Source organism: Nonomuraea sp. NPDC052265, assembly GCF_044547985.1.
Lineage (GTDB): Bacteria > Actinomycetota > Actinomycetes > Streptosporangiales > Streptosporangiaceae > Nonomuraea.
This window is the reverse complement of record NZ_JBIUBJ010000003.1, coordinates 481,044-534,758: the sequence shown is the minus strand read 5'-3', so window position 1 is coordinate 534,758 and position 53,715 is coordinate 481,044. Positions and strand designations below refer to the sequence as shown.

Sequence of the window (53,715 nt, the reverse complement as noted above, 5' to 3'; positions counted from 1 at the left end):
CGCGCTACTCGGTAGACGCGCCCACGACGGTGGTAGAACCCTTCCGCGAGAGGGGTTCGATCCCACTTACGCGGCCAGCCCTTCATCACCTCAATGAGCTTTCCGGCCGTCTCCCTCGTGAGCATCGAAACCATGACCTCGATGTTCTGGGGAGGGTTCGCCAGCTCGTCGGCGATGCGCTGGATTAAAGCAAGCTGGCCGGTCGTGGCCATCTCAGACCTTGCGTTACGCATGGCCCTTCCTTTCGGTTGGTGTTTCCTGCTGACACGAGAAACACTACCGAACCGTGTACACGGTTTGCAAGTTGGTTGCCCGTGTACACGGAGTGACGTTCGCTCGGTTACGGGGAGGGGGTACCCACACGGTTCACGAGATTTGAGAACTGTGGAGGGCTGGACCTCGCAGGATGTACGGGTCTGGGGATGGGGTATATGACGGCCCTTCGGGGGCCGGTTACGCATTGTGAGCTGCGGGATTGCCGCCAGCTTTGCCCGGCGAAAAAGGCCGGATTTCTGCCCGGGGTAACAACGGCTCTTGCCGGTTGGTTGCCGGGTAGCTTTGGACTCGTGGGGGCGACGGCCCCGGCTGGGAGGGCGACGGCCTGACCGGCTTTCGGTGTGGTGTAAGTGCGCAACACGCCCTACGGATGGGAGATGCGGGTTCAAATCTCGCCACCGACACAATGCCTGTCTAGCTCAATGGGAGAGCGCCCGCCTTACAAGCGGGATACCGAGGTTCGATTCCTTGGACGGGTACGGAGCACAGTGGTAAATCCGGGCATGCACTCCCGGTCCCCAAATCGCCCGTGATGCGGGAAGCGGGGCACTGTGCAAGCCGCTCTAGCCCAACGGTAGAGGCATCGGTCTTAGGAACCGAGTAGTCAGGGTTCGAATCCCTGGGGCGGCACGCAAGACCCACTATCGAAAGAGGTTTCCTTGCTCCTTTACCGTGCGGCTGACGGCAACGTTTCCGGTCCTGTCTCCGAGTGGACCGACACCGCGACGTACACCAACCTCGAAAGCGGCTCGACGTACCTCGTCGAGGGTGCCGTATATTACAGCACCGACAACACCACGACCACCCAGTTCGGTTTCCGCGTGAACGCGCCGGGTTCGTTCGAGGGCAAGATTCACAGCGAGTCGATTCCGACGAGCGCGACCGCGAGCAGCACCGCGCCGTCGAACAACGTCCGGGACATCAACGGCAGCTCCGTCATCGTTCCGATTCGGTCGGGTGAGAACGGCGTTGTCCGCTTCCGTGGGTGGTTCAAGACGTTCGGCGACCCCAACCAGACGTTCTGGCTGTCCTTCAAGAACAACCAGAACTCCTCTACCTGGGACCTGAACGTTCTACGCGGTTCGTACGTCCGCCTGGAGAAGATCGAGGGCGTCTAGCCGATCGCCTAGGTAAGACCATGCCCCCCGCCCGGGGGGCGTGCATGTCCCATTCGTCTAGTGGTAGGACGCCAGGCTTTCACTCTGGTAGCGCCGGTTCGATCCCGGCATGGGGTACAGAGCAGGGCCGACGACGGACTGACCATCCGTCTAGGCCAGCTCAGGGGGCAAGCTCATGGCGAGCACTGCCCGAGTCCCCGGGGTGGTTCCTAGGGGATAGGGCGGTGGGACGGTTCGAATCCGTCTCCCCCGCGAACCCCTCCTGTTGTGGGTACACGAGCCAGCAACAAGAGGGGGCAATGGCGATTAGCTCAGCACGGCAGAGCGCTCGTCCGGTTCGCTACCGGGCGGGGACGTCCGGGGTTCAAGTCCTCGATCGCCAGCGAGGGGTGTAGTCCGGGTTCGAATCCCGGCGCTGGGGCTTTCATCCCCCGGTGTGGTGTAAGTGGCAGCACGCCCCCATGGCTTATCTGGCGCCCTGAAGAGTTCGGGGCACAGGGCTGCCAGAGGCAGAATCCTCACTCTCTGGAGTGGCCGGCTGATTGGCCGCGGTTCAAGGAACCGCAGGTCGGCGCGAGGCGCCATAGTGCCGGCCAGCGCGGAGAGTGATCACGGGGGCTGTCGCGTAACAGTGGCAAGCGCATGGGGCTTCAGGTCCCATAGCGGGGGTTCGACTCCCCCCAGCTCCGCAAAGCGGGTTCGCCCTCGTCGGCCTTGCTAGCCGACGTGGCCGCTAAGGCGTGTACACGCGCCCGCCTACACGTCTCGATCAAGTCCGATGGAAGGGGGTACGCGTGGCTGGCACTGGACCGGCGCCGAAGGATGGCCGCGTTCGACGCAACGCTGATCCCGTCGATTCCATCACTCTCACCGACGCGGCCCCGACCGTCGAGGCGCCCCGGCTTCGCGGCTACGCGAAGTACAGCGCGGCCACTCGCGAATGGTGGGACACCTGGCGGGCGGCGCCGCAAGCGAGCGCCTTCGTCACCACGGATTGGATGCGCCTAGCGATGTTGGCGCCGCTCGTCGAGCAGTACCACGCAGAGCCGAAGACGGCTCTACTCGCCGAGATCCGGCTCAACGAAGAGAGGCTAGGCGCGACCGTGGCGGACCGCCAAAGGCTTCGGATGAAGCTTTCAGGCCCGAAGGAAGACAAGCCGAAGCTTGCCCCTGTGAAGGACATTGCCGACCGGCGAAGGTCTCTGGAGGACTAGTGACGAATCCGAAACTCGCGAACGTCATCAACGTAACCCGCCTACCGGGCGGGTTTTTTAGTTTCACGATCGATGGCTACGCGTTCCCGTGGACTGTCGAGCACGTCTCTACGGCGTTCACGCCGGACGGTAGCGGGCCGTACCTGACCATTCGGATTCCCGCTGATCGTGTCGAGGTCATCAACCAGGCTTACGAGTAAGGAGGGGCTTTGCCGTACGCCCCCGATGGGCGTTGGACGGCCCCAGAATTCAGCCTTGGATACCAGGTAATCGACTGGATCGAGGCATACCTAGTCCACGGCCCTGGCGACGTTCAGGGCCAACCGATCGTCATGGATCGCGAGTATTCGCGGTTCATCGTGGACGCCTACGAAGTAGACCGAAAGGGCCGTAGGCGCGTCACGCGGGCCTTTCTGAGTCGCCCTAAGGGTCGAGCTAAGTCCGAGCTTGCGGGCATGCTCGTGTGCGTCGAGGCGCTAGGGCCGGTTCGCTGCGATGGATTCGACGCGAACGGCCAACCGGTCGGCAGGCCGGTTGTCTACCCGTTCGTTCGCTGTCTCGCTACCGAAGAATCGCAAGCGGGAAACACCTACGACAACGTGCATTACATGCTCTCGGAGGGCGCCGTCTATGACGCCTATCCGGGATTGGATATCAACCTTGCCAAGGTGAACATCCCCGGGGGCGGCGAAATCGTTCCCTCGTCGGCGTCGTCCGCCTCGAAAGACGGCGGCAAGGAAACCTTCGGCGTGTTCGACGAAACTCATCTTTACGTCACTCGCGAGCTTCGCGAGATGCACCGTACGGTTTCCCGAAACCTCTTGAAGCGCAAGATTGCCGAACCCTGGTCGCTTGAAACCTCGACCATGTACGCGCCCGGCGAAGACAGCATTGCCGAAGCAATGCACCTCGACTATCTGAAGGTGGCCGAGGGGCTTCTAGAACATCCCGGTTTGCTATTCGACCACCGCGAAGCGCCCCCGGTCAGTCTGAAGAACAAGGCCGAGCTGCGGAAGGCGCTCCGGTACGTGTACGGCCCTGCTGCCGAATGGATGGACCTCGACCGCATGGTGATCGAGCTACAGACCATGCAAGAGCACGAGGTTCGCCGGTACTTCCTGAATCAACCGACCGCGACGGTAGACCAGGCCATCGAGAAAGAGGCTTGGGACGCGATCGAGACGGACGAACGTCCGTCCCCCGGCGATCAGATTGCCATCGGGTTCGACGGCTCCATTCGGTACGACTCAACAGCAATCGTAGGGTGCCGGCTGACGGACGGCCTGGTGTTCCCCATCGCGATATGGGAGAACCCGCACACTTCCGAAGACTGGGAAGTCGATGTCCTAGCCGTTGATGCCGCCATGGCTAAGGCGATGACGGAATACCGCGTCGAGTGGGTCTATGCCGACCCGGCTTACTGGCAAGACATCGTTGGTCGGTGGGCCGTCGAGTTTGGCGACAGGACCGTTTACGAATTCTGGACGCACCGCGATACGCCGATGGCGCAAGCCGTCGAGCGGTTCCGAACCGGCATTCAGACGAGCCAAATCAAGCATGTCGGCGACAAGACGCTAACACGTCACGTACTCAACGCCAGGACGCGCGAGGTTCGCGCGGGCGTAGTCCTCCGCAAGGACACAAAGAAGTCTAAGAAGCACATCGACGCGTGCATGTCTGCCGTGCTGGCAGTCGAGGCGCGGGCCGACGCGATAGCGGACGGGCGCCTACGCAAGAGGCGGTATCGCGCCATCAGCTATTGAGAGGGTTCCCCGTTGACGTTCATCGAGCCTTATCCCCGCTCGCCCCTGGAATGGGTGAAGCATCTGGAAGGGGAGCTTTCCAACCAGTCGGCGACCGCGAGGCGGTATGACGACTATTACGAGGGCCGTCATCAACTGTCGTTCGCGGCGGCGAAGTTCAGGGAAGCCTTCGGCGCGATGTTCGATGGGCATTGGGCGGACAACTTTTCTAGCCTGGTCGTTGATTCGGTGGCCGAGCGCTTGCAGGTGAACGGCTTCCGGTTCACATCGGACCCCGAGGCGGACGCCGATGCTCTCGACATCTGGCAGCGAAACGGCCTCGACGCCGATTCGGACGCGGCCCACACGGATTCCCTTGTAACCGGCGCGTCCTTCGTGACCGTCTGGGGCGACTCTGACGGGCAGCCGGTCATTGTGCCCGAGTCAGCACATGAAATGGTCGTGTCGTACGCCCCAGGCTCGCGGAAGGTGATCCGCGCCGCTCTGAAGAAGATTAACGACGAGTGGGGCGACACACACGCGACGCTATGGCTTCCGAACCGCGTCTATGCCTCGACCTACACGGCGGGGCGCCAAGACTGGGACGAATTCACGGAAGCGGTGAACCCGCTGAATCGGGTACCAGTGGTTCCGCTTCTTAACCGGCCGAGATTGAACGGCAAGGCCGCGAGTGAACTAAAGAGGGTCATCCCCCTTCAGGACGCCGTGAACAAGGTAATGATTGATGCCTTGATCGCTAGCGAAATGGGCGCCTTCCCGATGAAGTGGGCGGTAGGTCTCCCGCTTGAAGAGGACGAGAACGGCAAGGCTCAGCCGCCGCCTTTCGAGGTTGCGCTAGACAAGATGATCCATTCGGAGGACCCGGAAACGAAGTTCGGACAGTTCTCCGTGGCGGACCTGTCGAACTACGTCCGGTTGATCGAGGCTCTTGTTCAGCACATCGCTTCCGTGAGCCGGATGCCCGTGCACTACATGTTGCAGCAGTCGGGGCAACCGCCGTCCGGGGCCAACATCAAGAGCGCCGAGGCGGGTCTAGTCGCAAAGGTGCGTCAGCGGCAGCGGACGTACGGCGAAGGCTGGGAAGACGTGATGAGGCTCAGCTTCGCTGTCCTCGACGACCCCCGGCAGTATGCCCACCAGGCCGAGACCCTATGGGCGGACGCCGAGTATCGCTCTGAGGCTGAGCACATCGACGCGCTTCTGAAGCTGAAGGCGCTTGGCGTGCCTCAGAGGCAGCTATGGCAGGACGCCGGGTATAGCCCGGCGCAGATTGCCAGGTTCGACGCGATGACGATGCAAGACCTTCTAGACGAGCAGATGCGTCGTGACCTTGGGGTTGATCCCTCGACGGATCAGCCGGCCAGCCCCGCGGGTGATGACGCCGACACTCTTAGTGAGTCGGGGCAGTCGCGCAAGGCCATCGCCGAGGCGGCTTGATGGCGGTAGCCGACGAGCTGGCGCGCGTGCGCCTGGCGCACAGCCGGGCGCGTGCGACTCTGCGCGCGAACCTTGTCCGGCGCATCCTCGATCTGTGGCGGGGCATGGGCTCGTGGAACCGGGCGGATATCCCCCGGTTCGCTCCCCCGGCCGCCCGGCTCGTCAGGGCCGGACAGATTCAAGAGGGCCGCCTAGCGCTCGACTACATCGACCGGGTTAGCCGTTTCCGTACCGGCCGCCCTTCCCCCACCGTGCCCGTTGACCGCGTGCCCGGCCGCCGTGGCGGCGTCGAGCTGGGCGACGTGTACGCGCGCCCCTTCGTCTGGACATGGACGGAGATGGCCGACGACACGCCCCTAGCCGAAGCCGTCGATCTCGCGGCGTACCGGCTAGAACGATCCGTCGAGGCGGATCTACAGATAGCCCACCGCAATACCGCCGATGCCGTCATGGAAGCCGACAGGCGAGTGACCGGGTATCGACGAGTCCTGTCCGACAAGCCGACGCATTGTGATCTCTGCGTTCTCGCAGTCACTAACACCTATCGCAAAAGCGATTTGATGCCGATTCATCCGGCGTGTGGTTGCACCGTCGAGCCGATCTATTCGAGCGCCGACGATGACACGGAACTAGATCGGCGAGTGGCCGAGGCGTACGAGCGCGCGGCCAAGGACGTAAAACTTCGCGTGATTGATCACGGCGAATACGGCCCCTATCTCCAGGCGGCCTAACACCTCTCCCCCGACATGGGGGTTCCTTTCTTCCGACATGGAGCGCTTTTAGCATGCCTGAGAACGACCCGAACGCCACCGTTTCCGACGGCACGGCCACCACGAATCCCGACACGGGGACGGAGGACGTTGACGTAGCGGCGCTACTCGCCGACCGGGATAAGTGGAAGTCGATGGCCCGTAAGCATGAAGCGGGTTTCAAGGACATCACGAAGAAGTACGACCAGCTTTCCCAGTCGCAGATGTCCGAGACTGAAAAGGCCATCGAGGCGGCGAAGTCTGAGGCTCGCAAGGCAACGCTTTCGGAAGTGGGCGCGGAGCTTACTACCGCCGCCCTGACCGCCCAGGCTGCTAAGGCTGGCGTCACGCTTCCCGATGTTGCCTACATCAACGTTGCTGCTCTGTCCGGCGAGGACGGCAGGCCGAACTCTGATGCCATCGACGCGTTTCTGAAGACGCTGCCGAAGGCAGGCAAGTCTTTCGATCAGGACGTCTTTACCAAGACGGCCGGTAACCGCGAAGGCAACAAGCCGCGTCAGCTTACCCGCGCCGACCTTCAGGGCATGGCGCCCGAAGACGTTCAGGCTGCCCGGCTCGCGGGTCAGCTCAACGACCTACTTGGAATCAAGTAACCCCTATTGGAGGGTTCCCCCTTGGCTATTTTTGATGAGGCCGGCTACCGCGATTCTCGGTTCATCCCCGAGGTTTGGACGGCCGGTGTATGGACTGAGATGCGGTCCAAGCTGACCATTGGTTCGGACCTGGTTTGTAACCGCGACTGGGAAGGGACCATTGCCGACGTCGGCGATGCAGTTCGAATCCCGACCGTGACCGATCCCGAGATTGAGGATTACGACCCCACGGCGGGTTTCTCTGGTGATCCGAAGGAGATGACGGGCGGCAAGCGCACGTTTGAGATTTCCCAGAGCAAGGCTTTCAGGATTCGCGTGGATGACATCCACAAGGTGCAGAGCATGATCGGCGGGAAGTACATGCACGAGGGCACCACTCGTGCGGGTCGCAAGCTGGCGGAAGCGGCTGACTCCTACGTCGCCGGTCTCCTGGTCGCGGCTGCGACCGCCCAGAACGCCAAGAAGGCCGGTCACCTTCAGGACATCGACCTAGCGGCGACCCCTGACGCTCTGTTCGACCAGTGGATTGCCGCCAAGGTGGTGCTCGACCAGACCGAGACACCCGACGAGGGCCGGTTCGCCGTCGTGTCTCCGGTTCTCCAGGGCCGCCTACTGCGCGATGACCGGTTCATCGACGTGTCGAAGTTCGGCGGTGACGAGCCGATTCGTAATGGCGTTATCGGTAAGTTCCTGGGCTTCTATATCCACAAGACGAACGCCCTTCCGACCGATGTTCACCTGGTCGCCGGTCACCGGATCGCTACCACGTTCGCGGACCAGATTGTGAAGACGGAGAACTACCGTAGCGAAAAGTTCTTCGCGGACGTCGTGAGGGGATTGCACGTTTACGGCGCTTCCGTGATGCGCCCTGAACACATTGTTGTCGGCAAGGTCATCCCCTGATTTGCAAGTTGGCTGCGACGCGGGGCCGCCCTTTCGAGGGCGGCCTTTCGTCTCGATAGGAGGTTCCTTTGCTAGCTGAGCTAGCCGATATCGAGGCGCGTCTAGGGCGAACGCTGGCACCAGATGAGGCGACCGCAGTATCCGCGTTGATTGAGGACGTGTCCGGGCTCGTCGAGGCGTATTGCCGCCGCGACTGGACCATTCACGCTAACGATGTCGCCGAGTTTGAAGGCTGGGCGGAACGCGAGCTGAAGCTACCCGGGGCGCCAGTCCTTCAGGTCCTTTACGTGACCATCGACGGGCGGGACATCGCGGAATACAAGCTCGTCCGGGGCTCGCTGTGGCGGCGCTGGGGATGGCAGACCCATCCGGGCGACCCGCTACCGTCCAAGGTCGTCGTCACCTACACCCACGGGACCGACAAGGTTCCGGCTGACGTCAAGGCCGTCGTTTGTAACGAGGCGCTTCGGGTTCTCGGAAAGGAAGTCGGCGCGACTTCCGAAACGCTCGGGGAACACACCCTCGTTTACGAGACCGGAAGCGGCTCTATTGGCCTCTCGCGGTCCGCGAAGGCATCACTCAACCGATTCCGTCAGCGGACCGGTTCGGCGCCTCTGCGGCGCCCCTAGGGGCGTCCATGGGCCTTTACCGCGATTCAGTCGCCGTACTGCGCGCCCCTCTGGTCGTCGGCCCCTACGGGGACGTTCGGGACTGGGACGCCGCCCAATCCGTGTACACGGGTTTGCCGGCCAGTGTCCAGCCGGTCAGCACGCGCGACGCACTGACCCCCGACCAAGACCAGGACCGGGAAACCGGCATCACCACCTACCGCGTGTACACGCCCCGGCAAGCCGACATCCGCGTGTCCGACCGGGTGCGTTACCGCGCCCAGCTCTACGAGGTGATCGGCGTATCGCTCGTCTGGCCGTCTGTAACGGGCCGCAATTCATACACCCTGGCGACGATAAGGCGGATCGATGGCTGACGTAGAAGTCGATGTGTGGGAGTTCAAACTTCCTACGCTGACGCGGGATAAGCGGGTCGCGAAAGAGCTATTGAAGGTCGCTAAGACCATCGGGCTAGAGGCGTACAACGTCGCCCCGAAGCGCTATCCGCTTCACGAGTACGCCGCGAGCATCCGCGAGGACATCGAGATCAACGCCCTGGGCGAGCCGGTTGCCTACGTGTCTGCCGACAAGGACGCAATCAAAGTCGAGTACGGCACCGATGACACTCCAGCGTTTCGCCCGCTGGGCAAGGCCGTGGAGAGCAAGCGCATCGAATGATTTACGACCCGATAGAGGTAGCGATTGCGCTACTGAAGGCGGGGATCGCCGACATTCCAGTGAGCGCGGACTTGATCGGTCACCAGGCCGGAAAGTCTCGCGTCGTCGTGTCCCTGCTCAACATCAGCAATGTCGTCCCAAGGCGCCTCGACCGCGTACGCCTCGACGTGCACGCCTACGGACCGGCGAAGAACACGGCGCTTCACAACGCCATGCGTGCCCGGCATGTGCTTCTTACGAGCGGCCCCAACTTCAGCCATCGCGGAGTGGCCATTGCTGACGCCAACAACGACTTCGGGCCGCAAGACATCAGCGACCCGAAGTCGCGCGAACACCGCTTCGTGTTCTCCCTCGATCTCTATATGTATATGAGGAGTTAGCTCATTGACCGCTCTCGATTCCAACGCAATCCGGTTCGCGCCGAATGGACGTGTCCTATCGTCCGCCGCGAACACTAACCTTCCGACCATCCCCAAGACCGTTGCCGAGGCGTTCGACAACACGAAGCCGTACGCGGGCTGGACCGATCTTGGTTACGTCACCGAAGACGGCTGCACGCTTACTCCTACGCTCACGACGAGCGCTTTCAACGTGTGGCAGTCGGTTGCCGCCGCGAAGATCACCGTTACCGCTGCTGGCCTGGACTTCCAGTTCGCCCTAGCGCAGTGGGACAAGGACTCTACGGAACTGTTCTTCGGTGGCACCTGGGGGCCGAAGGACGCCACGACCGGCCTGACGAAGATGTCCCTGCCGTCGAACCCGGCCCTTCGCGAGCGAGCGTTCCTCATCCTGTGGGGTGACCTCGACGTGGTGAACGGTCTCTACGTCCCCCGGGCGATGCTGAGCGACCGCGACGGCCTATCCATCGGCAAGACGGACCCGAGCATCCTCAACATGACCTTCCAGTCGCTCGACTCGTCGGGGAAGCTGGCCGATGTGGTGACCACGGCGGACATTCACGGCGACGCCCCCGAGGCTCCGTAGCCCCGCCCTCGCTACTCTCCGCGCTGGCCGGCTGATTGGCCGCGGTTCACAGAACCGCAGGTCAGTACCTTGTCGACAACAGCCGGCCACTCCGGACAGTGATCACGTCCCAAGCCCCTCTCATGCCCCTATATGCAAGTTGGTTGTAAGGAGCTCCACGCATGTCCAAGGCTCACGCCGCTATCGCGGAAGCGACCGGCACCACCGTTCCGGTTGACTTCGACGGCACCGTGTACACGGTCCCGACTCCTGTTGACTGGGACATCGACGTTCTCGACGAGCTGGACGCGGGCCGCTTCACGAAGGCCCTGAAGCTCGTTCTCGGCGCCGACCAGTACGCCGCCTTCAAGGCCGAGAAGCCCCGGAAGCTCTCGGATGCCGTGGCGCTATTCGAGGCGATTTCCGCCGCTGTGGGCGTCGGTAGCGCGGGAAACTAATCTGGCTCGCCCGGACACTGGGCGAGCATTTCCCGGCCGTCGAGGCTGACCTTCACCGGTATTACCGGTTCGACATCTTGGACCTGTACCGAGGCAAGCTCAGCATGCGAAAGCTGCTGTCCCTCCTACAGGGATTGCCCCGGGGTTCGGCCCTACACCTCGCCCTATTGGGCGAAGAGGCGACATGGACCCCCGGCGAGTACTTGCTAGCCGCAGCGGTTGACCTACTCCAGGTTTCCAACTGGCTATTCACGCAGGCGAATTCAAAGAAGGGGACTCGAAACCCCTTCCCCGATCCGGTGCAACGTCCCGGACGGAAGGCGCCCGCACATTCACCCGAGCAGGAATCGGGGCGCTTTGCATCCGCAAAGGAGGTGAGCGACTTCATTGCGCGCATAACTAGGGGGCATTGAGCTTGGTAGCCACCAAGGTTGGTGAGGCTTATGTTGAGATTCAGCCTCGCCTAGCAAAGAACTTTGCCAAGAAGCTTCGGGATGATCTGGAAAGGCAGCTAAAGCCCCTTTCCAAGGATCTCGGGAAGAACATTGGCGACAACCTTAGCGCCAGTCTGAGCGCTTCCCTCTCCAAGGACCTGCCGAAGAGTTTCGAGGCAGCGTTCGACGGCATCGGCGACAAGCTTGGTTCCGAAGTCGGCGATTCGTTCTCTCAGCAGTTCGACGCCAGGGTTCGGGAGGCTCTAAGGAACATTCCCGCTGACGGCGGCGAAGACGTCGGAAGGCGTCTCGGCGATAACTTCGGGCGGGGCTTCTCTGACCGCGCCAGGTCCAGCATTGGCGACGCGGGCAGGGACATCGATCTCGACCTAACCCGCCACCTGTCCAACGCGGCGGGAAGCGCGGCGAGCCTCGCGGCGGGCTTCGGCAAGATCTCGGCAAGCGCCGTCACCACCGTTGGCACGCTATCGCTGGCCAGTGGCGCAATGGGCGTTGCAGTGCAGCAAGCGCTGTTGCTTGTAGCAGCTCTTACCCCCGTCTCCGGGGCGTTCCTGGCGCTCCCGGCCGTGCTCGTTGGAGCAGCCGGCGCCTTCGCCGTCTTCAAGGTCGCAGTGGGCTCGTTCACCGAAGCCCTGGGCGCGTCCCTCTCGGGATCTTTGCTGAAGTTCCAAGGGCTCGTGTTGGACATGGGCGAGACGGCCGCCGTCGCCGCCCGTGAATTCGACCACTACGTGACCCCCGCCTTCTGGGAGCTACGGAAGGTCCTCACCGACCGATTCGCCGAGGGCTTCGTAGGTGACTTCGAGCGGCTTTCTGTCGTACTCAGCGGACCGCTTCAAGATGGCCTAGCCGGGCTCTCGTCGGCAATCGGCCGCGTCGCTGATGACGTACTGGAGTTCATTGCGGACGCCGGAACGGCTCACGCTCTGAAAGACATCTGGCTAGACCTAGCAGGCGCTATCAGCACGGTTGAGCCAGCCGCAGCGCCTTTGCTCGACGTATTTCTGAACCTGTCGAAGACAGCTAGCGGATTCCTCGCCAGCTTCGCCCCCGCCATACGCGATCACCTTCTCAAGGTGGCCGATCTAGCGACGGCCTACATTGAATCAGATTCCGCACTGGCGGCGCTGAAGAACGGCTTTGCCGTCTTCGGTCAGGTGTGGCAGCTCGTTAAGGACATTCTCGGCACTGTTCAGACAGTGCTTTCAGCCGTCGAAAAGACCGGTGACAACGCCCTGGGCGTCATCGGGAACCTTGTCGGTGGCCTGCGGGCTTTCCTCGACAGCGCTAAGGGCCAAGAAATCCTTCTGTCGGTCTTCGAGTCGCTTGCCCGCATCGGTTCCGCGCTGCTCCCCGTTGTGAAGGCGCTGGCATCCGGGATTGCTTCTATAGCCCCCACGATCGCCCAGATTGCGGAGCTGATAGGCCCGATTCTGACGACAGCGATCAACGCCCTAGCGCCTGCCATAGCGACGCTTGGGCCTGCCCTAGTAGCCGTCTTCACGGAGCTAGGAAAGGCCGTAACGATTCTGGCCGACAGCGGCGCCCTACAGGATATCGCGTTGGCGCTAGCGTCCATTCTGGTCGCAGTGGCGCCGATTCTACCGCCGCTAGTGACGCTGATTTCGCTGCTCGTCCAAGGGCTCGCCTACGCCATCACGACGTGGGTAGGACCCGCGCTTTCCCAGCTTGTTACGTGGATCTCTGAAGCCGTCGAATGGCTGACTGGCGCCGGTCTTTCCGAAGACACTTGGTTGTCTCGGACCCTTCGTTTTCTCTACGAGACGGCAGCGCCCCTGCTTCAGCAGGCGGGCGAAATCATCAGCAAGGTTTTCGCCGACATCGTTACCTGGGTTCAGGAGAACGAAGGCCGGTTCTCCGAATGGGGAACCAAGATCCAGTCCATTGTTACCCGCGTCGGCGAAATAGTCGGCGGCGTCTTCGAGTTCATCTCGTGGGCTTGGGACAACTTCGGCGGCCCGCTGCTCGACATCATCGGCAATGTCTTCTCGGGCATTCTCGGCGTTGTCGATGGCGTGCTGACCGCCCTTTCGGGTTTGATCGAATTCGTACTCGGCGTCATAACCGGCGACTGGGAACGAGCTTGGGAAGGCGTCAAGACGTTCTTCTCCGGCATCTGGGACGCCATTGTCGCCATCGCAGAAACGATTTGGAACAACCTAATCACGCAAGTGAAGGCCGTTCTAGCGCTTTTCGATGACAACTGGGAAGAACATTGGAATCAGGTAGCCAAGTTCGCCGAGGACATTTGGAATTCGATCGTCCGTTGGATCGGCGATCGAGTAGACGATATCGGCGATTTGCTGGATTGGTTCGGCTCGCTACCGGGCAAGTTCTCGGATTGGTTCGGCCGCGTCAAGGATGCTGTCGTAGCGCGATTCAATGACGTCGTTGCGTTCCTTCAGGCGATCCCGAATCAGATCCTAAACTTCTTCTCGAATGCCGGATCATGGCTATACAACGCCGGTCGCGAAATCGTTAACGGTCTGTGGAACGGAATCGTCTCCCTCTGGAACTGGGTAGTCGGCCAGTGGGATTCGATGGTTACCGGCCTGGTCAACACCGTTAAGTCGATCCTCGGGATTGCATCGCCGTCCAAGGTGATGCATGAGATGGGCGCCTACCTTGTCCAGGGCCTAGCGCGCGGTATCAGCAAGACCGCGAAGGTAGCGACGGACGCCGTTGCCGCCCTGGCGGCAAGCACCGTCGAGGCGTGGGGATCGCCGGAACTGGCAGTCGCGGCCTGGTCCGTGCCGGACGTGGCGAAGCGCTCACCTGGAGATATGCGCCCCGCGGGCGACGGGCTGGTCACACACGGTGCAGCCGGCCGTTACGGAAACGTCAGCGTGACCCTCAACGCGGCGCCCGACATCCCCACCGAACGACAGATCGTCACGGCGCTGTCGTACGCCGATGCCCTCTACGCCACCTAGGAAGGGGTGACCAGATGGCCGATTGGCCCCGTACAACCGTCGAGCTGGCCACTCCCGCCGACGTGGCGGCGGGTAGCGGGGGCGTGTACACGTCTTCGTACAACCTGACTTCCGGGGAGCACGGCATTCTGACGCTCCCCGGAATGAAGGGGTTCGACGCACCTAACTACACGCTGTTCTATGACGAGCTGCCTGCCCTCGACGGCGGGTTCCCTCGCGACGTGCGAGCGCCCGCCCGGGAACTGTTCATCCCCGTCCACCTGTCGGCGCCGGATCGCCCGGCGCTACTGGCCCTGAAGCGCGGCCTCTTGGCTGCTCTCAACCCGAAGCGCGGCCAGGTCCGCATCACGTTGACCGAGGGCGACGGCTCCAAGCGCTTCATTGACGCGTTCTACGTGTCCGGCGCCGAGGGCGACGAGGGGCAAGACTTGGCGGGGTTCGATTGGCTGAAGTATGGATTGATCTTCCGCGCGATAGATCCTTACTTCTACTCGGGCAATGTGCAGACCATTCGGTTCACTACCGGCGACCTGGAGATGAAGCCGTTCTTCGGCGATCCGTTCCTTGGCCGATCGCTGATCAACAAGTCGCATTCGCTCAACGGCGTTAGCCAGATCACGGTTACCGGCGATGAGGACACATGGCCTACTTGGACTGTGCACGGTCCGGCGTCGAACATGACGTTTACGCGGAAGGTGCCGAATCAGCCGGATCAAGCTTTCTCGATTGACGGCGGCTTGTCCTCGACGCAAGCGCTCGTAATCGACACTCGCCCCCGTTTCAAGTCCGTGAAGGACGCGGTTACGGGCGAGAACCTTTGGACGCTACTCGGCGCCGCCCCGCACCTTTGGCCCATCTCCCCCGGGCTAAATGAGGTCTTCATTGACGTGAACGGCGTTGGCCTCGAAACGTCCGTGAACCTTACCTACATGCCGAGGTATCTAAGTGCCTAACTTCATGGTGGAAGCACGCGGCCCTTTCTACGAACGCGTTGGCGTAGTCGAGCAATACACGAGCCTCACTGTGATTTCCCGTTACAACGGCGTAGGCGCTTGGACGCTCGCGGTTCCCGCCGACTCCAACGAAGCCGCCATCCTGCAACCGGGGGGCGGCATCATCGTGTGGATTGAAGGCGTCCCCGCCCCCGTCATGTCGGGGCCGGTTACCGCCGTGTCTCACCTCTGGTCGGCCGACCAGCCCGGCAAGGGGCAAGTCGTGTACACGGGCGTGTCGGACGAAACCCTGTTGTGGTCGCGGATCACGCTCCCGGTCCCGAACGCGGCCACCAACGCACAGACCGCCGAGCGCTACTCGTTCACGGGCACGACCGGCGCCGCTCTCGGGCAGCTCGTACGTGTCAACGCTGGCCCCGCCGCGCGGGCCGACCGGATCATTTCGAACCTCGACGTACCGGCGTCGACCATCGGCCCCACCGTGTCTATCTCCACTCGATTCGACCCACTGGGCGTCAAGCTCGCCGAGGTGGGCGCAAGCACGGGGATCGGCTGGCGCTTGCGCCAGGGCGTCACTGACCGGCTGACCTTCGAGGCGTTCGCGCCGCGTGTACACGACTCGGGCGAAGTCATCTTCAGCCCAGAGAACGGCACCCTGGCTAGCTACACCTACCGCCTGTCGGCGCCGACCGCGAGCCGGTTCGTTGTGGCCGCCCAGGGCGAAGGGCGCAACAGGTGGCTTGCTCAGTACGACGATCCGTCTACCGCGCCGCACGAGTGGTCTAGGACGCCGCTAGAGCGGTTCGTGGACCGCCGAGACATCCCCGTGGCGCGGGGCGCGAACGGCTCGCCTGTGAACCCTGATGACGTCAATCAGCCGGCTGATCCTGAAGCGCTCGCCCAGCTCGACCAGGCGGCAAGCGAGGCGATGGCGGAAGCGGCGGCCCTGGGCGAACTGTCGGTGTCTCCGATCGATACTGACACGCTTCGGTACGGCGTCCATTACCAGGTGGGCGACGTGGTGACCGTCGATATCCACGGTAGGCGGATCACTGACGTATTGCGCGAGGTTCGCCTATCCGATGGCTCAGATGGCCCCCGCGTTGAGCCGGTCATCGGCACGGACGGCGCATCGGCGACGCCCACGTTGTACCGCGAGGTTCGTCGCCTCTGGACATCCCTACGAAAGCTGGAAGCGAGACGCTAGAACGTGGCTGAGAGAAGTTACCCCTTTGACGCCGGGGACGGGGCGATCCTCACAGAGTCCGACTGGGAAGCGATGGCTTCCCTTTGGCAGGATGACGGCGTTGCAGCTGCCCCGGGCTCGACGGATCTTAGCGTCGTCTCACAATTGGTTCCCGGTGAGCTGAAGATCTCTCCTGGCAGGGCAACCTTTCGCGGCTACCACTACGTTCTTGATGCCGAAACCACGATCGGGTACACCCTCAACGATCACGCTTCCCAGTGGCGCGGCGACTCGATCGTTCTCCGCCTCGACCGTGGCACGAACAAGGTAGCGCTTGCCGTAAAGGAAGGCGTTCCCGGGGGCAGCGCCCCGAACCCGGATAAGACCGGTCCGACGCCGGAACTCTGGGTCGCGTCGTATAACGTCCCTCCGAACTCCGCGCCGGTCCCTGTCGGGCAGGTCATTGATAGGCGAACCTATGTGAGCCGGGGCATCCGGATTAGCGCCAAGGGCGACGAGACGTTCCCGGACGGGACGATCTATTACGACGCAAACGTTGGGCGCTTCTATGCGAAGATAAAGGAAAAGAACGCCTCCAGTTCTGTAACCGCGCCGTTGCCGAAGTTCCGTGAGGTTATCGTCACGGTGGCCGGTGACAGCTCCGGATATCCAGAGCCGACCGTGGGCGCCCTCGTCTGGGATCAGGCACTTAATCAACTACTCATTCAAACGTCATGGGACACGCCTACGTGGACGCCCGTTGGCGGCGGCGGGGGCAGTAGTACGTTCTCGGCGATGGAACGCCGTGGCGCGGACCTAACTCTTACGTCTGGGTCCACGACCACCGACCCGCTACTTACGATCGCCGTCGATCGCGGTATTTACCAGTTCGACGGCGTTGTGTTCTATCGGGCAACTACCGCCGCTTCAACTGTTTCTGTGCGCCTCGATCACCCATCGCTAGGCACCAATGGCAAGGTGACTGCCGTATTCGAGTACGTCACCACGTCGAGCGGTACGACGGCTTCGCGAAGCAATTCTATCGCTGGGAACCCCTCACAGTCGGTCGGCGCGCAAACCGCGAGCACGGTCTACTCATGCCGTGTCACAGGCACCTTTGCCAACCCGGCCGGCAGCGCCGGGAATGTTTCTCTGTCGTATGTGGGTCCGTCGAACGCAAGCCTTTCGATCCTGGCAGGCAGCTATCTATCCGTCCGCAAAATCTAGGAAAGCCTCATGACTGAACGTTCTTACCCGTTCGACGCTGGCGACGGTTCGGCGCTCAATGAAGCCATGTGGTCAACGATGGCGGGTTCCTGGCAGACGAACGGCGTTGACGCCCCCGGCCCGTGGGCCAACGGCCTAAAGGTGGTCGCCACGGGCCAGCCCTTCCAGCTCGTGGTTAACGCGGGGCATGCCAAGGTCGCGGGCTTCCACTATGAGCTAGACGTGAATCAAACGGTTCTGATCGAACAGAATAAGTCGGCGTCCACTCGCATGGATCGCATTGTTCTCAAGTTGGATCGGGAAGCTAACCGGGTTGCTCTCACCGTCAAGACGGGGGTCGCCAATGGCTCGTCTACTCCCCCGCCGCTCGATCGCTCGTGGGAAGGCGTCGAAATCCCGCTGGCTGTGTTCTCTGTCCGAGGCAACAGCGACACGGTTTTGCCTGCCGATATCTGGGACACGCGCGAATTCGTGTCGAATGGCGTGCAGATGCTTTCGCCTGCTGGCACGTCGTACGGCGCCCGTCAGCTCGCCGAAGGGCAGCTTGGATACAACCCGAACGCTAAGAAGTTCTATGCGCGTGACGCCTCGCGAGAGTTTGAGCTAGGGCCGCCGCAGGACCTTTCCCCGTACCTAACTAAGTCGGTCGCGGGCGTGACTTATGCTCAGCGCGTTCACTCGCACGCCCTGAACATCACGCCACTGAACTTCACTTGGCAGTCGGGCTATTCGGTGCAGGCTGCTAATGCTTACGCGCGTGCGGGCGCGGTTCACTTCCATTTCTCGCTAGAGCGAACGGCAAGCGGCGTCATGCCGTCTGGCACTAACTTCGCGTCGATCAATGCGGCGCCGTACGGCTGGCCCATGTTCGTCTCCTACGTGAGTACCGACAACCTTTCTACCGTCACTAAGGCGGCGTGCGTCGCCCTCGACCCTAGCGGGACCTTCTACACGTATAGAACGTTCTGGGGGGCGGGAGAAACGCTTATCGTGTCCGGAAGCTACGTGATGACTCCCGGATCAATATCAATCACTTAGGGGAAGGCGTGGCCGACGAGCCGACCGGCGTAGTCATCACTTTCAAGGACATGTATGACGAGATGCGAAAGCTCGTCGTCGTTGTTCAGACGTTGACGCAAGAACTGAAGGAATCCCGCGACACCGACCGCGACCACGAGCGACGCCTTCGCGTCCTAGAGCGGTGGATGTGGGGACTTCCCGTTTCGATTGTGGCCGCCATTGCAGCGGCGATTAAGGCATTCATGGCGTAAGGAGATTTGAATATGGCTACCGCCGTGGGCGTGCGGAGTATCGCGCGGGGTGAGATCGGCTACCGCGAACGCGGCGTGAATCTCACGAAGTACGCGGCGGAAGTAAAGCCGCTGAATTGGGCACAGGGGCAGCCCTGGTGTCACACGTTCCTATCCTGGGTGTTTCAGGAAGCTAAGGCGCCCAGCATCGCGCCGTGTACGGCGTCTTGCCTCGCGGGCGTTGCCTGGTTTAAGGCGCGGAACCGATGGCACTCGACGCCCGCAGTCGGGGATCTCGTCTACTACGGCCCCGGGGGCGGAACGCATGTCGAGCTGGTGACCGCTGTGTCGCCGACGCACATAACCACCGTGGGCGGAAACACCACAGGGAACGGCCTCACAGGGGCGTACTACAACGGTGACGCCGTGGCAGAGAAGACTGTCCCCCGGTCCTCTGATCGCATCTACGGCTACGGCCGCCCGGCCTACACGGCGGCGGCCTCGACGCCGGTTCCCAAGCCTGACGCGAAGCCGTCGAGCGTCCCGAAGTACCCGGGAACCCCGCTGAAGCGCGGCACGGTCGGTTCGGCCGTGCGAGTCCTTCAGGCCCGCATGCGGGCGCGCGGATGGCGCCTCGACGTGGACGGGATCTATGGGAGTGACACGGAACGAATCGTCGAGCAGTTCCAGCGGGAGAAGCGGCTAGGTCGTCGAGATGGCGTAGCAGATGCAGAAACGTGGCGGGCCGCGTGGCTCGCGGAGGTTACCTAATGATCCATCGTGCGCCCGAGGGGCGCGTTCGCCAGCTCGTCGCCGTTGCGGTCGTCCTGGGCGTCGTCGTCGGCGTCGTCCTGGGCGCCCTGGGCGCCGGGCTCGTGTGGCTATCGGGGCTTTGAGCCTCGACCCGTGTACACGCTTTTGATCACTGTGCGAAGTCGCCGGCCTTTGCCCGCGGTTCGCAAAACCCCAGGTCGCTAGGTCGTCTACAAGTGCCGGCCAGCGCGAAGAGTAACTAACGACAGGATGGATTGAGACATGACCGAGGACACCAAGCGCGCCCTACGCACTGCCCTACAGACCCTCGTCGGTGTCGCCGTGGCGCTTCCCCTCATTGTGGACGCGTCGGGCATTCCCGAGACTGCTACCGGCGTCGCGGGCGCGCTCGCGGTTGCCGGTGGCCTTGCCCGAGTGATGGCGCTGCCCGTCGTCCAGGCGCTTCTACCGAAGTGGCTCCGCACCGACACGGGCGCGGCCGAGTAAGCCTGTGAGCGCATGAACGATACCCCCTAGGGTCTACGGACCCTGGGGGCTTTTCTGCGTTCTGGGAGGTTTCAGCCCCCGACCAGAGGGCGGCCGAATCGCGTTGCGGGGAAGCGCGCGATCCTCAGGCAGGAAACCATGAGCGGGGGTCCGTCTGCCTGTTCTGGTCGGGGGCCGCTTGCTCCCTGGCTAGGCGCCCCTCGCGATCACCTAGCCAGGGGCGTCTATGCCCCGCTCTCTTTCCCTTCCATAGCGGCAAGGAAGTCAGTCAAGAACTGCCGAAGTATCTCGTCGGCCCGTTCCTTTGCCTTCTGATCCGACCGGAACTCTTCGGCGGGATACGGCATGCCTTTCCGGTCGGGCAGCCGGGGCGAGAGCGTGTAGGCGGTTCCCCACTTCGTGAGTGAGAACGCCTTGATCTCGCCGACGCGGCCATATTCGGTGTTGGCGAAGTTGGACGGTCCCCACTCGATTGCAAGCGTTCTCGCGGTCCGGCGTAGCGCGGGGGCCGCCATGAGTGCTAGCCCTTGCTCGTGGGTCGAGGGCCGTCTTGCTGGGCAAGCTTCGCGGCCAGCTCGTCGAGGCTGCCCGCAACCATGACGTTGAGCCAGTTCCCGAGAGGGGGGCGTTCGACCTTGCGCCATGCGGCGGCGCCATACGTGGGAAGCGGCTCGATCTCCCACGACTTGCCGTAGGCGTCGTGAAGGTCCTCGATGGTGGTCATGTCGGCTGCCCCATGTGAAGGCTGATTTCCAGGGCAACGTTCTCCGGCTCGTCTCCCGAAACGATCCTCATACGGTCGGCAAGCGGTTGGTTGTGCTCGCCGACGCGCGCCAGCTCAACCATGTAGCTTCCCGAGCGTCCCCCGATGCTCACCGTCGCGACCTTCCATCCTGCGTTCGCGTAGACGACCAGTTGCGGCGGATGGCATAGCCGCTCGACGGAAGGTTCCGGTTCCGTCTGGCAGTGGATCAATGCCCGCTTGACCAGTTGCGCGTTAACGTCCAGTCCCGCTAGGTGAGGCAGTACAAGGTCGAGGGCGGCATTCTGGACGTTCGCGGCGCTCTCGGATACGGGGCTTCCTAGGGTGTCTTCAGCCGAGGGGGCGGTGTGCGTGAGGGCCATACATCGACCGTAGAAGCGACGCTTTACCAGCGGCAATGATGTTGCCCGTTGTTGCCCCCTTCCTATCGTGCGCCCCGGGCTTCGCTAATCAGCCGGCGCGCTTGCGAGCCGTAGACGGCGATGCCCGCTAGGGCGGCGAAGCGCTCCCCGTAAAGGGCAACTTCCCACTTCTGGGAGAGCTGCAAATGCCCTGATACAAGCTCGACGCTTACCATTTCGTCATCGAACATCGTGAAGCCCTCGACCGGTGCCGCATGGGGGGAATGCGCTCTCGGCGCCCCTAGGGGGATGATTCCGAGCGACACAGACGGCAGGCTTGTAACCGCTTCAAGGTGCGCAAGCTGCCCCTCAAGAACCTCCCGCCCGTACAGCTGATACCGAAGGGCGGCTTCCTCAACCAGGAAGGCGAATGTGCGGCCCGGCTGCCTGAGAATGACTTGCCTCGCTAGGCGCTCTTGAACGGCTGCCGCTACGTCGTCGGCCTGGACGTTGTGGCGCTGCCGAACGGCGACGAGGACGGCCGTCGCGTAGTCGGCTGTCTGGAGTAGGCCGGGGATCATGCGGGGCTGATAGGAGCGGACAGACGTAGCGCGGTCGAAGATCGGGCGCACGCCTTTCTGTGCGGCCCGAAGCCCAGCCCGGTTGATCCTGCGGCTATCTGTCCACATGCCTGCCGCCTCGCGGCGTGCGGCAAGCAGCTCGTTGGCGCGCTCGATCGGCACCTTGCATGCCCGAAGCCAGACCTTCAGGTCTTCGGCCGATATGGGGCGCGTGCCACTCTCGATCTTGCTCACTTTGGACCTCCCGTGCCATCCGGCAGCGTTCGCCAGCTCGTCGCCGGTCAACCCCGCTTCCTCGCGGATTTCGCGGAGCTGACCGGCAAGTGCCAACCTTGCTTGCTGGGCGCTGGAAGACGATGACGACGGCACAGTTACCAGTGTGCAGAGTAGGCGCGGTTTCGCGACACGGGGCAGCTCACAGCCTGTACTCATCGTGCGGAAGGGCGAGATTCCACACCGCATTGAACGCCCTGGCGCACACCTCGACCACGGCGGGATCTTCGCTGAACTGATGCCCGATCACGTCGCCGAAGCCGTCGTACACCGAGAACCGAACCAACCGGTCGTCGAACACCCAGAACGGGGCCGAGGGAACCGGCAGCGCCGAGGCGACATGTCGCGGCAACCAACGTAGTTGTTCGCCCGCCGCCAGTTGGAACGCGGGCGCCACGGCATGCATGTACCTGGTGTAGTCGCTCACGGGCTCCGAGATGATGCGAGCGCGCCGGACGGCTACGCCCCGAGCGACCGCAGACGAGACGACATCGACCCACGCGCGGGCCTGGTCGCGGTTGACGAAGTCTTGTCCGGCCTGGAACGCGAGGAACCCGGGATCGGTGGTTTGGTGGGCGTCGTGGATCTCCAGGTGAACGGCTGATGCGGTGCAGTCCGCGAGCAGTTCAGCGAAGGTCGGCTTTCTCTCGTCGGGTCCGAATATCTTCATCGGGCCTGGGGTGAGTCTCGGGCGTGAAGCGCCGCTTCCCCCGCGCAAAGCTCCCACTTGCCGCCTCCATGATGATCTGTGCCATGGCGGCCGGAAGCCGCACTACCGATTCGGTGTCCTTGATCCTGCTGTCTGAGTTGATCCAAGCCAGTACGTCAGGATCGGTGACGGTATCGCCTTGAAAGTAGAAGTCGCCCGTATCCGGATCGACGAACACCGATGGGCAATCGTCGGTGGCGTTGTTCGGATCGGTGCCCACGTATTCGAGCCGTGGCTTATGCGCCATGATGCTTCCCCTCGCTCGATGGCCTGTTGTCCCGAGAGCTTGAACGCCAGGATGCGGGAACGTCAATAGAGGCGTGTACACGCCCCGGTGCATCCGGCCTGATGCCGCACACTACGAAACCGATCACTCTCCGCGCTGGCCGGCACTTGGGCACAGCGCGTTGACCTGGGATGTTGTGAACCGCGGCCAATCAGCCGGCCACTCCGCAGAGTGAGCACGTCGCCCAGCTCGACGCCGCGCGCTACGCTGAAGGCGGTTCGGATGCAGGAGCATCCCGTGCCGAGGGCGGTTGCCCCCGCTTGCGGCCATGAGCCGCCCCCTTGCGTGAGGGGGCGGCTCTTTGCTTGTGGGGCTAGAGTCCCCGCCCATGAGACATTCGCAGCCTCCGCACGGGCCGTACGGCCCCCCACAGCCCCGCAAGAGCGTCACGAAGCATCGCGGCCTGTCTGGCAAGAGCCACGGCTTTCACTTCATGCTGACGTGCTTTACGTGCGGCCTGTGGGGCATCTTCGTGTGGTTCCCCCTCTGGGTGTTCCGGTTAATCGTCCGCCGTAAGCAGATCACTCGATACCGCTACTGAAACGACGAAAGCCCCCGCCGTAGCGGGGGCTTTCGGTTTAGTTACAGCTCGTCCGGCGTGATGGCCGCGTACCCGTGCAACAGGCACAGGTGGCCCCGGTGCGGAACGAACGTGACCGCGATGTTCGTGCAGTCGAGCAGGCTAACGCCGTACTCGTCGATGTCGATTCGCCTACCCTCGCACGTTACGTGCGCGTTGGCGCGGTCGGTGACAATCCCCGTTCCGCAGCCGATGCACACCTGGAACCACGAGTAGCGCCCTTCCGGAATGACGTACCGGGCGCGCATGCCGCATTCGGCATGCTCTACCTCGATAGTGGCCGGAAGGTCGATGTTGCTACTCACTGTTTTCCCTTCGTTTCGGGGCTTTCGCCCCGTCCTGCTGACAGGCAAAACAGTATCAACCCGTGTACACGCTTTGCAAGTTGGTTGCGATCGGCAAAGCGAAACCCCCCAGGAAGCCCTAGGGGGTTCCGTGCGGCTGTTTATGCGGGGACTGGAGTCAAGCCCGGAAGCACGTCCGCAGTGGCGTCAGCGGGCGTTGTGGAGCCTTCCAGACCCATTTCCGCCCTAGCCTTAGCGAGCGCCGCGCGGCGGGTACGGTCCACGAGGTTCGGTAGGATTGCCGCCAGACTTTCGCCCGTAACCTTCGCCAGTTCTTCGGAATCCAGGGTCGCGAGGTGATTCTTTACCGCCTCGACGTGGACGGCGGCAACGCCCACGGTTCCCCGGCGCGGGCCGCGCGGCTTCCGCTGCTGCTTGGGCGCCTCGACCTCGACGGCTTCGGGCTCGACGACAGGCGCCGGTTCCGGCGTCTCCTCGACCACCGGGGCCGCCGCGACGGCGGGTTCCACCGTTCCCGCCGCACGGCGGATCATGTACATAAGCAGCTCGAAAGCGATCGTGAGCGTTACCGCCGGAAGGGCGGCTACGACGGCGCCCACGGCGCCGTGTGCCCATCCGTGGAGGACATTGGCGCCGAGAGTCAGGGCGATGCCGACGATAAGCGCCAGCCATGCCAGCCAACCAGGCTTGCGGTCGTTCCTCGCGGCGTCGAGCTGCACGACAGACGCGACGACCAACAGGCCGTCAATGACGAACGGGATCAGGCGAGCAACCATGACGCTTTCCCCGTGAGCGAGAGCTACGCCGTAGGCGTGCGTGTATGACACCACTCCGGCAATTCCGGCGAGGCTCGTAACGCCCGCGTACGCGGCGGCCCTGATGACCGTATCGGCGTTGAGTCTGATCAAGCCCATGATGCTTCCCTTGCCTTTCCAAGATCCTGCTGACGGAAGGGAAGGTATCGCGGGCGTAGCAGTGTTGCAAGTTGGTTCGGCTCGAGCGTAGCGAAACCCCGCCCATGGGGTGAGCGGGGTTGCGTCGTTCAGCTAAGGCCGTGAGCGGCCATGTAGGCGTCTCTTACCTCGTTACGGATCTTGTGGTTCCCCCTGACGATGTATCTCTGTTCGCCGAGTCGCTCATTCTCAGCGAGAGCCCATCCTCGAATATCGGAAGGCGTGGGCTCGATTCGCGGTTCGGCCGCCGCTTGTAGCGCCGTCGTCCGCCCTCGACGCCCCCGCGACGCGCGGCTTACTTGCGGCTCCTGTACAGGCTCCGACACCTTATTGAACTCTTCAAGCATCTTGCGCAAAGGCTTGCCGTGCCTGTCGCAGGTAAGAGCCTTCTTGCCGTTGATCGTCACTTCGTCGGTGGCCTCGACTTCCTTACTCTCTTCTTTCTCGCAGTAGTCGCATAGGCGAATCTCAATGATTTTGATACCCATCGGGGGCGCCCTCTTTCTCGCGGTAGCTGTGCGCATCGTAGCCGAAGAAAGCGCAAAGCCCCCCGGATTCCGGGGGGCTTTCTCGCTGACGCCTACGCGGCTTGCATCTCATTCCCGCACGGGCACGAGGGCAGCCCGACAGCCAGCCACTTCCGCGTCGTGCGAGCCTGGTATCCCTCACAGCCACAGTCCGGGGTGACGCACTTCAGAAGCACATGGCGGTTCTTCTGTGCCTTGTCTCCGGAGTGCTCGACGCCTTCCGGCTCACCCTCTCCCTCATCGCCCTCTTCGGCCTCGACTTCCGGCGCCGTCTTCCGGGGGGCGCGGGGAGACTTGCGAGGCGCGATCAGAGCGCCATGCGGCCACTCCCCCAGCTCATCGGCGATGATCTTAAGGTCCTCGATCAGGGCTTCGTTCGGGTCTGTCGTGGTCATCTTGCCCTCGAACCCCAGCGCCTTAGCGACGCGGGCAAAGGTGCCCTTGTGACCCGAAGCGCAGTCATCGCCAGCGTGAATCAGTTCGTGCATGAGGGTAGCCAGGACTCGCCACGTTTCTTCAATCTCCGGCGAAATGAAGATGTGGTTAACGCCGTCCTTGCTACCGAAGCGCGACACACAGAATCCGTGAATCGTGCGGGACTCCCCGCCACGCCCCTTGTATCCATAGCCGATCGAGAGGTGAAGCTTTTCCGGGATCGGAAGCCCCAGCGCAGCATAGCGCGGGCGAAGGATGTCCACCGCGCGGTGAAGCCACGCCTCGCGGGTTTTAACCAGGTCCGCCGCTTCCGGGGCGGCTTCCTGTGTCGCCTCGACCAGGCCGCGCCGGTCGGCGAGGCGGTTACAGTTACCACAGATGCCGGCGCCCTCGACCCCTTCTCCGGTAACGGGCTTGCCGCAAAGGGTCTTGGCGGCGTCTTCCGGCTTCGCAATGTGGTTGTTGCCCTTGCTGTGCTTCGTGATGACGTAAACGCGGATCTCGGCGGACATTGGGTTTCCCTTCGGTTATGCCCGAGGCGTTTGCCCCGGTTCCTGCTGACACGGGAAACACTATCGGGCCGTGTACACGGTTTGCAAGTTGGTTGCCGAGGCGGGCACGAAAAAGCCCCCGCCGTAGCGGGGGCTGTCCGTGCTCTACTTCGCGTGCATGTTCATGTAGATGATGCCCTGAAGGATTGCCCAGTCGCGATAATGGTTTGGGTCTTCCGTCGTGTCGGCTACGTCGAAGTTGTCGATCAGGAACCGGCACGAGTCCACCCACAGCCGCGTTCGGCCTAGACCGATTCCGGTTGCCTCTACCCACGCGCGAATCTCGCGGAGCATACCCGCTTCGTACAGGTCGGCGAGATCTTCGCACGCCTGGCGGCGACTTGCGGCGTTCTTCCTGTAGCTGCTTTCCATCTACGTCCCCTTGTTCGTTCCTGCTGACACGAGGAACATAGCAACCCGTGTACACGAATTGCAAGTTGGTTGCCGATCGCCTCTGGCCGGTGTCAATAGTGATTCGCGGTTCTGACCTGCGGCCATGCGCCCCGCGGAATCAGCCGGCGGGCTCGTCGCGGTCAGCTCCACCAGAGGTGGAGCTTATTGACGCGGGGAAGCAAAAAGCCCCCGGGGCGAATGATGTACCCGGGGGCTTTCGCGTTGCGGTTGTCAGCAGGACCGACCGAAGGGAAGGGCCTTCCGCAACGGGGTTCAGGCTATCAGGGAACGGGCCGCGATGGCGTCTCGCTGCCCAGGTGGGGGCGGTGAAGCTAGGCCGCGTCGGCGACGGTAGCCGGATCGTAGATGACCGTCCTGACGCCGAAGTGCGTCAACAGCTCATCCCAGGTTCGGGGGTCGCGCGCCCCGGCCATGAGCCAGCCCTGAATGCTTCGCTGCCACGCGTCTCCATCGTCGTCGAGCACGACAGTTCTGACGGCCGGTTCGGGCCGGTCCTGTCCGCACGCAGCGCACCGCATCACTAGTTCGCCGCCTGTCGGTAGATCATGCCCACCAGGCCGTCATCGTGGATCAGCTCCACGAGCGTCACGGGTATCCCGTCGAGCTGGGCGTTAGCAGTCCGGAGCGCTTCCCCTGCATCGGCGATCGTCGTGCCCTCGTGCACCCAGACGGAGTAATCGACGGTGCCGTTCGTGTACGCCGTGCGCTCTACGCGCGCCCGCCCAGGACGGGCGAACAGGACTTCTTCGCTGGCGACTTCCACGCGATCCACTTATGCAGCTTCCTTGTCTCCCATGTCGAACCGAACCACCGGAATGCCCGCCGCTTCGGCGAGGGCAATGGTTCCGCTCGTGCCCCGACTGTCGTTCAGGTTGAAGGCGATCACGTAGTCCGCCCCGGCCTCGATCATTCGCCGGTTACGCATCGGCCCTGCCCTCTTCCCGAACCTCTCCCACTCCGCTTCGAACGTTCGTTCTATCACGGGCATATCCAGGTCGTCACGCATGATGCGCACCCATGCCGCCGCCATCGCGTCGGCGCCCGTCTCGCATCCGCCGTGTACGACCGTGAGGGGCTGGCCCCAGTCCTGGGCGATCGTCAGCGCCAGGTCGAGCGCCCTGCACACGGCTCCCCAGTCCGGCCAGTCTCGCGAGCCGGTGACGATCACTCGCACGGCGCCCACTCCGAGACGGTTACCTCGCGTTCCAGCAGGTCGTAGCCGTAGCAGTCGGCCAGCTCCCGCATCCGAACGGGATCGGTTCCCGTCATGCCAATCAGGCCGTTAGCCCGGTTCTGAAGGGCGTATTGGGTGTATTGCGTGTACGCGGTCAAAGGCATTACCGGATGCCCGCTTTCTCGGCTATCGCCGTCAGGTCATCTATCAGGCCGTTAAGGTCGCCGAGGCGAACCATTTCGCGCTGATGGGAGGTGTTGGACGGACCGTGAACGTATGTGAATCGGAGGGTCACAACGTGCGTTCCGTTGTTCTTCCTTCCCCACGCGACTTCCACGGCGTTGGCCGGTGAGCCGTAAAGCTCGAAATGATCCAAAGCGTGTACACGCCTTTCGAGACACGGGAAGTGAGGGCCGACGTTTGCAGCCGACCCCCACAACCAACTTGCAAGAAAGAGTATCAGAACCGGACGACCAAAACGGGCTTAAGGGGCTGTCATCCGAGGACGAGTCGGGCTAGGCCGACGAGCGCCAGGGCGCCGAGTGTCATCACGCCGATGAGCGCCAGGCAACCGGTTAGGACGCTCGCGGGCGGCTCGCGGTCGAGCTGGTCTGGCATGCGGTCATCCATTGGCGGCCTTCACGTATTCGTGCGTCACGTCTTCCCAGACCGTCACGGCCCGATAGACCCTGATCGGCATGACTTCCCAAGGGTTCGACTTCCGGTAGGCAACGGCCCGCCGAACGCTTGCAACGTCGTCGTAGACGTTCCTGTGGTTCATCGCGTTCGGGAACACGCGGAATGTCTCAGCCGGCAGCTCGGGCCTCACCGGTCTTCCTCCCTTCGGGAGGGGAGCTGATCCACGGTGATCCGATACCGGATCACCATTCCGTCGCTGTCCCAAAAGGCGGCATGGACGGTGCCAGTTCGGGCGACCAAGTATGTGTCGTGCATTTCGTAGTTGCCGAATCCTTCCAACGCCCATGCGATGTGTTCGGCCAGCTCATGGGCGGGCGCCATTCCTCCACTCATTCGCCGTCCCTCTCATCGTGGGTGACGGCCTGGGCGCGGGCGTTCGGCATCGCCTTCCGGGCGCCGGGGCCGTCGTGGTCGCCGGGCAGCCGGTTAACAACCCGGTTCAGCACTTCCGCCAGGCGTTCGGTTGCGCGGCGGGCCGTCCGCTGCTCACTCTCGCTCAGTGGCTCCCATCCGGCCTCGACGAGCTTCCGGCGTTGCTCACTGTCGAACCCGTCGCATTCCGCCCGCCGCATGAGGATGCGGCGCCAGCGTTCCGGAATACCGTCGAGCGCTTGTGACAGGTCCCACAGGGACACGCAGACGTTGCCCCGGTCGGGGGCCGACACGTAGCCGTCTTTGGTCGGCGCGTCGCCCTCGACGCCTACCGATTCCACCGCGAGTGTCAGCAGAACCCGGACCTCTTCGGGCGTGTAGAGGTATCGAGCCGTCCGGTACACGTAGTCGTTCCGTTCACGGGCGCAGTAGGCAACGGCCTTCCTCGTGAGGAATGACCACAGTTCGTCGGGCGGCATTCCGTTGTAGTCGTCGGCCCGTGTACACGCTTCCAGTAGGACATGCTGTGTGATGTCCTCGACGTCGAGGAATGGCCAATCCCGGGCGACCTTCCGGCCTACCGATTCCGCCGTCTCGATAACTAGGTCAGTGATCAACCCCAAACCTTCCCGTCTGCAATGAACGATCCGTTGCCATCCATCGGAATCACTTCCGGTCGGACGCGCTTCCCCTCGACGTAGAGCATTCCGAACCCGCTTTGCCAGTTCGCCGTCACGAGCCCGAGGTATTCCGCTCGTCGCATGTCCATCAGGTTGCCGACTTCCATTCCCCATCGAACGGAATTGCTCGACGTGGTACCTACCGTGTGCGGCATGAGCCCTAGCCGGTGCGTGTGGCCCATCACGACCGACTTGTGCAACCGGTCAACGAACTTCTTCGCGGTCCCGCCAGGAACCGTCACGGTTCGAATCTTGTCCAGGTGTCCATGCATGGCGATCCAGCCGGGCGCAACGTTGAGGCTTCCACGTACGACCTTGATTCCGTGCGAGTCGAAATCAAGTAGCGTTTCGACGTTGAAGGCGGACGATTCCGCTAGCGCGGGGGCGTAACGGAGTAGGTATCGCCGAGGGTTGGCATCGTGGTTCCCCTCGACGAAATCGACGGGGCCGTCATAGCCGCGCCGTAGGTCGGCGAGGAATCGCTTGCCTAGTTCGCTCTCGCGGAATACGTCGCTCTCGTATTCGGCCCGCGTGTCCTTACTCCAGCGCGACGGACCCGCGTAGTTCATGAAGTCCCCGATGATGACGAGTCGATCGGGTTTGGTCGCGTGGATGTAGCGGTGAAGGCTGTTGATCTGGCGCGGGTTGTGTAGCGGAATCTGGGCGTCGGGGTAGATCAGTATGCGCTGAATAGCTAGCTCCGGTTGTTCCTAATGGCGATGATGACCAGGACCACGGTTAGAGCCGCGATGGTCGCAGCGGTATTGCACATTCCGTTTTTCGCGCGATGCCGGGGGGCGCCCGTAGGCGCCCGCCCTGACGTCAGTACTTCGGGAAGTGATTCCGGGGGTCGGCGCCCGGGAAGGGCGGCGGCGTCTGGGGCGCTTCTGCGGCGGCGCCGAGCGCTAGAAGAATGATGATCACCGCGACGAGGGTGTCTAGGCCGGACTCGTCGGCGTCTTCCCACTTGTCGCCCGCGAGGTTGACGAGGGGTTCGATATCGGCCGGAAGGTCGTCCAGCTCGACCACGCCGATAGCGTCGGCGATGATGGCGTTCTTGATCAGCGCGGCAAGGGCGCCGGTGTTCCTGCCCATGGTTTCGAAGCTCACAGGTCGAATCCCTTCTTTAGCTGGCGCTCGACGCGCTTGATTCGGATGCGGGCCATGACGCCGTAAACAATGAGGTCTTCCGCCTCTTCGCTGGCCCACTGCAACAGCTCTCGAATGGTCATGCTCTCGAATCGCTGGGTGTCGCCCTCGTCGTACTGCAATTTGCCGATACCGACGACGCGGGCCTTAGCGGCTCGAATGGCGTCCTCTACGGCTTCGGCTAGCTGGTCAGAGGTAATGCTTAACACCTTCTCCGTTGGTCGCCTGTACGTGCTTCAGGGCGGCGTTCCAACCGTCCTTGTATGACTCCTGGCGAATGGCCTCGACCAATTCGCCGCTCATGATGACGATCCGCGATCGTTCGTCGTCCACTGGCGCCCAATCTGCTTTCGCTTGCGTTCGCAACAGCTCGAATGCTTCACTCCATGCGGCGGACCATTTCGCTACACGGCCTTGATAGAACTTCTCGAAGGTCACGCCATGCCGACCTTTCGAAGTAGAGCTTCCGGTCCTTCGGCCAGAAAGAGACTGTTCGCGTCGTGACCAGCCGGCCAAAGGATGGTCCGCAGGTTGGGAAGGTCTCGCGCCATGCGCTCGCCCAGCTCCGCGCCCTGGCCTTTGTCGTCGTTGTCCGCGAGGTGGAACACCGTGTCGTACTGGCGTAGCGGTAGCGCCCATTCCGGCCGCCACGAGCTGACGCCCGGCAGGCCGACGACCGGTAGCCCGCACTGTGTGACGATCCACGTATCCGGCTCGCCCTCGACGGTGAACATCACGTCATGTTCTTCTTCAAGAACCCGCGTGTTGTAGGGCCGTGGGATGTCGCCGGGGACACTTAGGAACTTCGCCCCGTCCCCATCTCCCAGCCTTCGGAATCGCAGCTGTAGCGTCATCATGTCGGGCGACAGATACGGAATCGCGATGCGCCCGCTGTACTTCTCATGCCCCGGCATCGAATCGGCGACGTAGCCCAGCCGAAAAGATCGAATGCTGTCCGGCGTTAGCCCCCTCTGCATCAAATACTCTTCGGCGGGGCTTCCGCGCATTGCCCGCTGATAGTGCCGGGTGCTCTGTGCCAAGAATTCCAGTGAGGATTTCGACGGCACCAGCAAAATCGGTTCCCTCCTTCCAAGCCACGAGTGAGTATGTGTCACCGTGCGCTTCGCAGGCATGACACTTGAATGAGCCGCGTTCCGTGGAGACGGATGCGGACGCGCTACGGTCGTCGTGGAAGGGGCATTTCATGGGCGCCCACTTGTACCCTTCGGGTACGTATTCCGCGCCATAGTGCCGTAGCACGTCCGCTATGGCTTGTTCGGCCATAGGCGCCCGTTAGTCCTGAGGGAAACCGATGCGGCTATTGGCGTAGTCGAGGGCTTCGCTCCAAGTCGCTTTGGCGTCCTGGCGGGTCTGAACGGAGTTCGCCCAGTCGCGGGTGTCAGCCGAGAGGTTGGGGAAGAGACGGAATAGAACCTGTCGTGCGTTGTCGAACTCGCACTGTCGAATCTCGTCGAGGGAGAGGCCCAGGCGGTGAAGGGCGGCACCGATGACACAACCGGGGGAAAGCTTGTCGCCGTCGTCAGGGTCCGTGTGGACGTAGTAGCAAGTCGCCGGGTTCGTCACCGTGGCGAGCTGGTGAGCGGGCGCCTCATAGACGCGACCGGGGTTTTCCTCGACGACGGCCTTAACGGCTTCGGCGAACTGGGCGTTCGTAACAGTGAAAGAGGGCATGGGGACTCCTGTCTCGCGTGCTAAATTGCGTGTCGGCCGTGATGTCGGCGTCTAGCTACTCGTAAACAGTGACCGTCTTAGTCGTCGGCCAGACGGAACGAATCTCGCCGTCCCAATCCGTCCCGCCATACGACGAGTGATAGCCGGTCTTCTTGAAGTACCGGGTAACGTCGCCCTGGGTTACTCGAATGACGACATGCATGTATTCACCGTCGCCCTCCCCGCCGCCTTCCGTCTGAACCGTCGCCACGTTCCCGAGTCCCGCAACCTCCGTGCCGTTTTCGTCTTCGTCTCGCCAGGACCACCACGAATAGCTGTAGCCGTTGGCGTTCACATGACCGAGAAGGGCATTCTCGACGGTGCGGGGAGAAGCGTCAGAGAGGTTGATCAGATCAGTCATTACTTTCCCTCCAGAGGAATCAGCCGGGCAGCGCGGCTTAGGTGCCGCGCCACATAGTCCGTGTCCGGGCGGTAAAACTGGTCGTAGTTGTCCACGATGAAACGGGCCGACCAGCCCTTTGTAAGTGATGTAATGGTGCGCCGAAGCGCCCAGGCGTACGCCCAGCGCGGCGAACACGTGTAGTCGCTCGGGATCACTTTCCGCTCAAGTGCGGTCGCGTAGATCTCTTCACGAAAGAGCCGTAGCTGATCGTCGTACGACAGCGCACGTACCTTGGACATATCGACCTGCACAGAAGCGCCGTCTTTCAGGACGCTTTCGTATAGCGGTCTTTCGCCGTAGGCGACGCTGTCATGGATGCTGTCGTGGTCGTAGATACGCTTCACGGCGTCATTGAAAAAGTCGGCGGCCTCTTGCGTCAGGTCTACTTGCTTCGCGCCGTAGCGGCGTTCCCAGACCTTGTAAAGCATGTCGTGCAGTTCGGGAATTATGCGCACCCCGAACTTCTTCATGAAAAGCATGTCGCCCATATGCTTGGACCATGACCCGTTGCGCAGGTCCCAATAGGCATGTGATGCTTTGATGGTCATCAGCTCGTGCGGGGTTGCGTACCTGGCGCCCGGCTCATCCGAGAGCCATTCTTTGAAGTCGTCATCCCAGAAAACGTCGGCGTCGTCCACGGGGGTGGGGCTGAAGACGTCGGTATCTTTCGGTTCTCTGACGGCGTCGGTGTACCAGAAAGCTAGGGCCGTAGAGCCGATTACGAGCGCGGTCATGTGTTCGGTGCTTCCTTGCCGTGATCACTCTCCGCGCTGGCCGGCAATCGGGCATAGCGCGTTGACCTGGGGTTCCTTAAACCGCGGCTGGTTGGCCGGCAGTCACTCGCCGTGTAGGCGGGCCTCGATCTCGTCGAGGTGTTCCGCGATCGTGGGGAGCATTGCCCGCCACTCTTCAAGCGTGTGGAGTACGTACGCCTGACCTACCGGCTTTCGTGGCGCCTTGATGATGACGGCGCCGAGAATCGCTCCGAGGCGTTCCTTGATGGCCTTGATTTGCTTCGCGTACTCCGAAAGCGTGATTCGCTTCTCTGCCTTGCATTCATGGGGAATCGGGTAGGGCAACTTAAGGTCGCCCGCCCCAAAGTCAACGCTTCCGATCCGGTCTACACCGGGGATAGTCTCGGCGAGATAGTCAGCCGAGAGCCTTTCGAACGCGGTCCCCTTTTGCTTGCTGGGGTTGCTCACTCGGCGCCGCCATTAAGCCGCTGATGCCTCATTGATCGGCTTGACCGCAGTAGCGATCACACGCTCACCATCGACGTTGATCTGATTGCCGTCTTCTGCGATGAAGGCCACGGCCGAGTCGGCGAGAGGCGTCACGGTGCCCGGCGTTACGCCTACCCAGCCGATACCCTCGATGTTGAGAGCGATGATGTCGTCATAGCCGAACTGTGCGTTTACGCGCATGCTGCTTCCTTCCGTCGCTTTGCCATGTAGCACCGTGCGCAAAGGCCGTGTGCTTTGTGAACCCCGATGCATTCGGGGGTGTCGCAGCCTCGCCAGTCCTTCGGTATGCCGTCCGATGGGGTGGGGAAGCATCGCCCGTACTTCTTTTGCTGGTCGTCGTGGGCGGTGCAAAGCCCGTGCCATTTACGGAGGTTCATGCAGTTACCGAAGGTGCAAAGCATGTGTGCCGCCTTAATCCGTGACTTGCATTCGCGCTAGATCGGAGTTGAGAACGATTCGATACCGCCCGGCCATGTCGGGCCGACCGTGGCGGTTCTTCGCGACAACAACGCCTAGCTTTCCTTCTTCCGGCCGGAACAGGTTCAAGACCAGAGAGGGTTTCTTACTGATTTTGCCTTTCAAGGCCGACAGAGGCGGCGGCTGTGTGCCGTCGTCGTACTCGCCGGTTAGGTGATGCAGGGCGTTCACGCATGCGCCGGTTTGCCTCGCGAGATCAGCGAGGTAATCCATGACGCTTTCAAGCCCGATGTGCCCGCGTTCCTCGACGTCCGGCGTCACGTCGCCGACGTTATCGACGACGATCATTTCCGGATATGTTCCGTATACGTAGGCCCATGATTTGACCTGCGATTCGAGCACATCGAGACTGGGCGACGAGTCGAAACACCAGCGGAGTTTCCGTATACCCGCCAACTTGGAGTCCAGGTATCGGGTATCCCCGGTTTCGACCATCGCGGCTATCTCGTGGATCTCCCGGCCTGACAGCATCGCGGCCGTCCGCTCGTACTGCGTTGCCGCATCCGAGTCAGCCGAGAAATACAGAGTGGGTACTTTGCTGGCTACCGCCAGCGTCAGCGATAGGGCGCTTTTGCCGACGCCCGGCCCCGCCGCGATCAGGTGCAACTGACCGCGACGGAACTCCACCTGTTCCCTGCTGAACTTGCGAAAGGGGTTCGGCAGGGTGGCGCCAGCTTCGCCCGCATGCGCTCGGGCGCGCTGGATCGTGTACACGGGTTAGGCGGGAACGCTCTTGCAACGCGTCGGGTCGTCACGCCGTGCGGTGCAGCCGTAGAACGCCCCGTAGGGCTTGCCGGTGGCCTTGCTCGTCCCGGCCGGTACGTAGCGCATCGGGCCGTGGCCGCACGAGGGCGGCCCTTCCTCCCCGGGCGGGTAGTCGTCCGGGGACGGGGCATCCTGGGCCTCGTACGTCGGCGCCGCCTGACGGGGCGTGGGTCGAGCTGGGCGCGCGGGCGCCGGTCGAGCCGGGGCGCCCTGGGCGACCTGTTCGGCGCCTAGCTCACTACGCAGAAGCGCGAAGGTTCGCATCGTCCTGACTGCCTCGCCGAGAGCAAGACCGAAGCTCTCGTCTACCTCGCGTAGCTCGGCAAGGAACTCCGGCGCGGACGGCGCGCGGAGATGAAACAGGCCAACCTTTCGGCCCTGGGAATCGCTCAACTCAAGATCGAGGGCATACGGGTAATCCTCAGCCATGAGATCCTTTCGTAACAACCAACTTGCAAATCAGGGACTAAAAAGAGCGCCGTCACTGCCCATGACTGAGCAGTACCGGCGCACGCCGCATGTCTTGCAGTGGTCGCCCGGGTTCGGCAGGTAAGTGCCGGCCTTTTCCGAACGATCCATCTGCACGAACCATCGCGCCACGTCTGCGCGGGTGAAGCTGCGCAGCGGGATCGGGTCCGTCGGCGCGTTGTTCTTCGCCATGTAGTAGTCGCCCCACATGGGTTTCTCGCCTAGCAAATCCTCGACGGCTACCGCGTAGACGGCTAGCTGAATCGGAGAGCTGGGCAAGCGACTACCTGTCTTGATGTCCCGAACCAAGAGGCGTCCGTGCCTGTCGGCCAGGATCAGGTCAATGGACCCGATCACACGAACGCCGTCGAGATCGAGAGCGAACGGAACCTCTGTGCTGGGTTCGCCTGGCTCGTACTCGATCGGCCGTAGCCGGTCGGTGCGGGCGTAGTCGATGTACCCGGCTACCTGATCGGCCCCGCGAACCATTCGGCTCTTCAGGTCCGTTTCCGGCTTGGTTCTCCCCGGGGCCTGCCACTTAGACAGGTCCGGTTCGACGGCTAGCGCCGCCTCGATCTCCCGTTCCCAGACCTCGTAGAACCAGGTTTGGGCTTGTTCGGGGCTGTGCTCTCTGTACGTGCGCTCCCAGCGCTCTACCGCCTCATGCACCGCTGTTCCCTGGGCAAACCAGGCAGCGGGCGTTTGAGGCGCTTTCGCGACCCGTTCGAGGCGGTATGCCTCGCCACAGTTGGCGAAGCTCGTGAGCTGGGAGACAGAACGATGTGCTGTCGTTGTGCCTCCTAGGTTGGCCAGAGGCTTCCCCGCGTTGTCCACTGTTGAGTTATCAAGCGACTGTCCGGCCGAGTACCGACGCCTGGTGAGAGGCGGTTTCCCCGGCCGGACAAGTCCACTCTACGCCCCAACCAACTTGCAAATGTGGCCTGTTACCCCGGATGCGTTAACCGGGCAGGATTCGCACACGTGCGTACAAACCAGCCACCATTGGCCGTAGCCGCGCATCAACCCGTCTTCCCCCTCGTCAGTGAACTGGCCGACCAGGAAAGCGCCGCGTGGGGTGTGTTCGGTGATGACGCGATTGATTGCGTCAGAGGCGGGCATCCGGAACGCGAACTCCACCTCCACCCCATCGGGATAGAACGTATCGGTCTCGCGAACGCCGTGCGGGAGGTGCTTCACGCGGACATCCGTGATGTCAAGGGGGTTATCAGGTCCCATCGGTCAACCTTGTCACTCGTGCGTCAACACTCTGGGTAAGCACTGTAACCCCGCTTTGCCCTTGGTTCACACGGGGTAGGTGATGTTTCAAGCATCGATGCGGGATCGTTCTAGGTGGCCAGAACGCCGAAGCTGCACGAGGGGCGCATGTAGAAAGAATGTAGGTCCGCTTCGGGGCAAACCCGGGACATGCGAAAGGCCACGGGTTCGCGTACCCGTGGCCTCGCGTGCTCGCCCCTACCGACGCGCGGATCGGCGAACCGGTTTGCCGGTCGCCTTGCCCAACCACTTCCCAACATGGGTTCGGCCGGCTGTTGTCGTAGCCGGAAAAGTGAAGAACCCGCCATCCGGGCAATGCGGGGAAGGCGGGGCATCCGGCTCATAGGAAATATCTAGGCCCTCATCGATTAGGGTTTGCGCCCAGCGGAGTGCGCCGATCTTCCTATGTGCGTCAACGGGCAGCTCTTGAGCGAGACGGGAAAGGTCCCTCAAACGCTGCGCAGGCATCGAAAGCTTGTGACGCTCCTCAAGCGTCCACGGAAGCGCTTCCTTGTGGCTGACCTGCTTGCGGGCTAGGCCGATCTCTTCCGCAACGCTCGACACAGAGCGATATGAGCAACCGGCTTCCTCTGCCACGTCGGCATACCTCATGCCTTGACGCAGCAGTTGCGCTATCCGAATTCGGTCAATGCTCTGAGGCATCCTGCTACAGCCTTCCAAGTCGTAGGAAACCGCATCACTGCGGGGGGAAGCTTCCCGACGTCAATGATCACTAACGCGCCGTTCCATGTCTACCAACTTGCAAAGTGTATCCCGAGATTCAGAGTTTTCGTGTCACCTCTTGAGCACTAACTGTTAGGGACCCTTCCCCTAGCTGGCAGCCTTCCATCCCATGCGACGCCGCAGCTCGTCTGCATGCCGGTTGCCCATCTCCTCGACGACCGGGGCGGCCTCGTCCTCCCGGCAGTCATGGCACAGCCCGTGTACACGACTCGGCGCCTTGCATCCAGGGCACTCGACCATGACGGGAAGCGGGGTGACCTTCACCGCAGGCACGGCAACGGGCATCTTGCGGGTAAGCCGGTCACGGATCAGCCCTACAGGGGACTTGATGTCAGCGGGAAGGCCCGCCGTGATGGCGTGAATGATCTGGTCGTCACTGGCGCCACGGCGCCGCCACTCGGCGACGAGCGGGAGCACTTTCCCCATCTCGGGGAGTCCGACCGTCAGGCGCGGGTCCTGGCGCCCGATGCGGACCACGAGAGGCGCACACGCGGCCTCCTCATCCTTGGTCGAACTCTCACCCTCCCCCCCGCCCTTCGGCGCCTCGACGGGCGCCACAGCGGTGGGAGCAGGCCCCTCGACGGGGGGAAGGGGGGAGGTTTCTTTCTCAGGAGTTTCTTTAGAGGGGTACGTTCCCGACGCCTCGACGTCCGGCTGACCGGTTCCCACTCGACCGGGAATCGGTACGACCTTGGGCTTTGCCGTCTTCTGGGGGATGTCGTAGATGGCCGTCGTCGTACGGATGCGCCCGTCCTCGTGGCGGGCCGTCTCCCGCACGTAGTACCCGAGCGCCGCCAGCTCGTCGAGGGCGGCGGCAATAGCCTTCCTGCCCGGCCCCGGCCGCTCGTCGGCAAGGGTCTTGACGTCGTTGCGCGTGCCGTCTTCCAGCGACAGGAGGTAGGTGAGCACTCCCAGCGCCGTGAAGGACAGTCGGCGGTCTTGAAGGACCTCGTTCCCGAGCACCGTGAAGAACCGGTCTCGGGGAGTACGATGAACGCGCATCTTGGAGCTAAACCCTCCTGGTGCGAGAGCCCCGGGGACCGGCCAAGGAACCGGGGCTCTCTCTATTGGTACGCGGTCAACCTAGCTTGCAAGTTGGTCGGCTGCAAGTTGGTCGTAGGATGCGGACTCCCCCGCCAATACCGACACGTGTACACGCTCCGGACACGACGAAACCCCCGCCGTAGCAGGGGTTGACGAACGTTAGCCCAGGTAGATAAGTGTGTCATTGGCACGGTTTCACACCGGTGTGGATGTCGTTCCAGTACCAGGCGGGGCCGCGGTCGTCGTAGCGGCTGATCTCCTCCAGCCGGAAGGGGATGGTGTTGCCGAACGGCTCGGGCAGCTGGAGGACCGGCGTCTCGGAGGTGAGGGGCGCGGTGAGGTCGATCACCTCGATCGTCCCGCTGCGCACGCTGTCCAGGAAGCTCTGCAACACCGACATGTCATCCTCCTCGTTGGGCTGAGCGCATCCTCCTCCAGTCGGACTCACCTGTGCAAACATCGTCAGCCCTTCAGCCCGCTCCAGCTCATCGTGGCCACGAAGTGCCGCTGGGCCAGCACGAACGCGGCCACCAGCGGCAGCACGGCGACCACGTTCCCGGCCATGAGCGCCGACCACTCGGTGTGCCGGGCCCCGCGAAGGTGGCGTTGAAGTTCTGGGCTGTGGGCGCGTACGTCGAGCCGGCGCTCGCCCTCCCACTCCTCCAGCGGGGAGCCGAGCACCTCCTCGGGGAACCGGACGCCAGTCCTCCTAGGTTCCGGTGCTGATGCAGCAGACCAGGCCGGGGACGCCGGAGTGGCGTGGCCCACAGACCGTAGGAGGATCACGCCGGCACGCTGAGCGTGCCTCCCGTTGCCGCACAGAGTTGCGCGTTCCTGCTCTTATGTCCAGAGTTTGCGGCAGGAAGGCGTCACGCCTTGGTCCACTCCGCGCATCCGGCGGTCTGGAACGCCTTGTCGCCGGGCTCGATGGTGACGCTCGCCGGGCCCGTCGGGGCGCCCGCGTTGATCACCGAGCCGACGGCCGGGGACGTGCTGTTCAGCCGGGCCCAGAAGCAGTTCGTGGAGCCCGGGACGGGACCGGTGGTCCGGTAGGTACCGGGCTGGATGTCCACGCCCACGACGAACGTCCGCATCCCGGCCGTCGGCCCGGTCTGCGCGGGTCCGGTCTGCGCGGGTCCGGTCTGAGCGGGCCCGGTCTGAGCCGGTCCCGTCTGGGTGGGATCGGTTCGGGGTGGGGCGGTCTGGGCGGGGCCGGTCGGGAAGGGGTCCGTCTGCGGGAGGTCGGTCTGGGCGGGCTGCGGGGCCGAGGGCTCGCCCGCGGGCGGGTCCGTGCCCTCGACCGTCACCGTGACCCTGGGGGCGGGCGAGGCCGACGAATCGTCCGCGCCGTACCCCACGAAGACGCCCAGGATGAAGGCCACCACCGCGGCCAGCCCGGACACGAGCAGGATGATCGGCGGACTGCTCGTCGCCCGGGGGGGCTCAGGGGGGCCGTACGTCACGGACCCAAGGGTGCCATCTCCATCGACGCCCCTGTCAACGCCCCTGTCAACGGTGGAGGTAGTCGACGAGCGACGCCTTCTCCGTCTCCAGCTCCTCGATCGCGCTCTTGACCACGTCGCCGATGCTGACGATGCCCACCAGGCGGCCGTTCTCGACCACGGGCATGTGCCGGAACCGGTGAGTGGTCATCCTGCGACGCAGTTCGTCGACGTTGTCGCCGGGCCCGGCCGTGCGGACCTCGGTCGTCATGATGGACGAGACCGGCGCGTCGAGGATCTCGGGGCCCCGGTCGTGCAGCCGCCGCACCACGTCGCGCTCGGAGACGATCCCCTGGATCGTCGTGCCGTCGGTGGAGACGACGACCGCGCCGATGTTGTGGTCGGCGAGCTTGCCGAGCAGTTCCCGCACCGTCGCCTCCGGCGCCACCGTGGTCACGGCGCTTCCCTTGTTGCGCAGGATCGTCCCGATGAGCATGTGCACCACCTCTGCTCCCAATGTCCCCGGCCGGGGCCCGGCTTATGCCGGTCCTCCAGGCAAACAACCGAGTGGGGGCCCCGTCAAGCGGTCACGTAGGCTGACTTGCCGCATCTCCGACGACGTGGAAGGCACCGATGACCGAGCAGCTCAACACCGGAAGCCACGACCTGCCCATCACCCCGGAGCTGGCCGCGTTCATGCGCACCGGCTGGGCCGACACCCGGCGCACCGGCGTGGCCGCGCTGCCGATCGCCCCCTGGGCGGCCCGGCGCAGGGCGGCGCTGGCCGCGCGTTTCCCCGGTGAGCGCCTGGTCGTCCCGGCGGGCACGCTCAAGGTGCGCAGCAACGACAGCGACTACCGGTTCCGTCCGCACAGCGCGTACTCCTACCTGACGGGCGCGGGCGAGCCGGGCGACGTGCTCGTGGTCGAGCCGTCCGGGCAGGCCGTCCTGTACGTGCGCCCGCGCTCGCCGCGCGAGGAGGGCGAGGAGTTCTACCGCGACCGCCGCTACGGCGAGTTCTGGGTGGGCCGCAGGCCCGACCTGGCCGAGGCGTCCGAGCTGTACCAGATCGAGTGCGCGCACATCCGCGACCTGCGGCTGGAGGGCCCGGCCCGCGTGCTGCGCGGCGTCGACGCCTCCGTGGACGCGCTGGTTCCGGCGGGCGGGCGCGACGCCGAGCTGGAGGTGTTCCTGTCGGAGATGCGGCTGGTCAAGGACGAGTGGGAGGTCGGCGAGCTCCAGTCGGCCGTCGACGCCACCGTGCGCGGCTTCGAGGACGTCGTGCGCGCCCTTCCCGCGGCCATCGGCCACCCGCGCGGCGAGCGCTACCTGGAGGGCGTGTTCGGGCTGCGCTCGCGCCTGGAGGGGAACGCGGTCGGCTACGACAGCATCGTGGCCTCCGGCGCCCACGCCTGCGTGCTGCACTGGATCCGCAACGACGGCGCGCTGGCCGAGGGCGACCTGCTCCTGCTGGACGCCGGGGTCGAGACCGACACCCTCTACACCGCCGACGTGACCCGGACGTTCCCGCTGTCCGGCCGGTTCACGGGGGCGCAGCGGCAGGCGTACGAGCTGGTCCTGGCCGCGCAGGACGCCGGCATCGCGGCGCTGAAGCCCGGCGCGAGCTTCCGCGACTTCCACCTGGCCGCCATGCGCGTCATCTGCGAGGGCCTGCACGACTGGGGCCTGCTGAAGGACTCCCCCGACACCCTCATGGAGTCCGGCCTGTACCGGCGCTACACGTTGTGCAGCAGCGGCCACATGCTCGGCCTCGACGTGCACGACTGCGCCAGGTCGCGGGCCGAGGTCTACCTCGACGGCGTGCTGGAGGAGGGGAACGTCCTGACGGTCGAGCCCGGCCTATACTTCCAGCCCGACGACCTGACGCTGCCCGCCGAGCTGCGCGGCATGGGCATCCGCATCGAGGACGACCTCGTGATCACCGCCGAGGGCGCCACCCTGATGTCGAAGGCGCTCCCCCGCCAGCCCGACGAGATCGAGTCGTGGATGAACGTCGTCCGCTCGTGACGCCCCGGCCAGGGGATTCGCTCGGTGCAGGATTCGCACCTTAAGATCACACTTGTGAAGCAGAAGGGCGCCCGGAAGGTCCAGGAGGTGACCGTGCTCGGCGCGGCCACGCAGGACCGGCACGACCTCGGCGGCCCCGCGGCGAGGAAGAAGGACTGACGATCGTCCCCCTGGCGATGGGCGGCCGCCCCGAGGAGGTGCGCGCCCCCGAGACGTGGCTGACCGACGTGGAGCGGGAGCGCGCCGACCGGTTCGTCTTCCCGGCCGACCGCGCCTGTTTCGTCGCGGCCCACCTGCTCGTACGCCTGTGCGCCGCCGCTGTGCTCGGCCTCCCGCCGGAGGGGCTGACCCTGCTGCAGCGCTGCGAGGTGCACGGCCCCGGCCACGGCAGGCCGTACCTGCGCGAGGCCCCCGAGCTGGGCGTGAGCTTCAGCCACACCCGCGGCTACGTGTGCGCGGCGGCCGGCCCCGGCCGGGTCGGCGTGGACGCCGAGCACGTGCCGCCGGGCCCGCTGAACGAGAGCCTGGCCGACCACGCGCTCACCCCCGCCGAACGCGCCCTGGTGACCGGCAACGACGACCTGATCCGCCACTGGACCCGCAAAGAGGCCCTGATCAAGCGCGGCGAGCTCACCCTGGACGAGCTGCGCGCCACCGACGGCGACCTCCTGCCGGGCCGCCACCTGCTCGAATGGCACGCCGCCCCGGACATCAGGGTCGCCGTGATCACCGACGCGCCCGCGAGCCGGGTTCCCGTCCCGCCGCTCTGAGAGCTAGCCGCGGCGGGTGGGGGTGGGGTCGAGGAAGACCAGGTTGACGCCCGGGAAGCGGTCGCGCAGCCGTCGGTCGACCTCGTCGCAGGCGATCTCGACCCCCGCGGCGCTGGCCTCGTCCCGGAAGTCGATCTTGGCGGCGACCATGATGGAGCCCGGCCCGATCATCATCGTCAGCAGCTCGACCACGTCCTCGACCTCGGGCTGGGCCAGCAGCACCGCGCGGATGCCGACCTCGATCTGCCGGGGCGCGGCCTGGCCGATGAGCAGTGACAGGTTCGACTGGATCAGGATGAGCGCCACGACGAGCAGGAGCAGGCCGATGGCGACCGAGGCGGCGCCGTCCCACAGGGCCGAGCCCGACCACTGCGAGCCGATCAGCCCGAGCGTCGCGATCACCAGGCCCACCAGCGCGGCGGCGTCCTCGAACAGCACGGCCTTCAACGCGGTGTCGGACGTGATCCGCACCAGCCGCACCGGATGGACCTTGTACCGGCCGGCCTCGGCCCGCAACTGCGACAGCGCCTTGGTAAACGAGATGCCCTCGATCACGAACGACACGGCCAGCACGACGTAGGACGGCGTGAGGTTGCCCAGCTCCTCGCCGTTGCCGATCTCGTGCAGCCCGTGGGTGACGGAGAACCCCGCGCCGCCGACCAGCGTCGCGACCGCCGCCATCATCGCCCAGAAGAACCCGGCCTTGCCGTAGCCGAAGGGGTGGCGCCTGTCGGGCGGTTTGCCCGAGCGGCGTACGGAGACCAGCAGCAGCAACTCGGTCACGGTGTCGGCGGCCGAGTGGGCCGCCTCGGACAGCATCGCGGCCGAACCGCCGATCAGTCCGGCGACGAGCTTGGCCAGGGCGATGGCCAGGTTCGCGGCGCCCGCGACCAGCACGGTCACCAGGCTCTCCCCCGACTTCTGCTCCATCCGGTCACTCTACGGCGGCCCCGCGCGGCGGCCCCCCGCAGGTAGCCGCATCGCCGCGGGCGTGCGCTAGATTGGGGATCATGAGCGCGCCCCGCTGGCTTTCCCCTGCCGAACAGCATGCCTGGCGTACGCATCTCGCGCTGCACAAGCTGCTCATGCACCGCCTCGACCGCGAGCTGCAGGAGCATCAGCTCTCGCTGAACGACTACGAGATCCTGGTCAACCTCTCCGAGAGCCCAGAGCGGCGGATGCGGATGAGCGACCTGGCCGACGCCACGATCCAGTCGCGCAGCAGGCTGTCGCACCAGATCTCCCGCATGGAGGCCAAAGGGCTGGTCACCAGGGAGGACTGCCGCGACGACCGGCGCGGCACGTTCGCCGTCCTGACCGACGAGGGCTGGGCGACGATCCAGCGGGTGGCGCCCGACCACGTCGCCGGCGTGCGCGAGCATTTCGTCGACCGGCTCACCGACGACCAGCTCACGGCGCTGGAGCAGGCGTTCGGGCCGATCGTCGACCACCTGAAGAAGCTGCGCTGACATCCAACCGATATCGCCTACGGCTCACCGGCGTTCCCGGGCGGTCGCTACGATCCGCTCATGCTCCGAAAGCTGCTGATCGTCGTCGTGCTCGCGCTCATGCCGGCCTGCTCCGCGGGTGGCGGCGGAGGTGACGAGCTCCCCGCCGGGCCCGACCTGATGAAGAAGTCCTCGGAGGCCATGAAGGCCGTCAAGTCGGCCGGCTTCTCGATCGCCACGGAGGGCAAGCCCGACGTGCCGCTCAAGAAGGCCGACGGCAGGCTCACCTCGGGCGGCGACGCCGACGGCACGATCACGCTGGACGTGCTGGGCACGCTGCAGGAGATCACCTTCGCGGTGATCGGCGACACCGTGCACTTCAAGGGCCCGACCGGCGGCTTCCAGACGATGACCCGGCAGCAGCTCGCCCAGTTCTACGACCCTTCGGTGATCCTCAGCCCGGCCAAGGGCATCGCGCAACTGCTCGCCTCGGCGACCGATCCCAGGGTGGAGGCGCTGGAGGGCGGCTCGTACCGGGTGGCGACCACGTTCTCCGGGCAGGTCGTGGGGCAGATCATCCCGGGCGTCACGCAGGGCGTCAACGGCAAGGTGTGGATCGACCAGGCCACCGCCAGGCTGACCAGGGCGAGCCTGCCCCTGCAGAACGGCACGGTGACGGTGACGTTCGACGACTACGACGCGCCGGTCACGATCACCCCGCCCCCCTCCGGATGAGCACGGTGAGCCGGGAGACCTCGACGGACCGCGCCCGCCGGGTCGCGCTCGGCGCGGGCGGCGCGGTGGTGCTGCTGGCCGCGCTGGACGCCTACGTGGTCGTGACGGTCCTGATGGACATCGCCCACGACGTGGGCGTGCCGCAGAACCACCTGGAGCGGGTCACGCCGGTCGTCACCGGCTTCCTGCTCGGGTACGTCGCCGCGATGCCCCTGCTCGGCCAGCTCTCCGACCGTTACGGCAGGCGGCCGCTGATCCACGCCTGCCTGGCGGCGTTCGCGCTCGGCTCGGTGCTGACCGCGCTGGCGGCCGGTGAGGCGATGGTGGTGTCGGGCCGTACCGTGCAGGGCGTGGCGGGCGGGGCGCTGCTGCCGATCACGATGGCGCTGATCGGCGACCTGTGGCAGGAACGCGACCGGCCGCTCGCGCTCGGCGCGGTGGGCGCGGCGCAGGAGCTGGGCAGCGCCCTCGGCCCGCTGTACGGCGGCGTCCTGGCGCTGGTCCCGCCGGTCGCCGTGGCGGGCGTCGAGCTGGGCGGCTGGCACGCCATCTTCTGGGTCAACGTGCCCCTGGCCGCCCTGGCCGCCGTCGCCGTACAGCGTACGGTCCCGGCTCGGCCGCCGTCCGGCGCGGCCCGCGTCGACGTCGTCGGCGGCGCGCTGCTGGCCCTGGCGCTGGCCCTCCTGGTCGTCGGCCTGTACAACCCCGACCCGGCCACGACCGTGCTGCCGCCCTGGGGGCCGCCGGTGATCGCGGCCGGCGCGGTGGCGGGCGGCGTCTTCGTCTGGTGGGAGATCCGCTCCCCGGTCCGGCTGCTCGACCTGTCGGCCACCCGCAAGACGCCGCTGCTGGCGACCCTGGCCGTGAGCTTCCTGGCGGGCGCGGCGCTGCTGGTGACGATGGTGTTCGTGCAGTTCGCCGCACAGACGCTGCTGGACAAGGACGCCCTGGGCGCGGCGCTGGTCCTGGCCAGGTTCCTCGGCGCGCTGGCCGTGGGCGCGCTGCTCGGCGGCGTGCTGGCCCGGCGGGCCGGCGAACGCGCGGTGGCCGTGCCCGGCCTGCTGGTCGCGGCGGCCGGATACTGGCTGATGAGCCGCTGGCCGCTCGACCTGGCCGGCGCGGGCCTGGCCGTGGACGCCGACCTGGTCGTGGCGGGTCTCGGCCTCGGCCTGGTGATCGCGCCGGTCTCGTCGGCGGTCCTGCGGGTGAGCCCGGCCCTCCAGCACGGCGTCGCCTCGGCGGCGGTCGTGGTGGCCAGGATGATGGGCATGCTCGTCGGCGTGTCGGGCGTGTCGGCGTGGGGGTTCCACCGGTTCCAGGCGCTGACCGCCCACCTGGACACGCCGCTGCCGTTCGGCGTGGACGCGCAGACCTACCAGCGGCGGCTGGCCGACTACCTGGCCAGGATCGACGCCGCCCTGCACGTCGAGTACACCGAGATGTTCCTGCTCACGGCCTTCGTCTGCCTGCTGGGGGCGGCCGTGGCGCTGCTCATGCCGCGCCGTGCCCTGCCGGAGGCGGCGCCCGCCCTCGCGGAGGCCGCCCCCGACGCCGAGCTCTGATCGCCGATCAGGCCGGGCCGCCGGTCAGGGGGACAGGCGGTGCAGGTCGCGGGGGAAGGCGGTGGTCTGGCGGATGTTGGCGGCGCCGGTCAGCCGGGCCGTCCAGCGTTCCAGGCCGAGCGCGAACCCGCCGTGCGGCGGCATCCCGTACCGGAACGCCTGGAGGTAGCCCTCGTACGGCTCCACGTCCCCGTCCAGGGCCTGGACGTAGTCCTCGTACCGGTGCAGCCGCTGGCCGCCGGTCACCAGCTCCAGGCCCCTGAACAGCAGGTCGAACCCGTTGGAGTAGCCCGGCCTGGCCGGGTCGGGATGGGTGTAGAACGGCCGCTTGGACATCGGGTAACCGGTGACGAACAGGAACTCCGACCCGTGCTCGCGCAGCGCCCACTCCGACAGCCACCGTTCCTGGGCCGGTGACAGGTCGGGCTCGTCCTGGCCGGTCAGCCGCTGGGCCTCGGTGAAGTGCACGGCCGGGATCTCGGCGGGCACGGCGGGCAGCACGGCCCCGGCCACCTCGACGGCGGACGCGGCCCGGCGGCGCACGGACTCGACCATGCCCGCGACGACCTCCCGCAGCACGGCCATCACGTCCCGGTGGTCGATCACGAAGCCCAGCTCGGCGTCAAGGCTGGTGTACTGGGCCAGGTGGCGTACGGTGTCGTGCGGCTCGGCGCGGAAGACCGGCCCGACCTCGTAGACCCGCTCGAACACCCCGACCATCGTCTGCTTGTAGAACTGCGGCGACTGCGCGAGGTAGGCGCGGCGGCCGAAGTAGTCGATGCCGAAGACGTTCGCGCCGGACTCGGTGGCCGAGGCCACGATCTTGGGCGTGTGGATCTCGGTGAACCCGAGCCCGTCCAGCGCCTCGCGGAACCCGGCCACGCTCGCCGCCGAGATCTCCAGCGGCGCCCGCAGCAGCGGGTGCCGCAGCGCGACGGGCGCGTGGTCGAGGACCGTCGGCAGCGTCGCGGCCACGACGGGCCGGTAGAGGTCGAACGGCGGCGCCTGGGCGGGTTCGGCCAGGACCTCGATCTCCGGCCCGGTCAGCTCGACCCCGCCCGGCGCCCGCCCGGCCGGGGTCACGGTGCCGGTGACCCGGACGACGCTCTCCTCCGGCGGCAGCTCGCCGGACGCGCTGACGACCTGCGCCAGCCCGGCACGGTCGCGTACGACCAGGAAGGAGACGGATTTCAGGTGCCGGCGGCGATGGACCCAGCCGGCGATCGTCACTCGTTGGCCGGCGTGCTCAGCGAGCGCCGCCGACAGGACACGAGAGATCATTACAGCTCCTCTGCAGGAAATGCATGACCCCTTGGGAGTGCGGGGGAGAAGGGAGCTCCCGGTGCCACCGCACTTTCGCCGCCCGCGAGGGGCGGCCTCCACGACCCGATGACGGGGGTCAGACGGCGGGGCATTGCCTCCCCGCACTCGGGAGTGTCTTCACCAGCGGACACGGGACCGCCTTCACAGCTACCGGCGGCTCTCTGGGCCCGTGCGGCCCGCTGGTTACTCGTCTCCGTCCACGCGTTGCCGTAGATGATACGGCAACGCCGCTACTTGTCCTTCTTGGCGCGCTTCTCCCGGATCTTCATCGTGACGTCGATCGGCGACCCGGCGAACCCGAACTCCTCGCGGATGCGCCGCTCGATGAAGCGCCGGTAGGTGTCCTCCAGCCAGCCGGAGGTGAACAGCACGAACTTCGGCGGCTCGACGGACGCCTGCGTGGCGAACAGGATCTTCGGCTGCTTGCCGCCCCGCACGGGCGGCGGCGTGGCGTGCACCAGCTCGGTCAGGAACGCGTTGAGGCGCGCCGTCGGCACCCGGGTGGACCAGGAGTCGAGCGCCTTCTCCAGCGCGGGCACCAGCCGGTCCATGTGGCGGCCGGTCTTGGCGGAGATGTTCACCCGCAGCGCCCACGGGGTGCGCACGAGCTGCCGGTCGATCTCCTTCTCCAGGTAGTAGCGGCGGTCCTCGTCGACGAGGTCCCACTTGTTGAACGCCACCACCATGGCCCGCCCGGACTCGATCACCAGGCCGATGATCCGCAGGTCCTGCTCGGTCAGCGGCTCGCTGGCGTCGATCAGCACGATCGCCACCTCCGAGCGCTCCAGGGCGGCGCGGGTGCGCATGGCCGCGTAGAAGTCGGCCCCCTGCAGCTCGCGGTCGCGCCGCCGGATGCCGGCGGTGTCGACGAAGCGCCAGGTGCGCCCGCCCAGCTCGATCAGCTCGTCGACCGGGTCGCGGGTGGTGCCCGCCATCGGGTCGACCAGCACCCGCTCCTCCCCCGCCAGCTTGTTGAGCAGCGAGGACTTGCCCACGTTGGGCTTGCCGAGCAGCGCCACGCGGGCCGGGCCGCGCTCGCCGCCGAAGGTCACCTGTGGCGTCTCGGGCAGCGCGTCGAGCACCACGTCGAGCAGGTCGCCGCTGGAACGGCCGTGCAGCGCGGAGACCGGGTAGGGCTCGCCGAGCCCGAGCGCCCACAGCGCGGCGGCCTCCAGCTCCAGTTGCTGGTTGTCGACCTTGTTGGCGGCCAGGATCACCGGCTTGCCCGACTGGCGCAGCACCGCGCCCACGATCTCGTCGGCGTCGGTGGCGCCCACGGTGGCGTCGACCACGAACACGATCACGTCGGCCAGCTCGACCGCGACCTGGGCCTGCTCGGCGATGCGCAGGTTCATGCCGGTGGCCTCAGGGTCCCAGCCGCCGGTGTCGACCACGGTGAAGCGGCGGCCACGCCAGTTGGCGTCGTAGGTGACGCGGTCGCGGGTGACGCCCGGCACGTCTTCCACGACCGCCTCGCGGCGGCCGATGATGCGGTTGACCAGCGTGGACTTGCCCACGTTGGGGCGGCCCACGATGGCGACGACCGGCATGGGCGTGGTGTCGCCGTGCTCGGTGACTTCCAGCTCGTCGAGGTCAGCCTCGACCCAATCCCCCGTTGACATGATTGTTCATCCTTAGGTGAGTACCGCACCTGGAGGTCAGGTGCGCTCCTTGACCAGCCTCAGCACCTCCGCGATGACCTCTTCGAGGTTGAGCGCGGTGGTGTCGAGCTCGACGGCGCCATCCGCCATCGAGAGTGGGTCGGTCTTACGTGTCGAGTCCAGGGTGTCACGCCGCTCCATGGCGGCCTGCTGCGCCTCCACCGTGGAGCCGCCCAGCTCCGCGCTCCTGCGGCGGGCACGGGCCTCGGCGCTGGCCGTCAGGTAGACCTTGACGGGCGCGTCGGGGCAGACGACCTTGCCGATGTCGCGGCCCTCGACCACGATGTCACCGGCGCCGGCGATCTCCCGCTGCAGCGCGACCAGCAGCCTGCGCACCTCGGGGACGGCGGCGACGGCGGAGACCGCGCCGGTCACGTCGGCCTCCCGGATGGGCCCGCCCACGTCGAGGCCGTCGACCTGGATCGTGGGGCCCTCGGGGTCGGTGCCGGAGACGATGGACGGCTCGCCGCAACGGGCCGCGATCGCCTCGGGATCGGCCAGGTCGACGCCCTGCCGGAGCATCCACCACGTCATCGCCCGGTACATGGCCCCGGTGTCGAGGTAACGCAGGCCCAGCGCACGGGCGACCCCGCGCGACACGCTCGACTTGCCCGACCCCGAAGGACCGTCCATGGCGACGACCAGACCGGACACGGCCTCTCCCTCTTCACGTGTGTTTCCCCAACCTGAAGAGGCTACCGCCTCCGGTCAGTCCGCGATCCAGCTCCCGTGGAAGCCGAGCGGGACCCTGGCGGGCAGGTGCACGGTGGCCACCGGCTCGCCGGTGAAGTCCTGGGCCGACAGGATCACCAGGTCGGCCGCCCCCCTGGCCGGGTCGTTGACGTAGGTGAGCAGGTAACCGTCGTCCTCGGCGGCGCCGGAGGGCACGAACACCGGCTCCCCCACGTACGCGCCCCGCCCGAACCGCCGCGTCTCCTGCGTGCCGCGCTCCAGGTCGTGCTTGACGAGCGTGTTGTCGAACGCCTCGTCGGGCAGGTCCTCCAGCTCGGCGCCGGCCGGGTAGAGCACGTCGTGCAGGTCGGCGGCGGCCGAGGTGTAGCCGTAGCGGTACGGGCTGCCGGTGCGGCGCTCGTCGATGCGCGGGAACTCCTGGGGGCGGTCGTCCAGGCGGGTGGCGCCGACCCGGCCGGCGGCGGGGTCGACGCGCCACCGGTCGAGCGTGGGCGCGCCGCCCAGGTCGAGCCGGGCGTCCACGAACCGCTTGGGGTAGCGGACGACGTCCACCACGACCTCGTCGCCGTCGTCGTAGGCGTTGAGCGTGTGGAAGACCCAGCAGGGGTCGATCTCCACCCAGCGCACGTCGCCGGTCTCGCGCGAGAGCAGGCCGAGCCTGGCCGGGCGGGCGTCGTCCCAGGCGTACGGGAGCGGCGCGCCGCGCTCGGCGTGGGCCATGCTGAGCGTGACCGGCAGATCGTAGATCACCACGTATCGGCGGGTCAGCGCGAAGTCGTGCAGCATCGGGCGGTCGGCGACGGGGATGTCCCTGACCTGGGCCACCACGCCCTTGGGGTCGATCACGATGTGCTGGTGGTGGTCCCAGCCGGCGAAGTAGGCCATCGCGTGCAGCTCGCCGGTGACCGGGTCGAGGTGGGTGTGGGCGGCGTACCCGCCGGGCAGGCCGCCGACGAAGTCGCACGCGCCGACCGTGTCGAGCTCGTAGCTCAGCTCGTACGGCAGCCCGCCCGCCTCGACGGTCGCGAACGTGCGCCCGGCGATGCCGATGACGTGCGTGTTGGCGGCGAAGTCCATGCCCGCGTGCACCGGGCCCGGCGCCGGCGTCTCGCCCAGCCGCCGGGCGACCTCGGCGTTGCGCACCCACCGGTTGCGGTACCACTCGGCCCGCCCGCCGCGCAGCCGCACGCCGTGGACCATGCCCTGCCCCATGAACAGGTGGGTGGCGGCCGGGTCGTCGAGGCTGAGCGGGTTGGGCCCGTTGCGCAGGTAGCGGCCGTCGAGCTCGGCGGGGATGCGGCCGGTGACCTCCAGGTCGAAGGCCGTGATCTCCTCCGTCGCGGGTGCGAAGCCGTTGCGGAAGGGGGTGGTGGTCATCGTGCGCTTCCTCTCAGGTCAGGAACGGCGTGAGCACGGAGGTGTAGAGCAGCCGGTAGCGCTGTTCGGCCTCGGCGCTGTCGAAGAAGCCGGAGATCTCCAGGCTCACGGCGCCGTGGATCGCCATCCACAGCACGTCGGCCATCTCGCCGGCGGCGGCCCCGCGCAGCCGTCCGGCGTCCAGGCAGGCGGCCACGGCCTCGACCAGGATGTCGAAGGTCCGCCGCCCGGCCGTGACGGCGTCGGGGCCGGGCTGGAAGCCGTGCATCGCGTTCTGGAACATGACCCGGTAGTAGTCGGGCTCGTCCAGCGCGTACTGGCGGTAGGCCGAGAGGCCCGCGTGCAGCGCCTGGAGCGGGTCCTCCTGGGCGGGGACGGCCAGCAGCCGGGCCTCCAGCCGGGCGAAGCCCTCCAGCCACAGCGCCTCGCTGAGGCCGTCCTTGCCGCCGAAGAGGGTGTAGATCACCTTCGTGGAGCAGCCGACCTCGCCGGAGATGCGCCGTACGGTGAGCGCCGCCGGGCCCTCGGCGACGAGCAGGCTCTTCGCGGCGTCGAGGATGGCCGACCTGACCACGCTCTGGCCTTCCTGCTGGGCTTGCCGGTACGCGGTGACCGCCATCTGAGTAACACCGTTTCTTGTCGGTAACGCTGTTACCGACCTTTGTACGCCTCCCCCGGCCCACCGTCAATGCCTCTCACGAGGAGTAAGCGGGCCTGCCCAGGTAAGAGGTCCGGCGTGACGGAGACGAACCGATCGCGGGTCACGGTCGTGGTGGCCTCCAGGGACCGGGTGGGCTCGCTGGCCCGTACGCTCCCCCGCCACCCCAGTCCGGTGATCCTCGTCGACAACGGCTCCACCGACGGGACCGCCGGTTTCGTCGGCAAGCACTTCCCCGACGTCCAGGTGGTCGAGGCGGGGACCAACCTCGGCGCGCCGGCGCGCAACGTCGGCGTGCGCCTGGCCGAGACCCCCTACGTCGCCTTCGCCGACGACGACTCCTGGTGGGCGCCGGGCGCGCTGGAGCGGGCGGCCGACGTGCTGGACGCCCATCCCCGCCTGGCGGTGCTGGGCGCGCGCGTGCTGGTCGGACCGCAGGAGCGGCTGGACCCGGTGTCGGAGGCGATGCGCGACTCCCCGCTCGGCGTCGAGGACGACCTGCCGGGGCCCAGTGTGCTGGGCTTCCTGGCCTGCGGGGCCGTCGTGCGCAGGGAGGCGTTCCTGGAGGCGGGCGGCTTCGACGACGTGATCTTCTTCTTCGGCGAGGAGGAACGGCTGGCCGTGGACCTGGCCGCGCGCGGCTGGGGGCTGGCCTACGTGGAGGACGTCGTCGCCCACCACCACCCGACCCCCGCCCGCGACCCGCGCGGCAGGCAGGCGCTGGCGGCGCGCAACGCCGTGCTGACCGCCGTGCTGCGCCGTCCCTGGCCGGTGGTGGCCCGACGGTCCCTCCAGGCGCTGCTGGGCGGCCCCGCGGGCCGCGAGGGGCTGCGTACCGCCGTACGGCGGCTGCCCAGGGCCCTGGCCGCCCGGCGCGGCCTGCCGGTCGCCGTCGAACGGGCCCGGCGCAGACTGGAACGCACCGCCGACTGACGCCGCGGGCGAGGCTCGGCGCCCGGCCGTCGCGTCGTGCTCAGCGGCCCGGGAGTCCTGTTGCGCTCGGCGCCCG

Annotated in this window: 70 protein-coding genes, 5 tRNA genes and 1 pseudogene (1 of these 76 cut by a window edge); 33 read left to right on the top strand and 43 right to left on the bottom strand. The window is 65.3% G+C overall.

Features of this window, described 5'->3' with window-relative positions; translation table 11 throughout:
* A protein-coding gene (locus ACIHAD_RS12085; RefSeq protein ID WP_397354372.1) for a hypothetical protein crosses the window boundary here: on the bottom strand, nucleotides 1-233 show its 5' portion. Its footprint begins 103 nt before the window's first position; only the first 233 of its 336 coding nucleotides appear in the window; its start codon is at nucleotides 231-233; its stop codon lies beyond the left edge, outside the window.
* 379 nt (nucleotides 234-612) lie between these two features.
* On the opposite strand from ACIHAD_RS12085, the gene ACIHAD_RS12080 reads away from it, so the two are divergent.
* The 27 genes from ACIHAD_RS12080 (at nucleotide 613) to ACIHAD_RS11950 (ending at nucleotide 20,066) form a co-directional block, all read left to right on the top strand.
* Nucleotides 613-680, top strand: a tRNA-OTHER gene (locus ACIHAD_RS12080).
* Nucleotides 681-684: 4 nt separating this feature from the next.
* Nucleotides 685-755, top strand: a tRNA-Val gene (locus ACIHAD_RS12075).
* Nucleotides 756-833: 78 nt separating this feature from the next.
* Nucleotides 834-906, top strand: a tRNA-Leu gene (locus ACIHAD_RS12070).
* Nucleotides 907-935: 29 nt separating this feature from the next.
* Nucleotides 936-1,394 (top strand): hypothetical protein, encoded by a 459-nt coding sequence (locus ACIHAD_RS12065; protein ID WP_397354371.1) that lies wholly within the window; start codon nucleotides 936-938, stop codon nucleotides 1,392-1,394.
* Nucleotides 1,395-1,440: 46 nt separating this feature from the next.
* A tRNA-Glu gene (locus ACIHAD_RS12060) sits at nucleotides 1,441-1,511 on the top strand.
* Between the two features lie 183 nt (nucleotides 1,512-1,694).
* Nucleotides 1,695-1,777: transfer RNA gene (locus tag ACIHAD_RS12055), tRNA-Ala, on the top strand.
* Between the two features lie 411 nt (nucleotides 1,778-2,188).
* Complete coding sequence (locus ACIHAD_RS12050) at nucleotides 2,189-2,608, top strand: hypothetical protein (protein ID WP_397354370.1); 420 nt, start codon at nucleotides 2,189-2,191, stop codon at nucleotides 2,606-2,608.
* A 455-nt stretch (nucleotides 2,609-3,063) separates the two neighbouring features.
* Entirely contained in the window at nucleotides 3,064-4,371 is a 1,308-nt protein-coding gene (locus ACIHAD_RS12045; RefSeq protein WP_397354369.1) for a terminase TerL endonuclease subunit, read from the top strand.
* Between the two features lie 12 nt (nucleotides 4,372-4,383).
* Nucleotides 4,384-5,808 (top strand): phage portal protein, encoded by a 1,425-nt coding sequence (locus tag ACIHAD_RS12040; protein ID WP_397354368.1) that lies wholly within the window; start codon nucleotides 4,384-4,386, stop codon nucleotides 5,806-5,808.
* The gene (locus ACIHAD_RS12035; protein ID WP_397354367.1) at nucleotides 5,808-6,539 is read left to right on the top strand and encodes a hypothetical protein; all 732 of its coding nucleotides are present in this window, start codon (nucleotides 5,808-5,810) and stop codon (nucleotides 6,537-6,539) included. The genes ACIHAD_RS12040 and ACIHAD_RS12035 overlap by 1 nt, the downstream gene beginning before the upstream one ends.
* A 53-nt stretch (nucleotides 6,540-6,592) precedes the next feature.
* On the top strand, nucleotides 6,593-7,171 hold the full coding sequence (locus ACIHAD_RS12030; protein WP_397354366.1) for a hypothetical protein: 579 nt from the start codon (nucleotides 6,593-6,595) through the stop codon (nucleotides 7,169-7,171).
* A gap of 21 nt (nucleotides 7,172-7,192) precedes the next feature.
* On the top strand, nucleotides 7,193-8,074 hold the full coding sequence (locus ACIHAD_RS12025; RefSeq protein WP_397354365.1) for a hypothetical protein: 882 nt from the start codon (nucleotides 7,193-7,195) through the stop codon (nucleotides 8,072-8,074).
* Nucleotides 8,075-8,220: 146 nt separating this feature from the next.
* Nucleotides 8,221-8,703 carry a hypothetical protein gene (locus ACIHAD_RS12020; protein ID WP_397354364.1) on the top strand — a complete coding sequence of 161 codons (483 nt, stop codon included), beginning with the start codon at nucleotides 8,221-8,223 and terminating at the stop codon, nucleotides 8,701-8,703.
* Between the two features lie 8 nt (nucleotides 8,704-8,711).
* Nucleotides 8,712-9,059, top strand: a complete 348-nt coding sequence (locus ACIHAD_RS12015) for a head-tail adaptor protein (RefSeq protein WP_397354363.1) — start codon at nucleotides 8,712-8,714, stop codon at nucleotides 9,057-9,059.
* Nucleotides 9,052-9,360 (top strand): hypothetical protein, encoded by a 309-nt coding sequence (locus ACIHAD_RS12010; protein WP_397354362.1) that lies wholly within the window; start codon nucleotides 9,052-9,054, stop codon nucleotides 9,358-9,360. Before ACIHAD_RS12015 ends, ACIHAD_RS12010 begins: the two co-directional genes overlap by 8 nt.
* A complete protein-coding gene (locus ACIHAD_RS12005) occupies nucleotides 9,357-9,740 on the top strand; it encodes a hypothetical protein (protein ID WP_397354361.1) in 384 nt (127 codons plus the stop codon). Before ACIHAD_RS12010 ends, ACIHAD_RS12005 begins: the two co-directional genes overlap by 4 nt.
* 4 nt (nucleotides 9,741-9,744) lie before the next feature.
* Nucleotides 9,745-10,344, top strand: a complete 600-nt coding sequence (locus ACIHAD_RS12000; protein ID WP_397354360.1) for a hypothetical protein — start codon at nucleotides 9,745-9,747, stop codon at nucleotides 10,342-10,344.
* A gap of 161 nt (nucleotides 10,345-10,505) precedes the next feature.
* Nucleotides 10,506-10,781, top strand: coding sequence for a hypothetical protein (locus tag ACIHAD_RS11995; RefSeq protein WP_397354359.1), 276 nt, complete (start codon nucleotides 10,506-10,508; stop codon nucleotides 10,779-10,781).
* A gap of 415 nt (nucleotides 10,782-11,196) precedes the next feature.
* Complete coding sequence (locus ACIHAD_RS11990; RefSeq protein ID WP_397354358.1) at nucleotides 11,197-14,190, top strand: hypothetical protein; 2,994 nt, start codon at nucleotides 11,197-11,199, stop codon at nucleotides 14,188-14,190.
* Nucleotides 14,191-14,204: 14 nt separating this feature from the next.
* Entirely contained in the window at nucleotides 14,205-15,143 is a 939-nt protein-coding gene (locus tag ACIHAD_RS11985) for a hypothetical protein (protein WP_397354357.1), read from the top strand.
* The gene (locus tag ACIHAD_RS11980; protein WP_397354356.1) at nucleotides 15,136-16,350 is read left to right on the top strand and encodes a siphovirus ReqiPepy6 Gp37-like family protein; all 1,215 of its coding nucleotides are present in this window, start codon (nucleotides 15,136-15,138) and stop codon (nucleotides 16,348-16,350) included. Before ACIHAD_RS11985 ends, ACIHAD_RS11980 begins: the two co-directional genes overlap by 8 nt.
* 3 nt (nucleotides 16,351-16,353) lie before the next feature.
* Nucleotides 16,354-17,556 (top strand): hypothetical protein, encoded by a 1,203-nt coding sequence (locus tag ACIHAD_RS11975; protein WP_397354355.1) that lies wholly within the window; start codon nucleotides 16,354-16,356, stop codon nucleotides 17,554-17,556.
* A 9-nt stretch (nucleotides 17,557-17,565) separates the two neighbouring features.
* On the top strand, nucleotides 17,566-18,594 hold the full coding sequence (locus tag ACIHAD_RS11970) for a hypothetical protein (protein WP_397354354.1): 1,029 nt from the start codon (nucleotides 17,566-17,568) through the stop codon (nucleotides 18,592-18,594).
* 8 nt (nucleotides 18,595-18,602) lie between these two features.
* The gene (locus ACIHAD_RS11965; protein ID WP_397354353.1) at nucleotides 18,603-18,827 is read left to right on the top strand and encodes a hypothetical protein; all 225 of its coding nucleotides are present in this window, start codon (nucleotides 18,603-18,605) and stop codon (nucleotides 18,825-18,827) included.
* A gap of 12 nt (nucleotides 18,828-18,839) precedes the next feature.
* On the top strand, nucleotides 18,840-19,577 hold the full coding sequence (locus ACIHAD_RS11960; protein WP_397354352.1) for a peptidoglycan-binding protein: 738 nt from the start codon (nucleotides 18,840-18,842) through the stop codon (nucleotides 19,575-19,577).
* Entirely contained in the window at nucleotides 19,577-19,702 is a 126-nt protein-coding gene (locus ACIHAD_RS11955; RefSeq protein ID WP_397354351.1) for a hypothetical protein, read from the top strand. Before ACIHAD_RS11960 ends, ACIHAD_RS11955 begins: the two co-directional genes overlap by 1 nt.
* 139 nt (nucleotides 19,703-19,841) lie before the next feature.
* Complete coding sequence (locus ACIHAD_RS11950; RefSeq protein ID WP_397354350.1) at nucleotides 19,842-20,066, top strand: hypothetical protein; 225 nt, start codon at nucleotides 19,842-19,844, stop codon at nucleotides 20,064-20,066.
* 224 nt (nucleotides 20,067-20,290) lie between these two features.
* Here ACIHAD_RS11950 and ACIHAD_RS11945 read toward each other — a convergent pair whose 3' ends face one another.
* The 36 genes and pseudogenes from ACIHAD_RS11945 to ACIHAD_RS11770 form a co-directional block, all read right to left on the bottom strand.
* Nucleotides 20,291-20,581, bottom strand: a complete 291-nt coding sequence (locus ACIHAD_RS11945) for a hypothetical protein (RefSeq protein WP_397354349.1) — start codon at nucleotides 20,579-20,581, stop codon at nucleotides 20,291-20,293.
* A gap of 5 nt (nucleotides 20,582-20,586) precedes the next feature.
* Nucleotides 20,587-20,790: a hypothetical protein gene (locus ACIHAD_RS11940; RefSeq protein ID WP_397354348.1), complete on the bottom strand. Its 204-nt coding sequence runs from the start codon at nucleotides 20,788-20,790 to the stop codon at nucleotides 20,587-20,589.
* On the bottom strand, nucleotides 20,787-21,191 hold the full coding sequence (locus ACIHAD_RS11935) for a hypothetical protein (protein WP_397354347.1): 405 nt from the start codon (nucleotides 21,189-21,191) through the stop codon (nucleotides 20,787-20,789). The genes ACIHAD_RS11940 and ACIHAD_RS11935 overlap by 4 nt, the downstream gene beginning before the upstream one ends.
* A gap of 62 nt (nucleotides 21,192-21,253) precedes the next feature.
* Nucleotides 21,254-22,120, bottom strand: coding sequence for a helix-turn-helix domain-containing protein (locus ACIHAD_RS11930; protein ID WP_397354346.1), 867 nt, complete (start codon nucleotides 22,118-22,120; stop codon nucleotides 21,254-21,256).
* A gap of 46 nt (nucleotides 22,121-22,166) precedes the next feature.
* Complete coding sequence (locus ACIHAD_RS11925) at nucleotides 22,167-22,694, bottom strand: DUF6879 family protein (RefSeq protein ID WP_397354345.1); 528 nt, start codon at nucleotides 22,692-22,694, stop codon at nucleotides 22,167-22,169.
* Complete coding sequence (locus ACIHAD_RS11920) at nucleotides 22,651-22,980, bottom strand: hypothetical protein (RefSeq protein WP_397354344.1); 330 nt, start codon at nucleotides 22,978-22,980, stop codon at nucleotides 22,651-22,653. The genes ACIHAD_RS11925 and ACIHAD_RS11920 overlap by 44 nt, the downstream gene beginning before the upstream one ends.
* A gap of 621 nt (nucleotides 22,981-23,601) precedes the next feature.
* Nucleotides 23,602-23,904, bottom strand: a complete 303-nt coding sequence (locus ACIHAD_RS11915; RefSeq protein WP_397354343.1) for a hypothetical protein — start codon at nucleotides 23,902-23,904, stop codon at nucleotides 23,602-23,604.
* 140 nt (nucleotides 23,905-24,044) lie between these two features.
* Complete coding sequence (locus tag ACIHAD_RS11910) at nucleotides 24,045-24,812, bottom strand: DUF2637 domain-containing protein (protein ID WP_397354342.1); 768 nt, start codon at nucleotides 24,810-24,812, stop codon at nucleotides 24,045-24,047.
* A gap of 134 nt (nucleotides 24,813-24,946) precedes the next feature.
* A complete protein-coding gene (locus ACIHAD_RS11905) occupies nucleotides 24,947-25,345 on the bottom strand; it encodes a hypothetical protein (RefSeq protein WP_397354341.1) in 399 nt (132 codons plus the stop codon).
* 92 nt (nucleotides 25,346-25,437) lie between these two features.
* Nucleotides 25,438-26,331 carry a hypothetical protein gene (locus ACIHAD_RS11900; RefSeq protein ID WP_397354340.1) on the bottom strand — a complete coding sequence of 298 codons (894 nt, stop codon included), beginning with the start codon at nucleotides 26,329-26,331 and terminating at the stop codon, nucleotides 25,438-25,440.
* Between the two features lie 144 nt (nucleotides 26,332-26,475).
* Entirely contained in the window at nucleotides 26,476-26,742 is a 267-nt protein-coding gene (locus ACIHAD_RS11895; protein ID WP_397354339.1) for a hypothetical protein, read from the bottom strand.
* Nucleotides 26,743-27,095: 353 nt separating this feature from the next.
* Nucleotides 27,096-27,248, bottom strand: coding sequence for a hypothetical protein (locus ACIHAD_RS11890; protein ID WP_397354338.1), 153 nt, complete (start codon nucleotides 27,246-27,248; stop codon nucleotides 27,096-27,098).
* 56 nt (nucleotides 27,249-27,304) lie between these two features.
* Nucleotides 27,305-27,556: a hypothetical protein gene (locus tag ACIHAD_RS11885; RefSeq protein WP_397354337.1), complete on the bottom strand. Its 252-nt coding sequence runs from the start codon at nucleotides 27,554-27,556 to the stop codon at nucleotides 27,305-27,307.
* Nucleotides 27,557-27,958: an SLOG family protein gene (locus tag ACIHAD_RS11880; protein WP_397354336.1), complete on the bottom strand. Its 402-nt coding sequence runs from the start codon at nucleotides 27,956-27,958 to the stop codon at nucleotides 27,557-27,559.
* Nucleotides 27,959-28,580: 622 nt separating this feature from the next.
* Nucleotides 28,581-28,787 carry a hypothetical protein gene (locus tag ACIHAD_RS11875; RefSeq protein ID WP_397354335.1) on the bottom strand — a complete coding sequence of 69 codons (207 nt, stop codon included), beginning with the start codon at nucleotides 28,785-28,787 and terminating at the stop codon, nucleotides 28,581-28,583.
* Nucleotides 28,788-28,986: 199 nt separating this feature from the next.
* Nucleotides 28,987-29,646, bottom strand: coding sequence for a hypothetical protein (locus ACIHAD_RS11870; protein WP_397354334.1), 660 nt, complete (start codon nucleotides 29,644-29,646; stop codon nucleotides 28,987-28,989).
* Nucleotides 29,643-30,344, bottom strand: coding sequence for a metallophosphoesterase (locus tag ACIHAD_RS11865; RefSeq protein ID WP_397354658.1), 702 nt, complete (start codon nucleotides 30,342-30,344; stop codon nucleotides 29,643-29,645). The genes ACIHAD_RS11870 and ACIHAD_RS11865 overlap by 4 nt, the downstream gene beginning before the upstream one ends.
* Nucleotides 30,345-30,531: 187 nt before the next feature.
* Nucleotides 30,532-30,819, bottom strand: coding sequence for a hypothetical protein (locus ACIHAD_RS11860; protein WP_397354333.1), 288 nt, complete (start codon nucleotides 30,817-30,819; stop codon nucleotides 30,532-30,534).
* On the bottom strand, nucleotides 30,816-31,067 hold the full coding sequence (locus ACIHAD_RS11855) for a hypothetical protein (RefSeq protein WP_397354332.1): 252 nt from the start codon (nucleotides 31,065-31,067) through the stop codon (nucleotides 30,816-30,818). The genes ACIHAD_RS11860 and ACIHAD_RS11855 overlap by 4 nt, the downstream gene beginning before the upstream one ends.
* Complete coding sequence (locus tag ACIHAD_RS11850; RefSeq protein WP_397354331.1) at nucleotides 31,048-31,296, bottom strand: hypothetical protein; 249 nt, start codon at nucleotides 31,294-31,296, stop codon at nucleotides 31,048-31,050. Before ACIHAD_RS11850 ends, ACIHAD_RS11855 begins: the two co-directional genes overlap by 20 nt.
* Nucleotides 31,293-31,931, bottom strand: a complete 639-nt coding sequence (locus tag ACIHAD_RS11845) for a hypothetical protein (RefSeq protein ID WP_397354669.1) — start codon at nucleotides 31,929-31,931, stop codon at nucleotides 31,293-31,295. The genes ACIHAD_RS11850 and ACIHAD_RS11845 overlap by 4 nt, the downstream gene beginning before the upstream one ends.
* Nucleotides 31,932-31,947: 16 nt before the next feature.
* A pseudogene (locus ACIHAD_RS11840) lies at nucleotides 31,948-32,142 on the bottom strand (CHC2 zinc finger domain-containing protein); the annotation flags it as partial.
* Nucleotides 32,143-32,151: 9 nt separating this feature from the next.
* Nucleotides 32,152-32,550, bottom strand: a complete 399-nt coding sequence (locus tag ACIHAD_RS11835; RefSeq protein WP_397354330.1) for a hypothetical protein — start codon at nucleotides 32,548-32,550, stop codon at nucleotides 32,152-32,154.
* 55 nt (nucleotides 32,551-32,605) lie between these two features.
* Complete coding sequence (locus ACIHAD_RS11830) at nucleotides 32,606-32,950, bottom strand: hypothetical protein (protein WP_397354329.1); 345 nt, start codon at nucleotides 32,948-32,950, stop codon at nucleotides 32,606-32,608.
* Nucleotides 32,950-33,726 (bottom strand): hypothetical protein, encoded by a 777-nt coding sequence (locus ACIHAD_RS11825; protein ID WP_397354328.1) that lies wholly within the window; start codon nucleotides 33,724-33,726, stop codon nucleotides 32,950-32,952. Before ACIHAD_RS11825 ends, ACIHAD_RS11830 begins: the two co-directional genes overlap by 1 nt.
* Before the next feature lie 102 nt (nucleotides 33,727-33,828).
* Nucleotides 33,829-34,194: a hypothetical protein gene (locus ACIHAD_RS11820; RefSeq protein WP_397354327.1), complete on the bottom strand. Its 366-nt coding sequence runs from the start codon at nucleotides 34,192-34,194 to the stop codon at nucleotides 33,829-33,831.
* Between the two features lie 12 nt (nucleotides 34,195-34,206).
* Nucleotides 34,207-34,416, bottom strand: coding sequence for a hypothetical protein (locus tag ACIHAD_RS11815; protein ID WP_397354326.1), 210 nt, complete (start codon nucleotides 34,414-34,416; stop codon nucleotides 34,207-34,209).
* Nucleotides 34,417-34,647: 231 nt separating this feature from the next.
* Nucleotides 34,648-35,427 carry a DnaB-like helicase C-terminal domain-containing protein gene (locus ACIHAD_RS11810; protein ID WP_397354325.1) on the bottom strand — a complete coding sequence of 260 codons (780 nt, stop codon included), beginning with the start codon at nucleotides 35,425-35,427 and terminating at the stop codon, nucleotides 34,648-34,650.
* Between the two features lie 510 nt (nucleotides 35,428-35,937).
* Entirely contained in the window at nucleotides 35,938-36,780 is an 843-nt protein-coding gene (locus ACIHAD_RS11805) for a PD-(D/E)XK nuclease family protein (RefSeq protein WP_397354324.1), read from the bottom strand.
* Nucleotides 36,781-36,858: 78 nt separating this feature from the next.
* On the bottom strand, nucleotides 36,859-37,143 hold the full coding sequence (locus tag ACIHAD_RS11800) for a hypothetical protein (protein ID WP_397354323.1): 285 nt from the start codon (nucleotides 37,141-37,143) through the stop codon (nucleotides 36,859-36,861).
* Between the two features lie 276 nt (nucleotides 37,144-37,419).
* Complete coding sequence (locus ACIHAD_RS11795; RefSeq protein WP_397354322.1) at nucleotides 37,420-37,884, bottom strand: helix-turn-helix domain-containing protein; 465 nt, start codon at nucleotides 37,882-37,884, stop codon at nucleotides 37,420-37,422.
* Nucleotides 37,885-38,052: 168 nt separating this feature from the next.
* The gene (locus ACIHAD_RS11790) at nucleotides 38,053-38,874 is read right to left on the bottom strand and encodes a hypothetical protein (protein WP_397354321.1); all 822 of its coding nucleotides are present in this window, start codon (nucleotides 38,872-38,874) and stop codon (nucleotides 38,053-38,055) included.
* Nucleotides 38,875-39,190: 316 nt separating this feature from the next.
* Nucleotides 39,191-39,409 (bottom strand): hypothetical protein, encoded by a 219-nt coding sequence (locus ACIHAD_RS11785; RefSeq protein WP_397354320.1) that lies wholly within the window; start codon nucleotides 39,407-39,409, stop codon nucleotides 39,191-39,193.
* A gap of 62 nt (nucleotides 39,410-39,471) precedes the next feature.
* Entirely contained in the window at nucleotides 39,472-39,690 is a 219-nt protein-coding gene (locus tag ACIHAD_RS11780; RefSeq protein WP_397354319.1) for a hypothetical protein, read from the bottom strand.
* A 188-nt stretch (nucleotides 39,691-39,878) separates the two neighbouring features.
* Nucleotides 39,879-40,472 (bottom strand): hypothetical protein, encoded by a 594-nt coding sequence (locus tag ACIHAD_RS11775; RefSeq protein WP_397354318.1) that lies wholly within the window; start codon nucleotides 40,470-40,472, stop codon nucleotides 39,879-39,881.
* A gap of 46 nt (nucleotides 40,473-40,518) precedes the next feature.
* Nucleotides 40,519-40,947, bottom strand: a complete 429-nt coding sequence (locus ACIHAD_RS11770; RefSeq protein ID WP_397354317.1) for a CBS domain-containing protein — start codon at nucleotides 40,945-40,947, stop codon at nucleotides 40,519-40,521.
* Nucleotides 40,948-41,084: 137 nt separating this feature from the next.
* Between ACIHAD_RS11770 and ACIHAD_RS11765 the strand changes: the two genes are divergently transcribed.
* Together ACIHAD_RS11765 and ACIHAD_RS11760 are read left to right on the top strand one after the other, a co-directional pair.
* Complete coding sequence (locus ACIHAD_RS11765; RefSeq protein ID WP_397354316.1) at nucleotides 41,085-42,479, top strand: aminopeptidase P family protein; 1,395 nt, start codon at nucleotides 41,085-41,087, stop codon at nucleotides 42,477-42,479.
* Between the two features lie 176 nt (nucleotides 42,480-42,655).
* A complete protein-coding gene (locus ACIHAD_RS11760) occupies nucleotides 42,656-43,249 on the top strand; it encodes a 4'-phosphopantetheinyl transferase family protein (RefSeq protein ID WP_397354315.1) in 594 nt (197 codons plus the stop codon).
* 3 nt (nucleotides 43,250-43,252) lie between these two features.
* Here ACIHAD_RS11760 and ACIHAD_RS11755 read toward each other — a convergent pair whose 3' ends face one another.
* On the bottom strand, nucleotides 43,253-44,179 hold the full coding sequence (locus ACIHAD_RS11755; RefSeq protein ID WP_397354314.1) for a cation diffusion facilitator family transporter: 927 nt from the start codon (nucleotides 44,177-44,179) through the stop codon (nucleotides 43,253-43,255).
* A gap of 80 nt (nucleotides 44,180-44,259) precedes the next feature.
* Here ACIHAD_RS11755 and ACIHAD_RS11750 point away from each other — a divergent pair, with 80 nt between their 5' ends.
* The 3 genes from ACIHAD_RS11750 to ACIHAD_RS11740 are packed head-to-tail and all read left to right on the top strand — an operon-like array spanning nucleotide 44,260 to nucleotide 46,994.
* The gene (locus tag ACIHAD_RS11750) at nucleotides 44,260-44,718 is read left to right on the top strand and encodes a MarR family winged helix-turn-helix transcriptional regulator (protein WP_397354313.1); all 459 of its coding nucleotides are present in this window, start codon (nucleotides 44,260-44,262) and stop codon (nucleotides 44,716-44,718) included.
* A gap of 60 nt (nucleotides 44,719-44,778) precedes the next feature.
* On the top strand, nucleotides 44,779-45,432 hold the full coding sequence (locus tag ACIHAD_RS11745; RefSeq protein ID WP_397354312.1) for an LppX_LprAFG lipoprotein: 654 nt from the start codon (nucleotides 44,779-44,781) through the stop codon (nucleotides 45,430-45,432).
* Nucleotides 45,429-46,994, top strand: coding sequence for an MFS transporter (locus ACIHAD_RS11740; protein ID WP_397354311.1), 1,566 nt, complete (start codon nucleotides 45,429-45,431; stop codon nucleotides 46,992-46,994). The genes ACIHAD_RS11745 and ACIHAD_RS11740 overlap by 4 nt, the downstream gene beginning before the upstream one ends.
* Before the next feature lie 24 nt (nucleotides 46,995-47,018).
* Here ACIHAD_RS11740 and aspS read toward each other — a convergent pair whose 3' ends face one another.
* From aspS to ACIHAD_RS11715, 5 genes are all read right to left on the bottom strand, one after another.
* On the bottom strand, nucleotides 47,019-48,275 hold the full coding sequence (aspS, locus tag ACIHAD_RS11735; RefSeq protein ID WP_397354310.1) for an aspartate--tRNA(Asn) ligase: 1,257 nt from the start codon (nucleotides 48,273-48,275) through the stop codon (nucleotides 47,019-47,021).
* A 272-nt stretch (nucleotides 48,276-48,547) separates the two neighbouring features.
* Complete coding sequence (gene der / locus ACIHAD_RS11730) at nucleotides 48,548-49,939, bottom strand: ribosome biogenesis GTPase Der (RefSeq protein ID WP_397354309.1); 1,392 nt, start codon at nucleotides 49,937-49,939, stop codon at nucleotides 48,548-48,550.
* Between the two features lie 36 nt (nucleotides 49,940-49,975).
* Complete coding sequence (gene cmk, locus ACIHAD_RS11725) at nucleotides 49,976-50,632, bottom strand: (d)CMP kinase (RefSeq protein ID WP_397354308.1); 657 nt, start codon at nucleotides 50,630-50,632, stop codon at nucleotides 49,976-49,978.
* A gap of 54 nt (nucleotides 50,633-50,686) precedes the next feature.
* Nucleotides 50,687-52,048, bottom strand: coding sequence for a carotenoid oxygenase family protein (locus tag ACIHAD_RS11720; RefSeq protein WP_397354307.1), 1,362 nt, complete (start codon nucleotides 52,046-52,048; stop codon nucleotides 50,687-50,689).
* A 13-nt stretch (nucleotides 52,049-52,061) separates the two neighbouring features.
* Nucleotides 52,062-52,667, bottom strand: coding sequence for a TetR/AcrR family transcriptional regulator (locus ACIHAD_RS11715; protein WP_397354306.1), 606 nt, complete (start codon nucleotides 52,665-52,667; stop codon nucleotides 52,062-52,064).
* 117 nt (nucleotides 52,668-52,784) lie between these two features.
* Between ACIHAD_RS11715 and ACIHAD_RS11710 the strand changes: the two genes are divergently transcribed.
* Entirely contained in the window at nucleotides 52,785-53,639 is an 855-nt protein-coding gene (locus ACIHAD_RS11710) for a glycosyltransferase family 2 protein (RefSeq protein WP_397354305.1), read from the top strand.
* The last annotated feature ends 76 nt before the right edge of the window (nucleotides 53,640-53,715 follow it).

What these genes read in the sequence shown, in the direction of transcription:
- ACIHAD_RS12045 (WP_397354369.1), top strand. Translation starts at nt 3,064, where the DNA reads ATGCTCGTGTGCGTCGAGGCGCTAGGGCCGGTTCGCTGCGATGGATTC.
- ACIHAD_RS12035 (WP_397354367.1), top strand. Translation starts at nt 5,808, where the DNA reads ATGGCGGTAGCCGACGAGCTGGCGCGCGTGCGCCTGGCGCACAGCCGG.
- ACIHAD_RS12030 (WP_397354366.1), top strand. Translation starts at nt 6,593, where the DNA reads ATGCCTGAGAACGACCCGAACGCCACCGTTTCCGACGGCACGGCCACC.
- ACIHAD_RS12015 (WP_397354363.1), top strand. Translation starts at nt 8,712, where the DNA reads ATGGGCCTTTACCGCGATTCAGTCGCCGTACTGCGCGCCCCTCTGGTC.
- ACIHAD_RS12010 (WP_397354362.1), top strand. Translation starts at nt 9,052, where the DNA reads ATGGCTGACGTAGAAGTCGATGTGTGGGAGTTCAAACTTCCTACGCTG.
- ACIHAD_RS12005 (WP_397354361.1), top strand. Translation starts at nt 9,357, where the DNA reads ATGATTTACGACCCGATAGAGGTAGCGATTGCGCTACTGAAGGCGGGG.
- ACIHAD_RS11995 (WP_397354359.1), top strand. Translation starts at nt 10,506, where the DNA reads ATGTCCAAGGCTCACGCCGCTATCGCGGAAGCGACCGGCACCACCGTT.
- ACIHAD_RS11985 (WP_397354357.1), top strand. Translation starts at nt 14,205, where the DNA reads ATGGCCGATTGGCCCCGTACAACCGTCGAGCTGGCCACTCCCGCCGAC.
- ACIHAD_RS11970 (WP_397354354.1), top strand. Translation starts at nt 17,566, where the DNA reads ATGACTGAACGTTCTTACCCGTTCGACGCTGGCGACGGTTCGGCGCTC.
- ACIHAD_RS11960 (WP_397354352.1), top strand. Translation starts at nt 18,840, where the DNA reads ATGGCTACCGCCGTGGGCGTGCGGAGTATCGCGCGGGGTGAGATCGGC.
- ACIHAD_RS11955 (WP_397354351.1), top strand. Translation starts at nt 19,577, where the DNA reads ATGATCCATCGTGCGCCCGAGGGGCGCGTTCGCCAGCTCGTCGCCGTT.
- ACIHAD_RS11950 (WP_397354350.1), top strand. Translation starts at nt 19,842, where the DNA reads ATGACCGAGGACACCAAGCGCGCCCTACGCACTGCCCTACAGACCCTC.
- ACIHAD_RS11945 (WP_397354349.1), bottom strand. Translation starts at nt 20,581, where the DNA reads ATGGCGGCCCCCGCGCTACGCCGGACCGCGAGAACGCTTGCAATCGAG.
- ACIHAD_RS11940 (WP_397354348.1), bottom strand. Translation starts at nt 20,790, where the DNA reads ATGACCACCATCGAGGACCTTCACGACGCCTACGGCAAGTCGTGGGAG.
- ACIHAD_RS11935 (WP_397354347.1), bottom strand. Translation starts at nt 21,191, where the DNA reads ATGGCCCTCACGCACACCGCCCCCTCGGCTGAAGACACCCTAGGAAGC.
- ACIHAD_RS11925 (WP_397354345.1), bottom strand. Translation starts at nt 22,694, where the DNA reads ATGAAGATATTCGGACCCGACGAGAGAAAGCCGACCTTCGCTGAACTG.
- ACIHAD_RS11920 (WP_397354344.1), bottom strand. Translation starts at nt 22,980, where the DNA reads ATGGCGCATAAGCCACGGCTCGAATACGTGGGCACCGATCCGAACAAC.
- ACIHAD_RS11905 (WP_397354341.1), bottom strand. Translation starts at nt 25,345, where the DNA reads ATGGGTATCAAAATCATTGAGATTCGCCTATGCGACTACTGCGAGAAA.
- ACIHAD_RS11900 (WP_397354340.1), bottom strand. Translation starts at nt 26,331, where the DNA reads ATGTCCGCCGAGATCCGCGTTTACGTCATCACGAAGCACAGCAAGGGC.
- ACIHAD_RS11895 (WP_397354339.1), bottom strand. Translation starts at nt 26,742, where the DNA reads ATGGAAAGCAGCTACAGGAAGAACGCCGCAAGTCGCCGCCAGGCGTGC.
- ACIHAD_RS11835 (WP_397354330.1), bottom strand. Translation starts at nt 32,550, where the DNA reads ATGCCCTCTTTCACTGTTACGAACGCCCAGTTCGCCGAAGCCGTTAAG.
- ACIHAD_RS11830 (WP_397354329.1), bottom strand. Translation starts at nt 32,950, where the DNA reads ATGACTGATCTGATCAACCTCTCTGACGCTTCTCCCCGCACCGTCGAG.
- ACIHAD_RS11825 (WP_397354328.1), bottom strand. Translation starts at nt 33,726, where the DNA reads ATGACCGCGCTCGTAATCGGCTCTACGGCCCTAGCTTTCTGGTACACC.
- ACIHAD_RS11815 (WP_397354326.1), bottom strand. Translation starts at nt 34,416, where the DNA reads ATGCGCGTAAACGCACAGTTCGGCTATGACGACATCATCGCTCTCAAC.
- ACIHAD_RS11795 (WP_397354322.1), bottom strand. Translation starts at nt 37,884, where the DNA reads ATGCCTCAGAGCATTGACCGAATTCGGATAGCGCAACTGCTGCGTCAA.
- ACIHAD_RS11785 (WP_397354320.1), bottom strand. Translation starts at nt 39,409, where the DNA reads ATGTCGGTGTTGCAGAGCTTCCTGGACAGCGTGCGCAGCGGGACGATC.
- ACIHAD_RS11770 (WP_397354317.1), bottom strand. Translation starts at nt 40,947, where the DNA reads ATGCTCATCGGGACGATCCTGCGCAACAAGGGAAGCGCCGTGACCACG.
- ACIHAD_RS11765 (WP_397354316.1), top strand. Translation starts at nt 41,085, where the DNA reads ATGACCGAGCAGCTCAACACCGGAAGCCACGACCTGCCCATCACCCCG.
- ACIHAD_RS11760 (WP_397354315.1), top strand. Translation starts at nt 42,656, where the DNA reads ATGGGCGGCCGCCCCGAGGAGGTGCGCGCCCCCGAGACGTGGCTGACC.
- ACIHAD_RS11755 (WP_397354314.1), bottom strand. Translation starts at nt 44,179, where the DNA reads ATGGAGCAGAAGTCGGGGGAGAGCCTGGTGACCGTGCTGGTCGCGGGC.
- ACIHAD_RS11750 (WP_397354313.1), top strand. Translation starts at nt 44,260, where the DNA reads ATGAGCGCGCCCCGCTGGCTTTCCCCTGCCGAACAGCATGCCTGGCGT.
- ACIHAD_RS11745 (WP_397354312.1), top strand. Translation starts at nt 44,779, where the DNA reads ATGCTCCGAAAGCTGCTGATCGTCGTCGTGCTCGCGCTCATGCCGGCC.
- ACIHAD_RS11740 (WP_397354311.1), top strand. Translation starts at nt 45,429, where the DNA reads ATGAGCACGGTGAGCCGGGAGACCTCGACGGACCGCGCCCGCCGGGTC.
- aspS (WP_397354310.1), bottom strand. Translation starts at nt 48,275, where the DNA reads ATGATCTCTCGTGTCCTGTCGGCGGCGCTCGCTGAGCACGCCGGCCAA.
- der (WP_397354309.1), bottom strand. Translation starts at nt 49,939, where the DNA reads ATGTCAACGGGGGATTGGGTCGAGGCTGACCTCGACGAGCTGGAAGTC.
- ACIHAD_RS11720 (WP_397354307.1), bottom strand. Translation starts at nt 52,048, where the DNA reads ATGACCACCACCCCCTTCCGCAACGGCTTCGCACCCGCGACGGAGGAG.
- ACIHAD_RS11715 (WP_397354306.1), bottom strand. Translation starts at nt 52,667, where the DNA reads ATGGCGGTCACCGCGTACCGGCAAGCCCAGCAGGAAGGCCAGAGCGTG.